Genomic DNA, 57,671 nt, shown 5'->3' with positions numbered 1-57,671 from the left:
TACATCTTACCACACCTTGTATTGCTGATTTAAGTGTTTGATTACATGCAAAAAGAGCAAATACACAGCATCAACTTGTTTTCATTAACGGTGTGTATTCACTCTCTGTTATGGTTTGTGCTACTATTTGAAATAAAGGCTAGCTCTAGTAAAATGCTAATCTAGTTGTATTACTCTTCTTTACTTTCCTCAAATACTACGACTTGTTGTCCTTTTTTATGCGTTGACGTAATTCCCTGTTCTATGGCTAAAACATGCGCTATTTTAGGGGCAGTCCACAGTACCGGCAGCATAATTATTGAGATGGGTACAGCCGTGACGACAATAAATGACTGTAAGGCGTCAATACTACCTTCTCCAATATTAATTAAAATAACAGAAATCACACCCATAATAATGACCCAAAACAAACGGATTAATTTAGGTGGATTCCCTTCACCTGTAACAGCCATTGAAATGGAATATGACATTGAATCTGCAGTTGTAATAACGAAAACAAACGTTAAAATTAATATGGCAAATACTAAAACATCACCTAAAGGCAATTGATTGGCTAATGCGATAACTGCAGCAGGTAAACCATTATCTGCTAATGGTCCACTCACCGAACCGTTATGTTGTTGTTCATAAAATAATCCACTTCCACCTAAAATGGTAAACCAAAAATGCGATACCAATGCTGCTACGACTGATACTAAGAAAAAGATTTCACGAATCGTGCGTCCACGAGATACACGCGCAACTAAAATTGCCATTAATGGTCCATAACCTATAAACCATCCGAAAAAGAACAACATCCATGCGCCAGCCCATTCATCATCTCCTCTAAATGTACCTATTTTGACAAAATCAGAGATATACGTTCCATAAGATGAAATAAATGTATCGATAATGAAATGTCCTGGGCCAAATAATAAGATAAATGCTCCTATAGCTAGTGCTAACCAAATATTCAATGTACTTAAAAATTGGATTCCTTTATTTATTCCAGTGACAGCGGAAATAGTTACTAATACCGTCAAGCCTCCTACAGCAACAATCTGTGTGACCAAATTGTCGGGTACACCTAAAATACTATGTAACCAAAAGCTAAATTGGAAGCCAAAAAATCCTATCGTTCCTATCGTTCCGGCTACAGCACCTAAAATACAAAAAACATCAGTTAAAGAACCAATTTTATTATTTTCAATCTTTGCTCCAAATACTGGATATAATAATGTACGTGGTCTCATTTTCAACCCTTTATTATAATGTGCGTACATAATTACAATACCGCTAATGGCACCGTAAACTGCCCAAGCAGTAAATCCCCACGACGTGAAGCTTTGTGCCATTGCAGCTGGAACTGCCTCTGCAGATTTATTTTTAATTCCGTCCCCCATAGTCGGTGGCACGTCTAAAAAGTAATACATTGGTTCTGCTGCTGCCCAAAAGATTGCACCAGCACCTAAACCTGACGTGACAACAATTGCTGCCCATTTAAAGTAACTCATTTCAGGCTTATCAACATTGCCCAAACGGACCTTGCCGTATTTTGAAATAGCTATCACTAATCCTATAAAAAATGTTGCTAATAATAATAGTTGCCAAAAAGCCCCAAAATATTTAATAGAAATCTCAAAACTTTGTTGCACAAACTTTGCAGTGCCACCTGTAAAGAACGCTGACATAATTACAAAAATAACTAAAACACCAGCACTTATTAAAAATACCGGCCAATCTAACTTTTCTTTTACTAACTTAGTTTTCATTAAAGTTTCCTCGTATCCTTTATATAGATTTATCTATTTTCAAATCTTTATGCAAGTTTCTAAAATATTATCAAGCTATATAATGATGCTAACGAATTTTAATTTTAAAAGTTTCCACGTTTAAAGTGTCGCTCCTTGTATGTACACACAGACAATTAAGCCATGTTTATTTGTTAGAATAAACCTTTACTATTTTTCAATTTATACTTAAGTCGTTATCTTACCACTCTTTTTGCAATATGCCTAATTATCACTATACACAATATATTTTTTTAAAATCGAAATTTAAAAATAAAACTTACACATTGACTTAATACTTAAAATCACTTATATTTAACTTGTATCTAAAACAAATACATGTTAACCACAGGAGGTTATTATGACTTTTCATGATTCGACTGCAACGCAAGTCACTAATATCACATTAAATGTCGCAAATTTAACTAAGATGACACAATTTTATACAGAAGTACTCGGTTTAACACTTGCTAGTAAAGACGATGCACTAGCTATCCTAAATATTGGGAATTCTGGTCACACAGTAACTTTAAGAGCAATTACTGATGCTAAAAAACCTGCAATGTCAGAAGCTGGACTTTTTCATATCGCTTTTTTAGTCCCTACTAGAGCAGATTTAGCAAATTTTTTATATCATGCAGCTAGCCTAGGTATACAAGTTGGTGGTGGTGACCACTTAGTAAGTGAAGCACTCTATCTTTCTGACATTGAAGGTAATGGAATAGAAGTCTACCAAGATCGTGATGCAACTACATGGCAATGGGAAGATGACTATGTCAAAATGGATACGTTACAAGTAGATGCTGAAGATTTAGTTAACCAGCGTACTACAGAAGGCTGGCAAGGTATGCCATCACAGTCAAAATTAGGTCATTTACATCTAAAAACAGCAAACCTAGAAAGTGCACGTAATTTTTATATAACTCAGTTAGGTTTACAACATATTTCTCATTATCCTCAAGCTTTATTCATGTCAACAAACCAATATCATCATCATATTGCTGTCAATGTTTGGCAATCAACCCAACCGCGACTCGATAATGATCATAGTTTAGGCCTTTATCATATTGATATTTATAAACCAAATGCACAAAATGAAACATCAATCAGTCCTGAAGGATTCAGTGTCACAGTGCATAGCAATCGTACTACTGTCCCTGAATAAAAATTAAAATGAATTCCAGACATAAATAGCAATGAATTCCAGACATAAATAGCAATGAATTCCAGACATAAATAGCTCTGACTAAAAAATAAACGTCAATTTCTATTGAGAAGATATAGAAATTGACGTTTTTTAATTATATGAAATGCCTTTAAGATAAAAAGATGTTGTTTAACTTTTGTTTTCGAAATTTCTTATTTTTTGAATAGCCAAATATAAATTCTATCGATTTGAAACGTGTTGACGCCCAGAGGAATAGTATGCGTGAGAGACTAGGACGAATCAATGTTGTCCCAGTCTCCTCTTATTTGAAAATAGGGATTTGTATCCCATCTTCATTTTTATTCAAACCACTCGATAACATCTGCTTGTGGTTGTCTAGTTTTTGCTTTAGGTTCTGTTTCTCTATAACCAAAAGCTACCATATATGAAGGCACAAAATCATCAGCACCGATAATGTTTTCTGATTTTAATAACTCAGTAACAGCATCTAAATCAAATCATTCAATAGGACAAGAATCAATGCCTAATAATGCTGCTGAAGTCATCATATTTCCTAATGCAATATAAGTTTGCTTACTTGCCCAATCTACAAGTGAGCGTTCATTATCATTGATATGAAAATTTGTTTGAAAATCATCATATTTTTTCTCGACTGCAGGAATTGTCTCCTCTGCATATTGCTTAATATTACGAATGATATGTTGAACATACGGTGATTGAGACGTTACATTTTTACGTGCTAACGCTAATACAAAATGGCTAGCAGTGTCCAGTTGCCCTTGAGCACCCCAACTAATATCTCTTAATTTATTTCGTAAATCAGCATTTTGAATCACTAAAAATTTCCAAGGCTCTAATCCTAAAGAACTTGGTGATAATCTACCTGCTTCTAAAATTGTAGTAAAATCTTGTTCACTAATTTTTTTAGTTGCATCAAAACGCTTTGTTGCATGTCGAAATTGAAATGCTTCAATAATTTTATCATTCATGTCTGCCATTACTTTAGTGCCATCCTTTCAAATTAAAGATTTATTAAGTAAGTTCTAGTATAAGCTAAATAATATTTCCGATAAAAGTAATCTGTTTATAAAAAAATAGAAGTAATATCGAAATGTACTGTTAACTATTTCGAATACCACTTCTATATATAGATTTTATCATTGTACTAGTGTAGTTCACGCATTATTCACCTTATATTGTCAGCATTAATACCAATGAATTGGTAATTGCTCATTACAATTCAGGTGCTAATACCGTTTCTTCAATAACTGATAACACACCTTGTTTATCATTAGACGGTGCAACAAAGTTTGCTACGTCAAATAACATCTGATCATGACTATTTTCCATAACATAGCTATGTTCAGCAAGTTCTAACATATCATAATCATTATTTGCATCACCGAAAGCCATTAGATTATCTGCAGTCAATTCCCATTTCGCTAAAAGACGTTTAAGTGCATTGCCTTTAGTCATTTCTGGGATAATAATATCAATACTGTCGTGCCCACTAGATACTATACTAATATCATCTGCAAATTTCACAGCTAAATCCTGATCTAATTGTGGATGTGTATCTCTATTAATATTCAATGCGACTTTAACATATTCATCATTTGGCAAATGAGCAAAAGAATCAATTTCTTCTAATTGACGATAATAAAAATGTGCTACTTTTTTAAAAGTTTCACTGGTATCTTTTAAAATATAGGCACTCTTTAATCCACAAACAATTAGTTCTTGCATACTACGTTCATAATGTAAGTAATGGATTAACTCCTGATAAAAATCAAAATTAAATGCACGATAATCATATAATTCTTCACCGTCGTATATAACTGCTCCATTTTCTGCGACAAAAAACATCTCTCTCTGTCCAAAAATAGAAATCAATTTAGCATATTGATTCCCACTAGCAGCAATAAATTTCACATTTCTTTGCTGTAATTGATTAAAAATATTGTTAAAACGTGCAACATCATAACTTTTGTTAGTATCTAAAAAAGTGCCATCCATATCAACCGCAATTGCTTTTATCATATTGTCCCCTCAAACTTTCAATTATGTATGTGCTTTCATTATAGCTATTTTAACGATTGTTGAAAAGTATAAGATGACAAGTTAAGCTGTTGTCACCTTATACTCACACAATAATTATACTTGTTGCGTTATTTGATTTATAAAGCTGAAATAGTCTGCGATATTATTATTGAGTTGCGCTTCATTAACATTAAAAGTGCCATACAGTGCATGTGCCCCTATAAATTTCGCACCTACAAAGCGACTCGTCGCATCTAAAGGAGCTAACAATTGTGCTAAAGTGTAGCCTACCGCACCCTCAGCGTGATAATCTTCTTCTGCACTTCCTACAGAAACTGCTGCAGCAAACTGTTTTCCTTGTAATTTATCCCCAGTAGAACCGTAAGCCCAACCATACTCTAATACTTCATCAAAATATTGTTTGAATAAAGGCGGATAACTATACCAATACAATGGAAATTGGAAAATAATAGTTTCGTATTGCTCTAACAATTGTTGCTCCGCTTCAATATCAATAACTTCATTTGGATAAATCGAATACAAATCATGTACAGTGACCTCATCACGTTGTTGCAAAGCTAATTTCCATGCTTTATTTACTTTTGACTGTGTCATATTTGGATGTGCGATAATAACTAAAGTTGACATTTTTCCCTCCTAAAAAGACTCATTTAATAAGTTAATATTAAATGAGTCAATATTATAGATACAATATATTTGTTTGAAACTACAATAATCACTACTGCTCTTTAGAATAGTCAGTATTTGTTGCATAATCTGCAATTGCCTTTTTTTGTTTCACTTTAGAAACGTAAGTAACGGCTTCATTTCTATCAAAAATAGTTAAACCAGTAATATCTTTGCCCTTGTTAGGTCGAATAAAACTAGCTAAATATGAAATAATAAACGCAATTAAAAATGAGATGATAGATACAAAGAATGGTGAATTGTCCCCACCAATATTGTTAAAAATATAAGCAAAAATAACACCAAAAATTAAACCAATAATTACGCCGAATGCGTTTGTACGTTTAGTGAAAATACCAACTGCAAATACACCAGCTAGTGGCACACCAAATAATCCAGTAATAAGTAAGAATAAATCCCAAATATCATTTGAATCAGCAGCAATTAAATAGATAGACATTGCATAACCAAATAAGCCTGAAATAATTATGATATAACGTGCAAACGTTACTTCACTTTTTTCATTACCCTTCCCAAAAAAGCGATGTTTTATATCTACAGAAAAACATGCTGATATCGAGTTCAAACTTGAAGATATCGTTGATTGGGCAGCAGCAAAAATTGCTGCAATTAATAATCCACCAACAAAAGGAGGCATTTCAGTTAAAATAAAATACGGTACGATAGACGACGTATTAAAACCATTAGGTAGTGCGCTACTATGATTATAAAACGAATATAACATTGTTCCCATACCGTAAAATATAGGTGCTGATATTAGTGCCAATATACCATTTGTCCACAATGATTTAGAAGTTTCTTTCAACGAGTCTGATGCTTGGTAACGTTGAACGACGTCTTGACTTGCAGTATATTGATGTAAATTATTAAAAATGTTACCTAAAAATATAATCGGTATAGCCGCTGCTGCTGTATTGAATTTCCAATTGTCAGCGCTAATTATTTTTTTATTGTTCATTGCATCTGTAACCAATGTCCCCATACCATTTGGTAAATGAACAACCCCTAAAATAATAATGACAACAGCGCCACCAAGTAAAATGACACCTTGAATAAAGTCACTCCACACAACACCTTCAAAACCACCTAAAAACGTATATAAGATACATAAAATACCTACGAGTGAAGCTACAACAAATGGATTTAAATCCGATACAGATGTAACCGCTAAAGTTGGTAAATAAATTACAATAGCTACTCTTCCCAAATGGAATAAAATAAACAACAAAGAACCAATCACTCGTATACTAGGTCCAAAACGCGCTTCTAAATATTCGTAAGCTGACGTGACATTCAATTTCTTGAAAAATGGTACATAGAAAAAGATCAATAAAGGTATTATTGCTACAATAGTAATATTTCCAACTATATAAGACCAATCTGTTAAAAAGGCTTTTTCTGGTGTTGACATAAAAGTAATTGCACTTAAAGTTGTCGCATAAATAGAAAAGCCCACAGCCCAAGATGGTAACCTACCACTGGCAGTAAAAAAGCTATCAGTATTTTGTCCTGCACGTTTAGTGAAGTACACCCCAATTAGCAACATGATAAAAAGATAGAGTAAAATAGCTACCCAGTTCCAAAACCCAAACCCCACTTGTTCCATGAACAATCAACCCCTTAAGTTAAAAATTATAAGTTATATTTATCTATAAGTGTCTCTAACTGTGCTCTATTATTTTCATTAAATGGTTTAAATGGTTTTTTTGGTAAACCACAATCTAGACCACGTGCTTTTAATATTTCTTTTAACGTTGGATAAATCCCCATGTCTAAGATGCCTTCAATAATATGATTAGTGTCATGTTGAATAGCATAAGCTTTAGCAACGTCACCTTGTTGCGCATTTTCAAAAATAGCACGTGCACGCTTACCATTAACGTTATACGTTGACCCAATAGCACCATCAACTCCCGAAATAGCTGCTTGTACCAACATTTCGTCAAACCCCGAGAAAATTAATTTATCCGGGAAATGTTCACGGATTCTTTCAAGTAAAAAGAAATTAGGTGCTGTATACTTTACACCAATAACTTTGTCATGTGAAAATAACTCTTCAAATTGTGTCATTGATATATTAACTCCAGTTAAATCTGGAATAGCGTAAACAATTAAATTATTTTGTGTTGCTTCAATGAGTTCAAAGTAATAATCTTTTATTTCTTCAAAAGAAAATGGATAATAGAACGGCGTAACAGCAGAAATTGCGTCGTAGCCTAATTCAGTTGCGTATTGACCTAATTCTATAGATTCGTTTAAATCTAGTGCACCAACTTGTGCGATTAATTTAGCGTCATTTCCAATGACATCTTTGACTACTTTAAAAATTTGTTTCTTTTGTGCAGTGTTAATTAAAAAGTTTTCTCCTGAACTTCCATTAACGTATAAACCATCTAACCCTTCTTTATCTATAGCATTACGTGCTATTTGTTTTAATCCCTCTTCTTTTACCTGACCATCCTCATCAAAGGGAACTAATAACGCTGCATACAAACCTTTCAAATTATCTTCCATGTTATAAACCTCCATTATTTTCGCTATTTAACTATTTTAGCTACGCTCAAAACTTAATTTTTTAAGTACATAACTAAACGTTACCTATTAGAAATTTTACTTTACAGCTAGAATTGTAAACGCTACCATAAAACTTAGCAATAGAATTCTGAAAATTATATACGTTTAATAAGCACATTAATGAAAATATTTTTCACAAATAGTCTAAATGGAGGTCATCGCATGTCGTACAAAATTGTTTTAGATGTAGGGGGTACACAAATAAAATCTGCTGTACTTGATGAAAATGCTAATTTAGTAACCTTTAATAGCATCCCAACGCCTAATAACATTACTGATTTTATTTTAGATGAGGTCATCCAAATAGTAGCACAATATAAAGAACTGTATCATTTAGATCCAGTCTACGTTGGCATCTCTAGCGCTGGCGTTATAAATCGCGATACAGGAACGGTAGTTTATAGTAGTCCCACGATTGCTAATTTTACAGGGACAAACTATAAGCAAGCATTAAGTCATATTACTCCGTTTGTCTATGTCTGCAATGATGTTGATGCCGCACTATTAGGAGAACTACACACATATCAATATGCACAACAACAAATATTTTGTTTAACTTTAGGCACAGGTATTGGAGGCGCATTTTACACTTCAGAAACAGGTTTATATCAAGGTGCCAACTCTCGTGCCAATGAAATTGGTTATATGCTATACCGTCCTGATAGTGAAACGACTTATGAACAACGGGCAGCTACTTCAGCATTACAAACCCAAATTACTCATCAATATAGTTCAACTGATGTAGATGTTAAATCGTTATTTCTTCAAGCTAAACAAGGAGATGAAACAGCAAGTGCTTTATTACACACTTGGGGTAAAGACGTCGCAGAAGGCGTAGCACAAATTCAATTACTTTATGATCCTGCGTTAATTTTAATTGGTGGCGGAATTTCTGCACAAGGTGATCAATTATTGCAATATATTGTACCTTATGTCTCTTATTTTTTACCTGCCAATTATGAACATGCACCTATTCAAACTACGCATGCGTTAAATAATGCTGCATTACTCGGTGCAGGTAGTTTAATAACACTTTAACCAACTAACCTAAATTAAATAATTGTCGTAACTTCCGTTTATACAATACTTAGGGCCAGAACATTAATAATGTTCTAGCCCTATATATTACGGTTTATCATGTAAAATAACATCTTTTGTTTTTTGATAGACTCGATGTAAATGCTCATCGTCTAATAATAAGTAACTGACAATATCTATTAAAAAATGTGTCGCAATTTGTGTATTAATAAACCTTGTATCATTATTTCTGGATTGGTCTGTCGTAATCAATACTAAATCTGCACATGCTGTAAGTGCACTACCTTCATAGTTAGTAATTGCTACTACAAAAGCACCTTGTTGCTGTGCAATCCCTGCAGCTGAAATTAACTCTGTAGTTTCACCACTGTTCGAAATAGCGACAAACGTATCCGAACCTGTTAATAATGACGCTACAATTTTCATTTGATGAGAATCTGTCGATACATTCCCTTTTAAGCCCATACGCATCGTTCTATAATAAAATTCAGTTGCTGTTAATCCTGAACTCCCTAATCCAGCAAAAATTATTTGTCTACTACGCATAATTTGATTTACAAAATTTTGAATATCAATATCTGAAATAAACTCGCCAGTTTGTTGAATTGTATTTTGATGATAGTTATGAATTTTTTGGATGAGCGGGCTATTCTCAATTTCTTGATTAGTCATTTCCTGTTGCAAATTAAATTTCATATCTTGAAAGTTTTCATAGTCTAATTTATTGGAAAAACGTGTAATGGTGGCAGGTGAAATGCCTACACTATTCGCCAATGAATTAATAGTAGAAAAGTTATCATCAAATTGATTATTTTTTATATAGTTAACGATTTCTTTATCTGCTTTAGTAAATAAATGTTTATAGCGTTGCACTCTATTATCAAATTTCATCTGTGCGTCTCCCCTTTTTAATATAGCCATATTTTATTATAAACGAAAAGTTTTTTCATTAATACTATAACTATTGATTATTTTTTTCCTAATGTTATATTGATATTACTTTAATTAAATCACTATATCTTAAAATTTAATGTTATGGAGTGTGTATTTTATGTTACCTAATGGATTAATCGTATCTTGCCAAGCTTTACCTGATGAGCCACTACATTCATCTTTTATTATGTCAAAAATGGCATTAGCAGCTTATGAAGGTGGTGCTGTTGGAATTAGAGCAAACAGCAAAGCAGATATTTTAGAAATTAAAAAAACAGTTGATCTACCTATCATTGGTATTGTTAAAAGAGATTACGATAATTCCAATGTTTTTATTACTGCCACTAAAACAGAGGTACAAGAATTACTTGAAAGTGGTTGTGAAGTCATTGCACTTGAAGCTACGAATCAACCTCGACCACAAGAAAGCTTAGCAGAATTAGTAGCATATATCCGTCAAGAAGCACCACACATTGAAATAATGGCTGACATCTCTACTGTTGAAGAAGCAAAACAAGCAGAAGAACTTGGTTTCGATTATATTGGCACAACGTTAAGAGGCTATACAACATATACATCTGGTCATGTTTTATATGAAAATGATTTTGCCTTTCTAAAAGAAGTAATTGCTAATGTGAATACTAAAGTGGTTGCTGAAGGAAATGTTGTGACACCAGATATGTTTGCGCGTGTAAGTGAATTAGGTACGCACTGTACAGTAGTCGGCGGTGCTATTACACGTCCAAAAGAAATAACACAACGCTTTGTATCTGCTGTTGCTACTCCCAAACATTAATTTAACTTAAAAAGCGTAGCTATCTATATTCAACGAACGTTTCATTGAAATAAGATGGCTACGCTATTTTTTCATTTATAACTTTATTGTGAGCTATACCGCTTCTGCAATAAATATTTTTCTATCTTCCCATTCGCCTGTTTGGTAATTATAGTTGTCACAAGTAATTAGAGTTAATTGCTTTTTATTGCTGTTTTGTTCCTCTAATACATGAACATCACTGGGCTTCACATCATATATTTTCGTTATTTGGTAATGACGCTTGTCCTGTCCTACTTTAAAATACACATCACTACCTATTTTTGAGGCAGTTAAATTAGTAAATTGATAATGTCGAAGATTCGTATGTGTATGACCTGCTATTGCAATATTTTGATCATCTAATGATTCATCAGCTTCTGCAAAGCTGATGCCTTTTTCTAACTGTTTAGGTGTTGCCGGCCCTTGATATACAGGCTCTTTAATATCAGCATCAGGTACAGTTAAATATCCTACCATAGTTGATGCATTTTGCTGTTTCGTAGACTCAGTAGACTGATGTTGCTTAGCATCATACTGTTCTACTTTATCTGATGCTTCCTTGTTATAAAAATAATTAGCTATATAAGGCTGTACCAATAAATAAACAGCTACTAACAAACATACTATTCCTAACAACGACAGTAATATATTAATCCTTCGTTTCAACTTAACTACGCCTCTTTCACTTGAATTACTTATGGTTAATATAGCATTGTTTTTTTATAAATCATACCTCTGTTTACAAAACGAAAAAATTGCTCACTAATTACAAAAATTATCACAAGCTTGCAACAATAAAGGGTTCAAAAGTGCACATCAATTTTGTAAAATTGCTGTCATCTTCTAAACCCTAAAAGTTAAAATCATATTCACCATGATTTCCATAATATATATGCTTCACATTAAACATCTTATAGTTAAATTACCTACCTATTTATTTCAATCCATTTCACTAATTCATGCAAATTATTTACTGCAATTGTAGGTTTCACACCATTATCATCAAATAAGTCATTGCGTCTATTAACCCAAGCTGTATCAAAACCAAAGTTCTCAGCTCCTGTAACGTCCCACGAATTTGACGACACAAACAATATTTCACTACGTTTTACTTTATAATAATTTAATACTAATGCATAACTGGCTGGACTTGGCTTATATTGTTTAACTTCGTCGACACTCATAACTGAATTAAAGTATTCAGCGATTTCAGAGTTATCCACTAATGCACGTAACATATTATCATTTCCATTAGACAATATAGCTAAATCTAATGGCTTGTCATTTAACTCAGCTAGAGATTTGGGCACTTCTTTAAAGTATTCTAAATTTTGATAACCATTAAACAATTCATTAATATCATCTCTATTATACGGTACATTATAAACTTCTAAAGTATGTCGTAATGCATTTTTGGTAATTTCATCATATCTTGTATAACGTTCCATAACTTGACGTAGTGTTGCATGATATAATTGTGTCTTACGCCATAAATTAGTTATTTCTGTAGCATGTTCTTTGTTTAACTCTCCAACTTTATCTTTAATTGACATAACATCAAATAATGTGCCAAAAACATCAAAAACAATAACTTTATACATAAAATACCCCTTTCTCTACAAAACAATCCGTACTTATTATTTATCACTAAAGTTAAACGTTGAAACAATTTTTTAATTAATTTTAATACTAAAAAATAAAAGGTAAAATGTATAATCATAAAATGATACATTCTACCTTTTATATTTAAATAATTACATTAACAATTAATATAAATCCTAATCCTAATATAGATAATATAGATTCTAATAAAGTCCATGTTAAAAATGTTTCTTTCATGCTTAAACCAAAATACTCTTTAAACATCCAAAATCCAGCGTCATTAACATGTGAACAAAAAATACTTCCTGCACCTATAGCAAGCACAACTAATGAGAGATTAACATCTACGGTTTGTAATAAAGGTAATACAATACCAACTGATGATATAGCTGCAACTGTAGTAGAACCTAATGCTACACGTAAAATAGCTGCTGCTAACCATGCTAATACAAGGGGTGACATTTGTGAGTCATGAAATAATTGTGAAATAGTGTCGCCAACACCACCATCGATTAAAATTTGCTTAAATGTACCGCCACCACCGATGATTAACAGTAGCATGGCAATTGGAGTAATAGCATTTGAGACAGTGTCCATTATTTGATTCATTGTTTGTTTACGTCTGATTCCCATAGTATATATAGCGATCAAAACTGCAATTAACATCGCCGTTGTAGAAGAACCTATAAAATAAATAAATCCTTCTAGACCTTGAGCGTGTCCGTCTTCATTACCTGTAATCAATTGAACAACTGTCGCAAATAACATCAATACTACAGGACTTAGAGCCGTTAACAAACTTAGTCCAAAACTTGGCATCTCTGATTCATCGATATTCTTAATATCACCCGTAACGGCTTGATTCCCCTCTTTTGCAAAAGCGCTTGGTGCCAATTTATACGCAATTTTAGGAAAAATACCACCAACGATAATTGCTAATGGAATACCAATAATGATACCGTACATTAATACATGGCCGATATTCGCATTTAGTGCTTCAGATATTGCGACTGGTCCAGGATGTGGTGGTAAAAAACCATGCGTTACAGCGATTGAAGTCGCCATAGGTAAACCTACAGATAAATTAGAAATCGACATTCTTTTAGCTAGTGTAAATACTAATGGTACTAATAGAACAAAAGCAACCTCTAAAAATAAAGATATTCCGATAATGAATGATGCAATAATCATTGCCCAAGTAACATATTTTTTACCAAATGTATTAATTAATGTGTCAGCAATGCGAGTAGCACCGCCACGATCGGATAATAATTTACCTAGGATGGACCCTAATCCAAAAATAATCGCGATATGTCCTAATGTATCGCCCATCCCTTTTTCAATAGTTTCTACAATTTTATCTATAGGCATCCCTAAAATCATACCAGTTGCCATAGAAGTAATAATTAATGCTATAAACGTATTTAATTTAAAGACCATGATTAATATTAGTAATATGGCTACGCCTATAACGACACCTATAATTGGCCAAAACTCTCCCAACATAAACATCCCAACTTTCATTTTTATTTATTTAATTGATATACTTCAGTTAATGTTTCTGTAGCTCCAACATTTCCTGGGAAAATAACATATGGCATATTTTCATATTTTGCTTCACTACCAGTTAGCCAAATTGGTACGCCTTTAGTAATTTGGCCAATAACTGTCGCTTTTTTAATATTCAATCCTTTAGTGGCAACATCACTTGAAGTAATACCGCCTTTTGCGATAATGAAATTAGGTTTAAGTGTTAAATTACTAACAATTTCGACTAAACAATTAGAAATATTTGTCGATATACTTAAATTATTAGTTAAATCAGCTGTCTTAATTACATCTCTAGACGTATAAACAACAACGTCTTCACCTTGTGCAATCAACCTTTCGACCTGTGCAATGATAGATTTTATATAGTCAGTTAAACTTGGTTTTGTTACTTCTGTCACATCAAATTCAATAGTCTGAATATCGGAATGAGCAATTAAATGATTCAACTGATCCGATGATTTTTTGACATGTGATCCTACAATAATAATGCCGCCATGTGAATTGTCACTGACATCATTTAAATTTATAATTTCTCCAGGTGTTTCACATATTGCTTTTACAAATGATGCTGCTGTACGGAACATAAATTGCTTTTTATGTGTACTTAAATAAGAAGTAAGACAAGCTACAAAGAAATCTAAATCTTCATCATTTAATGCATCAACAACTACTGCATCAAAATGTTGCAAGTCATCGAAAAGTGACATTATCGTCTCACTCTCACGATTACGCAATTGTTGTAAAGTAATGTGATATACATCGTCTGACTTGATATCACCATTACTTTTTTCTGCTATAAAATCATCCATACGTTCAGCACTAAAGCCAAATGTTGTATCTTGTGCAAATTCACTGTTGGCTACCGGAATATAGGCATCATCTTCTTGTAAATAATGTATTCCGTTATACGTATACCTTTGTCCTTCGAAAAATGCTGGTATATAAAATACGCCATCAAAACCATGACTTGCGCTATCATTAAGCACTTTAGGTTCAAGATAAAAATGACCGCGTAACGTTGAGTCACCTCTACTAATAACTATAAAAGGTTGATTTAATTCTTTAGAAATTTGTTCAATGTTCGTCATTATTTCTTTATGCACAATTGTAGTTTCTTCTTGATTAAGCGCACGGGAATTAGTCAAAATATAGAACATTTGATTTGCTTGTTGAAAGCCATCTTTAATGTATTCTAATGACCAATCTGTATAAACTGGTAAATCTTTCACAGTTTGTGTACCAGTAGGATCGTCATCTAACACAATTATTTTATACGTTAAACTTTCTAAACCTTTGTCTATTTCATCTTGTTTTTGTTCTAAAATTAAGTTTTTATTTAGCATATTTCCACCTACATATTGTTGATTTTTTCAAAATATTTAATAATTCCAGAGTGATCATTAAGACCATTGCCTGCAATTACTTCAGCTTTGTAAATTTCTTTTACTTGGTTAGTTAGCGGTAACGTTAAATCAACTGTATCCGCAGTAGACACTACATTTTTTAAATCTTTCAGATTAATGTTTAAAGTGCCACCAGCTTGATAATTTTGCTCAATCATTTTTGGAAATTTAGCATCCATCACAGAAGAACCGGCCAAGCCATCTTTAATAGCGCTGTACATCGCTTCTAAATTGATATCAAATTTTTTCGCTAACACCACTGCTTCTGATAGTGCTGAAATGTTCATATTAACGATTATTTGGTTCGCTAATTTTACAACACTACCAGCTCCAACATCTCCTACTCTAATAACAGATTGTGCTACGGGATCTAATATTTTTGTGATGACATCTAAGTCTACTTCTTTACAACCTACCATGACCGATAGTTCTCCAGTGATTGCTAATGGTTCCCCACCACTTACTGGTGCATCAACATATTTCACATTTTTTTCTTTTAACACTTTACTTATTTCCAATGACTCATTGGGCGTTAACGAACTCGTATCAATTACATGTTTTACTGCAATATCTTCATACTTTAATACAGCATTTTCTCCACTATATAATACAGCTTTAACAATAGCCCCATTTGGCAATGACGTAATTAAACAGTCAACTTGCTGTGCTATTTCTTTAGTTGTTGCTATCACAGCACCATATTGTTGCATTTCTTGTTGTGCTTCATTATTTACATCATTTACTAAAACTGTTTGTCCTGCTTTCAACAAATTTTTCACCATAGGTTTCCCCATAATTCCTAAACCAATAAATCCAATTTTCATATTTTTACCTCCACTGAAAACGTTTACATATTATTGTATACCAAAATAATTAAAATGTATACATTTTGTTCTAATTTTTTTTATAGTACACTATGTATAGTGAGGTGACAGTAGTGAAAAACGTAGAACAATCTATTTATCAAAAAATCAGAAATGACATAATTAACGGGGATTTAATTCAAAATGAAAAAATAACAGAGACTAAGTTAGCTAAAAAATACAATGTTAGTAGAACTCCTATAAGAGAAGCATTAACACAATTAGAATTAGAATATTTTATTAAAGATGGTTATGTCTTTATACCGACATCAGAAGAGTATCGTCAAATTTTCGAAATGAGAATACTGCTAGAATCTTACGCTTTGCGGAAGGCAGCTGTAGTGTATACCGAAGAAGATTTATTAGAATTACAAAGTTATACCGAAATTGATATGGATTCCTTAGAAGAAGAACAAATTATTCAAACAAACGATGCTTTTCATAAAAAAATTATGGCAGCTACTAATAATCAATTTATCTTAAACAACTATCAAAAATTACAAAGTTATATTTATTTGTTTAGTAAAACTGTTATAAACAAACGTAGACCTGGCTTAATTGAGGAACATGCAGAAATAGTTGCCGCCTTACGTAATAGAAATACTGATAAAGCTGTAGCATTATTAGAACAGCATTTGAACAATGATTTAGAATTCAGTTTATATTACTTAAATAATAAATCTTGATGTATACAAGCCACAGTTTGTTAAACTTTTGTAAATCTTCACTTTTCATGCTTTTTTTACTTTTAAAGTGGTTATAAATAAGTAAGAGAGGATGTGGAGATAATGAGCAAACAAATTTTCTTGGATATCGTAAACCTTTGTAGTATCGGCTTGTTTTATTTATTACTTATTGTCTTAACGCTATTTACATTAGATTATTTTAATATGCACACAAGTGGATCTTTATTTTTATTATCATTAAGCTCTATGACTGTTATTCAAATATTTAACCATGCGGAATTTAATGGCTTACTCACACTATTTTCACTTGTAACTGTAGTTGTTATTGCATGCAAATCAATACACCTCTATATCATGGAACGCTAATCGCAATAAGATATTGAGTAAAGAAATTATACGGTTTGCCAGTACATCTTCAAACATATTTAATCTTGTTTATATTCGATAAAAATTATATAATAATCTCGAGGATGGTAAGCGCAAACATTATAGTTTATTATAGTCTAAATTATTTACTTTGCTTTAGCGCACCTAAATCAATTGCTCATATAATCAATGTTATACCATTCTCAACAATGGTCTTACTCAGACTGATTGGACAGACTTAAAACTACCTTCAGGCAGTAGTTTTAAGTCTTTTTTATGTTAATTAACTTTTTAAAATTCCCCCACTTTTTTTAGTGCAACACTATAAAATTTTAATCACTTTTTTAATAATTTTCTCCTTTACCATTACAACGATTAAAAATATTAGTATTTACTATGTTTTTATTAATCTTTCTTGTAGACACTCCCTATAGATTGTTTAAAACGGTACACTTGATATAAATGAAATTATAATTTGAGGTATTTACTAATGAAAAGTACACTTACCATCCTTCATCACATCAAAGCGCCTATGCGTAGATGCTTAAATGAAGTTATAGTTTTACTGCCTTTAGCGGAATCTAATATCGTCAATATTAATGGCAATCTCCACACTTTTAAGCATGGTCTAATTATTAATCACGGTGACCTTTACCAACATGTACAGACAAATTATCTACTTTCGTTATCCATACCATTAGCATCGTTTATTGAACGTGATGCTTTATTCTCCCATAGTTATCTAGACTATAATTTAATTCGGTCAAAAACTAAGTTACACCAATGGTTAACTTATTACTTAAAAACCAAATTTATCGATAAAACCATCGACACATCAATGGTATCTGACGTTATAACTTTATTACTAGCTGAAGCACAAATTAAATTACAACAACCTTATTTACCTGTTTGCAATGTTACTTCTAAATTATTGAAAAATATTTTGGTATTTATTAATAATCACATTACTGAACCGTTATTAGCCAAAATATTAGCCCAACGTTTTTATATTTCACAGTCTTACATCTCAATACTTTTTTCCACACATTTACAAATGCAATTTAAACCTTATATTACAAGTTTAAAAATTAAGCAAGCGCTCATTGATTTATTGACTGGACAGCATAATATACATGATTTAGCACTAAATTATAGTTTTTCCAATGTTTCAACCTTTTCTAAACAGTTTAAAAAATATATTCAGTTACCACCTAAAAAATTTTTTTACTACTACAAGTATCACAATAATATGGATCAAGATAGCTTGACTATTTCACCTATTAGCCATCAAATATGTCTAAGTCTACATAACTACATGTATAATATTACGACACCTAAATCATATACTTTAGAGTTGCAGCACAATTATCCTACGATGTATTTCAAACCACCGCAGACGATTATAAAATTGGCAAATTTCCATGAATTTCTTAAGTTTACGCATACTCAGCTTGATTATTTTGACTTATCTTACCTCCCAAATCCAATTTTATATATAGAACATATTGAACACTCTATATTTAATACGATTGATAAAGCTTATTTTATTAAGTTGCTACATCAATTAAAAAGTTATAATTGCAGCCTTTTATTACCGGTAAACTCACTATTTATGTTTAATAAAATGAATGACAGTTTTCTTGTAGAACTTAAAAATGATAGTTTATGTCGAGAATACTTAAGCACTATACAACTTCTTTTTAATCCGCAACTTTTACCACTAAACAAAATTAGAGTTTTAAAAAATCTTATTTCACGGAAATATGCAGCAGTTAACTGTGGTTTATTAGTAGATGATTTCTTTCAAACCACTGACGTCACTCACAACCATATAGTGGCACACTTAAATGCCTTGCCTATGGATTTTTATATTATCAATATGGATTTAACGATGTTAGCGCAACAGTTAGCTAAAATATATAATATAGACTCAACTAACATAAAAAATATTATTGCCTATTTTCTCGATGATTTAGAAGAGCATGCACATAAATTAATTTTCATTCATTTAACCTATAATGCGTTGCAACAATATTACTCACCAACTACTAAAATCACGCATGCCCACTTAGTAGATTTTATTGTATCTTTATCTTCGCGCATACGTGGTTTAGGATTCCCGTTATACTGTGATAACCATAATAAATTAATGTTAATGACAGTGCATGAAAATTATTTACCAATAATGCATATTTACCAAATGTTAGCGCCTTTTATGAATTGTCATGTATGTCTTCATAACATGGGACTGCTTCGTAAACAACATCAAAATTATGAACTGTTAGTCCATAATGGAGATTTGATTAATAGTGATTCCGAAACATCTACTGCCCTAAATATTAATCATCATTTTCATACAACTTTTTCAGTTTTTAGCAAACTGTTAAATGATTCTTTTGGTTCAATTGATTATTTGTTACCATCAGCAAAACAAATGCAAAACTTACAACTCGACACATTTATAATTAAACAAATCAATCAATCAAACCATCCACAGTCACAGTATAAATTATTTTCCGTACATGAACCGTTAACATTTTCACTTCAATCAAATGCATTGTTATATCTCATATTAGCGCCTACTAAATAAAAGCCTGGAACATCAAGTTCATGGACAAGTAAAAAGAATCATTGTTCTTGTATCCGTCGGATTTTGATACACATCCTAATTTTATAAAAGTATTTTATTATAAAATCACATATGAATCCGACGTATTTTAGCGAGATTCTTGAGGGAACAGGAGAAACTGAAGACTTCACACTAAGACAGTGTACGAGTAAAGCATGTACAAAAACTACCCACAAGATCGGAAACTTCTTCTGTAACCTCTTATTTTATTGTCAGTAAAATCTTAATTATTAGTTATCCTAAACGCTTTCTATAGATTGGCAGGGCTTTGGGACGACTCTTGCGGGAATAGCACTTGCCGAAGACTACAGGCTGAGGCAGTGCCCGCGGAAAGCGTGCACAAAAACTGCCCACAACTCCTAAACACAAAATAGCACTCAGGTGACTTGAATTAAATCATCTGAGTGCTATTTTTCTGATATTTATGTCATAAATTTTTATATTAATTATCAAACTCTAACTTAAGAGATGGTGTAGCAATAACAAAATCTTTTTTCAATACACTAGCTTTTAACTTGTCAGTAGTTGCTAATTCATACGTCCAACTATTTTTTGTTGGTTTCTGTGATAAATAACCAGTAACAAAGCTATCTTGATATAACAATGAAGCCATACCAGTGCTCAATATATAATTGAATTCAATTGGTTCGATTGTCACAGTTAATTTGCCTTTTGTTGTTACTTTTAACATGTTTGTTAATTCATTTTCTGTTAAATAGAACGATAAATTATCAAAGTCTTTCGTAAAATATGGCGTAAATCGATAATATTTGCCATTTTGTTGCACGATAGTACTTGTTTCTTTTGCATAAGGATATTTATTACGTTTGTTCCCTATACGTTTATCAATAGTCATATTATCTATACGCATTTCTAAAAATGCATCCCAAACCTTTTCTTTTAATAAATAAGGTACGACATCATTTAATTGCGTTGTAAACTTGAAGTTAGTTTGATTGTTCACTGTTAATGGAACATACACAATTTCCTTTTTATTACGTGATACCAATTTAAGTTGTAACTGATTGGCAATTTGGTTTGGATTAATCATTGATTTTAAAAATGTTAATTCTAATGAAAATTGTTGATCGTCAAAGTTGAATTGCGTCATTTTTATGTCCGGTTTAGTAACATTTTCAAAATCAAAAAACGGTTCATGTTGTGCAAACTGTATTTGCAATAAATTTTGGTTTGCTTTGAAGTTATAATAGTGACCATTGCGATAACTTTCTTCCACTATTTGATAATGGTCAAAATCTTTTTGTCGTGCATAATACAATAATGGACGGGTTGCAGCATTTACCAACGCATCTACTTCTTTCGGCACTCTTAAAATAAAGTCACCTAAAGCTTCAATCCATTGTTGTTGCTGTTCAGCTTTAATATTGAGCGAAAAGTTTTTTGTACGTGAAAATGAAAAATGTCGATCTATAAATTTAGCTAAAATTTCATTCGTGTGCTCTAAATTACGCTGTAATATTTCATCAACAATTAGTGACATCACTTGGTAAAATTCATTAGGTGCAACATATGCTGAACTCATATGTTCACCTTCTCTTTTCGTTGCATAATAATATGATTTGTCCGCTAAAACTGCTATTTTCTGAGCGTTGATATACGCTTTCATTGTAAATAACTGGTCTTCAGCACTCTTTAATTCTTCTGGGAAATAAATGTTATTATTACGCAATAAAGACGTACGATAGAATTTAGTTGGGCTTAAAGTATAAATAATACGTGAATCAAGCAAAGTAACTTCGTCTCGTGTTTCTTGGAACATCGACTTCGGTACACCTCTACCATTAACGCCTTCCATACGAACTAAGACAACGTCCGCATTATTTTGATTTACAAATTTTGACACATCCAATAATGTATCTTTGTGGATATAATCATCTGAATCTACAAAGAAGACGTATTCCCCTTGAGCTAAATCAAACGCTGTATTTCTCGGTTTTCCTGGTCCACCAGAGTTTTGATCTAGTTGATCGACTATTAAATTCAATTTCTTTTTGTAAGACTCGACGAGTTTAAGTGTATTATCTGTCGAACAATCATCTACTACAATAACTTCAAAATCTTGTTTATTTAATGTTTGTTTAACCAAACTATTCATTAATTCTTTAATGTATGCTTCTGAATTATATGTCGGTACTATTATTGAAAATTTCATGTTACAAAGTCACCCCTAATTTAAAAAACTGAAGATACACAATAATATAATACATCGCTTACTGGTGTATACTATTGTTATCCTCAGTTTATATTATAAAAACACCGTCTACTAACTGCCAAATAAGTTACGAACTAAGCGTTCACTAGAACGGCCATCTTGATATTTAAAGTGTTTATCTAAGAATTTTGGTACTTTTTCTTGTTCAAAATCTTCGTTATCAAGCGCGACGATTAAATCGTCAAATGATTCCACAATTTTTCCTGGAACAAAAGTTTCATACGGTTCATAAAAGTCTCTAGAAGTTATATAGTCTTCAAGATCAAATGCATAAAATAGCATTGGTCGTTTGAACACTGCAAACTCATAAACTAATGAAGAATAGTCACTTATCAGTATGTCTGTAACAAATAGTATATCATTTACTTCTCGGAAGTCTGAAACATCTATAAAATACTCTTGATACTCTCTAGGAATTGTTAACTTATTTTTAACAAATGGATGCATTTTGAATAATACAACTGCATTATTCTCTTTACAATAACGTGCAAATCGTGCAAAGTCGATTTTAAAGAATGGATAATGCGCAGTATGATGTCCATTCCCTCTAAACGTTGGCGCAAATAAAATTACCTTTTTGCCTTTTATTATTGGTAATGTTTCTTCCATTTCAGCTACAATTTGTTGTTCGTATGTTTTATCAAATAAAATATCTGTTCTAGGAACACCTGTAGGTATAATATTTTGTTCTTTAATACCAAAAGCTTCGCCATAAAATGGAATATCTGTTTCAGAAGAAACAAATGCTTTAGTGTAGTTACGGTGATTCACAGAATTAAAGAATGGACCACCTTTTTTACCAGTACGACTATAGCCAACTGTTTTAAATGCACCGACTGCATGCCATACTTGAATAATTTCTTGGCTCTTTCTAAATTTCACTGTATATAATAACGGATGGAAATCATCAACAAATATGTAGTCAGCTTTACCTAACAAATATGGGAACTTAAATTTATCAATAAAATCACGACGTGCAGAAATATTAGATTTAAACAACGCATGTATATTATACGTTTTATCTAAATTTTGTCGTAACATTTCATTGTATACATATTCAAAATTACCAGACATTTCAGCACGTGAATCTGAAGTGAAAAGTACAGTGTTTCCTTTTCTCAAATGGAAAAATTTAGAAACTCCAAATATGGTTTTAAATATAAAATTACGTATATTAAATGATATTTTGTTGTACTTCAAACGATACTCTTTTATTTTTTGTTGTATTAAACTCTCTTTTGGTTGAGGCGCCTTAAATGAAATATCAATAACAAATTCATTTACTTCACTAGAAATCATAGGTGTTACCGTATAGGTTGTTTTTTTAGAATTACCACCTCTTTTAAACACATGTTTGAAATATTCTAGTAAAAAGTTATTTTTGCCATTTTTCGTTTCTAACTCTTCATATTTTTCGATGTCTGTTTCATCTAATTCATACTGAGTAGGATCTAGAAGCTTATGATTAATGTTAGCTATATAATCATATTCTCCACGGTACACAAGCAAATATTGCCCAGATGGTAAATAGTTGCCATCATTCAATATAGCAACATTAAAACGTGCTTTAAATGTTTTTCCGCTAATCTCTACATTATTTGCAGGCAACACTTTGGTTTCTGTTAAATTTCTTAGGATAAAATTACGTTTATTTAGCTCTTGTGTAGCATTTTCTACATGTCCTTCAATAAAAAGCTGAATACGCTCCCAATATATATCGTCAATGATTATCTTCGATTTACTCAATTTTAAAATCCTTTCTTATGCAATTGCATGGTCGTGTGCGTTACTTTGCAATATTTCAATATTACATCGTCCATTTTATAACAGTTTTCCCCCATGATGTTGATAAATCCTGTTCAAAAGCATTAACTGCATCATTTATCGTTTTAACTTCAAATTCATTTCCTTTAAGCAGCGATAATTTATCTACTACATCTGGATGTGCTTTATAAAAGTTCGCGACATCTTGAAAATCTTGTGCACCGCTTCTACTACTTCCAATCATTGTAATACCCTTTTCGAGTACAAGTCGGGTATTAATTTCAACTGGATATTCACTGACACCCAAAAGCGCAATACTGCCTTCAGGTGAAATTAAATCAATTATTTGATCAATGGCAGATTGACTTCCTTTACCACCTACACACTCGAAGCCATGATCAAAAGTTACATCTTCTGGCACATTATGAATATGATATACTTGCTCCACAAATGAAAAATGGCTCAGCTTAAAATCAGTTTTACCAAATACATAGATTTTCGCTTCTGGGTATAATTTATGTAATAAGATGGCAGTTATATAGCCTAAATTACCATCACCCCATATACCAAAGCTATTTTTATTTTTTATTGATTTTCGTTCAAAACGTTGAATCGCATGCCAACTTACTGAAACGAGTTCAGAGTAAGCAATCGTACTTAAATCAATATCATCTTCCACTGCAACAACACGATCGTGGTCTAAAAAGACATAATCCTGCATAAAACCATCATAACCACTCGATCTAAACTTACTACTTGGCAAATAGTTTTCCGCAATGACTTCATCTTCTTCGACAGGCATATTTGGCACCATTATAACTTTAGTCCCAATTTTATACTCGCCTTTACTATCATAAACAACTTCGCCTACACCTTCATGAATTAAAGACATAGGTAGTTTTTTTTCTAGCACAGTTTGATTTCTACTACCTGTATAATAGCGTTGATCTGCTGCACAAATTGATAAATATAACGGACGTACAATAACTTTGTCACGTGTTATATCCTCATTATTATAAGTAACTTCAATTTGTCGTGGTGCCACTAATTGATACACTTGATTAATCATATATCATCCCACCCTTAATGATAGAGTTTGCTACTTTAAGATCATAAGGTGTTGTTATTTTAATGTTGTATAATTCTCCTAATACTAGGTTTACTTTTTTGTTAGACACAACTAATATTTTGCAAGCGTCTGTGAGAATTTTTTTCTCATCTGCACTTAGCTCATTATAACTATCACGTAATAAATTTATATTGAAAGATTGTGGCGTTTGCCCTTGATACATCTTATCTCGAACAGGGATTTCATCAATTACCTGTCCACCTTCAGATGTGATGATAGTATCTGTTGCTGTTATAACTGTATCTACTGCGCCATATTTAATAACATTATCAATATTTTCTTTAATAATACGTCTTGTTAAAAATGGACGCACTGCATCATGAGTAACAATTACATCTTCGTCTGTAATTTTATGGTCTTGTTCTATAACATTAATTATACTCATAATGGTTTCATTTCGATCAGAACCACCTTGTACCACTTCTACACGCTCATCTGTAATATGAAATTTACGTAATGTATCTCGTGTATGTGAAATCCATTTTTGAGGCGTAGCAATGTATATTTTATCGAACTCACTCGTTAATAAAAATTTTTCTACTGTATGCACAATGATTGGCTTCCCATCTAAATCTAAAAATTGTTTTGGTAACGGAACATTCCCCATTCTGGATCCGACGCCACCTGCTAATATACCCGCATATATCATATGTATTTCCTCCTCTGTAATAATTCATTTAAGTAAACTATCAAACATGTATACCGAAAGCTACTTGTATTTTAACTCCATATATACCTTCCATGTCCTACCTAGACAGTTATTTTGTTCAAGTGACTCAAAGAAATTTAAGTTGTGTTAGGCTTGTGATTATCATCATCATACCAATTATCATTTTTCTTTGCTAGTTATATCCATTTAATTTAAACCTATTTAAATGGTAACTATTTACTATTATTAAAGCATAGATACTGGTTTCACTTGTAATTGAATAATTGACTCACCTTATATGTCAACATCTCGATTAACTAAATATACGTTATACTATTCCCGATATTTATTAAAATAAAAGTTGTTCAAATAAAAAACTTCTATCGCACTAACCATTCGGTTTGTACGACAGAAGTCATTAAAGTCTATATTATCTGTTACCTACGTCTTGTCCTATTTCAACAGTCTTATCATTTTTATTGTAAATGACACCTTGTACACTGCCAAAGTTTGGATCATTACGCTTTTCTTCTACACTATATCCAAGACTTTTGAAGACATTAATATCTTCATCACTCATAGCATTTTCATAAAATACAGTAGATCCATCATTATAAAATCTCGGTTTATCGATAGATTCTTGTAAAGTCCCATCACCTCTTAAGTAATCAACCAACACTTCATTAAGCGTTGTAGGTATTTTGTTACCACCAGGTGTTCCTATACCCATATAATAATCGGATCCCACCACGATAGAAGGTGCTGTGTATGACCGTGGAATCTTATGCTTACCATGGAAGTTAGGACTATTCGGGTTGTTAGAGAAGTTAGACAATGAATTATTCATATAGAAACCTTGTTTCATATATTTACCTGAGCCAAAGAAACTAGATAGTGTGTTTGTTGTACTAGTCATTTTACCTTGCTTATCTACTACAACAAAATGAGTTGTACTCGTGTTATCTATATTATTTGTATTGAAGTCACTACCCATACTAGTATTCATATTCAACTCATTTAATTTACCAAGTAAGTAATCTTGTGATAAATATTCATCATAATCTTGATCTTGTCCATTCACAATGTCTCTATTGCGATACATTAAAGCACGTGATTTTAAAATACCTGTAATATAATCGGTACGATTTTCGGGTGTTGTAGCATTACCAGTTGCTTCATCCACTTTTAAACCTTGTAACATTAATGTCCCACCTAATGGGTTAGAGGCAGAGTATATTTTATGATTTAAGTACGTCGTACTCACCGGTTCTTTCTTTTCAGTTTTATAACTTTCAAAATCTTTTTCTGTTAATTTATCATCTAATTGACTGGATATTTTATCACCAATTTCATCATAAAAATATTCTGGACCATTGTCGCGAATACCTTTTAACGTTTTAGCTAACTCCGGTTGTTTGATGACATCACCTTCGCGTTTTGTTTTTTCATCATCAAAGAAAGGAGAATCTCTATCAACATCAGAACCATAAAGTTTCAAACTTCGTTCTAATTCTGAATCTACTTCAAAACCTTCTTCGGCTAATGGAATAACATGATTTAAAATATCTTTTTCAGACATTTTCCCAGCATCTTTATGTAATGTATGCATGCCATCTACAAATCCTGGCGTACCAATTTTATCCCCTTTTTTATATTTAAAAGAAGAGATATCTTTATATTGCCACTGTTTAGGTGGTACATTTTCTTGTCCATCATAATACAACATGGCACCACCGCCACCTAAACCAGAAGAGTGAGGCTCAGTCACCGCCAATGCATATGAAACACCTATTGATGCATCAACTGCGTTACCTCCATCTTCAATAATTTTATTACCCACTTTGGTAGCAATAGGATTGTTTGACGCTACACCATACTTCTTATTCGCATTTGTTTGGTTATGATCTGCAATTTTATTTTCATATAATTCATCTTTATCATAATTATCTTTTTTGGTAATCATAAAAAAGAGTATCGATATAAGCATAGTTAAAATCAATATGACGATGAGTGTTTTCTTATTGTATATACTCATATTAGCTTGCCCCTTTAGATAAATATTGATGGTGTTTAGCTTCTAGTTCGTTTTGTTCATATTTATCTAAACCTTCATTGGCATTTGCAAACACAATCATCAAGAAAATAACTAAAATGATTGAAATTACCGTAATACTTAACCAATTATTTTTTAGGTTCATAATGGTAGCCTCCTTTCTCTTTTTTAAGATTAATAGTGTCACTTTCAAGTGTGTTTAATAATTTCTTTTCTTCTACCTTATTTGGATTTGCTTTAGAAACTTTTCCAGCTTTCGAACGTAATGGGGTTACTTTAAAGTCTGATGTTTTACCATTCCAATTTTGTTGTACTGCTAATCCTTGTTGGTTTTTTGAAAGGAAGTTTTCAGATGTTACGTTACCTAAACTGTAGAAGATATCAGTATCTTTATATTTTTCAATTTCTTGTACTACTGTATTATGGCCGATAATAACATCTGCACCAGCATCTGCTAACGCGTGCGCATATTTTTGTTGGCGTGTTGTTACATGTCTTTCATCTGGTATCCCCCAGTCAACATTAACTACAACATAATCATTTTGTTCTTTTAATTTCTTGATTAACGGTATAAATATGCTTGGTTCTAAACTAATTGATGTTGTATTTTTTAATGTATCACTGTAATCTGACTCAATATCAGTAAAGGAGACATTAGCTACCTTTTTACCTTTAATATCTTGTTGTACTGTTTTACTATTGATTGGATTAGAACCATTCCCTGTTAAGAAGTTATATCCTGTCTGTGCTTCAACTGCTCTTTGTAAATCTCGTGCTTGCACGTTATCTAATGTTTCATTTATCAAATTAACACTTTTCATATTCAATGATTTCAAATACATGATATTATCAATATTTTCTTGCATATTCACTTTTTGATCATCTGAAAATTGGGACAAATGTAAACTAGTTGTTGAATAATCACTTCCTTTCAAGATATCTTTAACTGCACCAAATGTGTCATTTAGATTATTTTTTCTGATATGGTCATTCATATTGATATTTCCTAGATAAGTCATCCTTAATTCATTATTAGGTTTAGCCATTACTTCTACTGGTGTAATTTTTTGTGCTTTCATAGCAAATATCAATAACACTACAGCAATAATCAAAATAATTGAAGTGTACATCAAATTATATTTTTTATGCCGCTTCGTCCATTTCAGAACACGTTCATCTATTGTAAATCGTTTTGATTTCTTCATATTCCATGCTCCTAACTAGTTGATAAAGCTGTAAAAGAATAGGATGACATATGTAATACATGTCAGTAACATACATGTAGATAATGTGATAATTGCACCTTGCTTTTGAATTGTATTCGCAATAATGCCAGGAATTACCACCCCTATGCCGGACATTTCAACCATCTCAAAGGGGGTTATGGGGTACATCAAGTCAAATATAAATTTCAGTACCATACCAGTTAAAATCATTGCCGCAAACTTCCTACGGCCGTATAAAATAACCACCCTACTAATTCCATGATTGACTATAAAATATGTAATACAACTGATAATTAATACTGATAATAACATTATCGGTTGATCGAAAATTAACGCTAGATAACCAGGAACAACTAAGCCCGCTGGACTAATACCAAATTTTTCTGCAAATAGTAGACTTAAGACGATGCCTACAAACAATGAAAAGTATAACTCTGAACCTATCATATTATTTTATCCCTTCTATGAATTCTGCTATTTTTTTACCTGGGCCATGAATATTACCCACACAGAACACTAACGCATTTTCACATTCTTGATATAACGCTTGTTCTATTTCTTTAAAGTCACTACCTTCAAAATTCAAATAATTTTTTTCTGGATATTGTCGCATCACATCAGTAACCATTTGCGTACTTTTACCTGTACAAATCAACGTATCAAATGGCACATCTTCGATAAAATTTTCAGCAAATGCTTTTGTTCTATCCACCCTATCCGCACGACAATTCAAAATAATAATCCGTTTACTATATGGATAGTTATAAGATTCAATTTTATTTAAAATAGCTTTAGTTGATTGTGGTTCGTTGGCTGCAAAAGCGTTAACATAGACATTAGTTGTTTGATTTGCATTGAAATATTTCACTTCAACTGCTCCAGAATCTGGCGGTGCATCTAACATACCTTGTAGTGCTACATTTCTATCTATACCTAATGCCTCTGCAACTCCCATAGCAATCGCAACATTATCAGGGAAAACTAAATAATCAAACTCTCTTAAAAATGATTCAGGTACTTCATCTTTATCTACAACAATAAGTTTCGTTTTACGTCGTTTCGCAACTTTGGCGAAATATTCCGTATAGTCATCTTTCATGACAACAAGATGTCCTTTATACGGTATGGTTGCTGTAAATGCCTCAGCAACTTCCTTTAATGTAGGCCCTAACACATCCATATGGTCTTCCATCACATTCACAATAACTCCAATATTGGCTTTTACCAAATCCCTTTGGAATGTGATTTGATAGTCTGGGTTAACCGCCATACATTCATTTACGAGTGCGTTCGCTTTTTGTTTTACTACTTTGCGAATAATATCACGTTGCTCACCTATATTAGCCCCTTGTGGCTTTCTATATACCGGATATTCTCTTGGTGTAAACCAATACAGCATACGTGCATCTGTGCCAGTAGTTTTACCAATGACTCGATATTGATCTTCACGTAATGTTCCATAAATTAATCTTGTAATAGTGGATTTCCCCCTAATACCATTAATATTAATTCGAACCGGGATTTTGGATAATCGCAAGGAATGTTTCTTTTTTTCTACAATTCCTAACCATAATATTAAGCCAACGCAAATGATGATAAGTAACAAACTTAGTCCCTCTCTTCGTTAAACACAGTAATTGTATTGCTTTTATTTTAAGGTGAAAAATTAATTGCCGACGGTATAAACGACTTCGTGAAATATTTAAATCGTAAATAATTAATTTCTACCATCTATTAACGCTATGCTACCATGCAGTTATTTAGCTAGTTTTAATCGTATAAATTACAAGTAAATAAATTGTAAAGTTAAATTTACAATTCCATTTAATATCTTATCAACACTAATTTAATACGACTTTAATAATCATTCAAAAAAATGAAAATATTTTTTTAATTTTTTGAAGGTAAAATATAAAGCAATAAAAATTCACTTCAAGAAATATAATTTTTACTAGATTTTTACAATCAATTAAAGTTCACGTGTTACCTTTAAGTTGAAACATATCATATACTTATTTTGGAGGTAAACATGAATAAATCTGTAAAGTTAGCTGTTGCAATTTATCTTGGTGCAATTCTAATTGTTTGTGGTGGTTATTTGATTATGATTTTAGTCGGCAGTGTCCAAGGAAATGATATGCGAGGTTCTGTTTTGGATGCGGATAACACAAAAAATATTGAAAACATCGATTACAATGAAAGTGCAACTAAGAAGACTAGTGTTAAATTAAATGCTTTGCCTTCGACTATTGAATTACCAAATGAAGTAAAAACTAATATTCAACAAAATACAACGGCGTCATTCAGTCAGCCTGCTTAAAATATGATATAAACATTCCAGTTCATAATATACAAAGTATTGAACGATTCCTTTTATTTTATATTTATGATTATTTTTCTATATACTAGTAATCAAAGGTTAAATTTTATAAAACAAAGGGGATTTTTATATGAGTAAATTTAGTGAAAATGAAAAAGTTCAAATTTTGAGAGATTTAGTAGAAATTAAATCCGTAAATGACAATGAGCTGGAAGTATGTAACTACTTACATCAACTGTTTTCTCGTTATGGTATAAAATCTGAAATTATTAAAATAAATGACACGCGTGCGAATCTTGTAGCTGAAATTGGTTCAGGTAGTCCTGTCTTAGGTGTTTCTGGTCATATGGATGTCGTGTCAGCTGGTAATGAAGAGAAATGGACGTATGATCCTTTTAAACTTACTGAAGTTGATGGGAAATTATACGGTCGTGGCTCTGCTGACATGAAATCTGGTTTAGCTGCTTTAGTAATTAGTATGATAGATATTCATGAACAAGGTTTATTAACCCAAGGTACACTCCGTTTACTCGCTACTGCTGGAGAAGAAATAATAGGTGAAGGTGCGAAAGCATTTCACTCAAAAGGTTATATGGATGATGTTGAGGCACTATTAATTGCTGAGCCTTCCGAAGATCGTATTATTTACGCACATAAAGGCTCTATGGATATTCGTGTCAGCTCTAACGGCAAAGCGTCACATAGTTCTATGCCTGATTGGGGCTTCAATGCCATTTCTCCATTAGTAGCATTCATCTATAAAGCAGAAGAACAGTTTTCACAATTTAACCAAACTAATGATTTATTAGGTAAACCCTTAATGAATGCCACATTATTCAGTGGTGGTACTCAAGTAAATTCTATACCTGAATACGCTGAAACTGAATTTAATATTAGGACGATACCTGAACATGATAACAAGCAATTTATATCCTATTTCAATGATATTCTAAAACAAATCGAAACAACTCAAACAGACATTACAATTGATACTTATATGTCTAGACCTCCTGTTTATACTACAGGTGACAATAAGTTAGTGAACTTAGCATATGAGCTGGGCCAAACGTATTTAAATACTGATTTAGAAACATTAGCTTCTCCTGGCGTTACTGATGCTTCTGATTTATTAGTAGGTAAAGATGAAAACTTCCCATTTATTATGTATGGACCAGGTTTAATAACTCAAGCACATCAAGTAGATGAGCATGTGGACAAAGAAAAATATTTAACTTTCATTAATTTATATACAGAATTTATTCCACGCTATTTATCAGCACATTAAGACACAAAATAGGTGACTGTTTTTGAGACGCTATAGTTTGCGTCTTAACGACAGTCACCTTTTAATATATTATAACTATAAAATTATTGCGTTGTTGCGCAGTCTCACCTTAAATTTAATTGTCGCAGTTGAAACTGCTTTGGTGTTTCTTGATAGTGCGCTTTAAATGCTTTAATAAAATAACTCGTTGTGGCAAAACCACAATTCATGGCAACTTCTGTCACAGAGTATGTTGCTAATAACAACTGTTCTTTACTTTTTTCTAAACGATAGTTTAATAAATAGCTAAATGGTGTGTAACCTACATATTTTTTGAAGAGCTTGATGGTCTCTGCTTTGCTCATATGTATGTGCTCACTTAAATCAGTTAATGTTATCTTATGATGATAATTTTGTTGCATCAATGTTATCAAGTGTTTTATACGATAATCAAATTGATAACGCTGTTGATTCACATGTTGACCCATGTAATCGTATAACCATTTTAAGCAATTATAATAGTAGTTTAATATCGTTAGTTGATAATGTGTAGACTGTTGATCATACGTTTGACCTGCATTTTTAATAAAACTAAGTATATCTTCATATTTAGTTTCACTTTGACGAAGTACAATATATGGTATGTGCTGGGTATGTTGCAAAATATAATCTACATATTCAAATTCTACATATTGACTTATGTGAGGTAACTCCACATTCCAACAGTAATATTCAGTATATGGTTGTTGTTCAGCTATTTCATGGATAATATTAGAATTAATAAATATCCCGTCTCCTGCATTCAAATAATGCTTACTTCCACTAATGTGTACTATCAATTCACCTTTTATGACATACATAAATTGTAATGCGTGATGCCAATGTAAAGGTATATAACCAAACATAATATCTGTCATCACATTATGCAGTATGACATGTTTCCATTGCTTATCTGGATAGTGTATTAATTCTTCTTGTTGTTCATTTATAATGATTGGCTCCGGCATGACCTCACCTCAATATTTTGCTATTTTCGACTCATTTTTAAGTATTTTATCAAAAAATATCTGCTTATAATATAATTAACTTACATGATTGGAGATAAATGATGTCATATTTTTTTACTAAACGATTTCTTGGCATTTGTTTTGCTATTATTGGTGCAACATTTTGGGGGCTCGGAGGTACTGTATCTGATGAACTTTTTCGTCATCATGGTATTAATATGAACTGGTACGTCACGGCTAGACTAACCATTAGTGGAATTCTATTATTGTCGTTATATAAGCTTATGTATAGACGTCACTCACTATTTGCTATTTTCAAAAACAAATCAACCTTACTTGCATTGATGTTATTTTCAATATTGGGCATGTTGTTGGTTCAATATTCATATATGGCTTCAATCAATTATGGTAATGCTGCCGTTGCAACGTTATTACAATATATCGCGCCAGTCTACGTGATTATTTGGTATGTAATACGCAAAAAAGAAGTTTTGCAACTGTTTGATATTATTGCCATAGTATTAACTTTAACCGGTACATTTTTATTGTTAACGAATGGATCTATTAGCCAAATCGTTGTGGCCCCACCAAGTCTTATATGGGGTATAATTTCAGGATTATCGCTTGCCTTTTATACAATATATGCACCTAGACTGCTTAATAGTTTTTCTCCCATTTTAGTTGTGGGTTGGGCTATGATGCTGTCAGGTATACTCATGAATTTTCAAACACCTATTTGGCATTTCAACTATGAGAGTTTAAATTTTGCTACGATAAACTACTTACTATTCGGTATTATTGCTGGAACAACTATTGCTTTTTTCTTTTTCATCAATAGTTTGCAATATTTATCTGCCAAAGAAACTACGCTATACGGTACTATCGAACCAGTGGTAGCAGTAGTTGCCAGTGTTTTATGGTTAAAAATTCAATTTTTGCCATTCCAGCTTGTTGGTATGTTGTTAATTTTAATTTTGATAGTTATACTATCATTAAAAAAACAGCCTGACAGCTAAGAAAAATAAGGATTCAGTTGAACATTAGTAAGTTCACTGAATCCTTGTTTTTCTATATGTCTTAATTCTCTTAATCATATATCCATACTAGCTCATTAAGTAGTTTAATCTTAATGTTTACTAATAATATTTTTTAATTTTACTAATAGTTGTTGTCGTTCTGGTATAGGGAATATTTGATGAATATGGAATAACTTATAACCAGGTAAAAAGTCATGCGTAATATTTTGTTCATTTAACATATTGGACAATTTGACTGCATCCGGGTACAGTGTTTCTTTAGTTCCTATTGATATTGTAATATGACCTAAATCTGCTAAATCGCCATTAATCGGAGATACTTTCCAATTGCTGAGTGGTAAAGAGTCAGCCCATAATTTTAAGAAAAATTTACTGCCATCAATACCTAACATAGGATCTATATGTTCATATAATCTTGCTTGTGGATTACTAAATGTTGCATCCAACACTGGTGATAATAATACTAAATTGCTTGGTTGCGGTAATTGCAATTGTTTCAAATATTGCGCAAACGATAGCGTAAGTTGGCCACCAGCCGAATCACCCATTATCGTTAGTTGATGTGAATGTTCTACTTGATGCAACATCTTACTATATAGTGCCTCCAATAAGTCAAAAGTATCTTGGTAAGTCCCATGAGGTACCTTAGGATATATCGGCATAATGACTTTAGCATCCATTGTCGATGCTAATAAATCTATATATTCAAAATGTTGCTTTAATGGATTTTGGAACCATGCACCACCATGTAAATATAGTATAACGGGTTGCTGACGTGATTGTTGTTGATTAATCACATATACCGTCGAACCATGAACTTGTTCAATTAAAACTTCATTATTAAAATCATAGCTTGTCCCTTTATAAGGTGCTTTTGTCGTATTTTCAACTTGCTTTAAAGCTTGTTGAGCCGCTTCTACTGTCATAAAAGTACGTTTCATATTCGTTATACGAAACATAATTTCATATAAAAAACTAGAATAACTCCTTTTCTCTAGTATTTTAGCGTAACCGTAAGATGCTAAAAATGTTGCACTAGTAATAGCTATTAATTTTTTTATCATACATAAACCTCCATACAAACTATTACCTTTATTTTAACTAATTTTGCGATCAAATATTAGTCAAACCCCTTTAACGTTACTAAATACTCTCTATCACTTCACTCATTTGCCCTTCTAACAGTTTTGCCATATATAATTCATCATGATACAAACCATCCATATAAACTGATTCACGTTTTATACCTTCAATTTTAAATCCAATTTTTTCATAAAAATTGATAGCTGGGCTATTATAAGTAATAACCGTTAATTCTAAACGTCTTAATCCTCGGGACATAGCCCATTGTATACTTTCATTAAACATTTTTGTGGCAAATCCTTGTTGATGAAAATCTTCCATTAGTCCTGTATGTATATAACCAATATGTTTGATTTTTTTAATTTCACTAATATGAACAGATAAATAACCAACAATAGTATTATCATTTTGCTTTACACCGATATAGTAATTTTCTGCTAAATCTTGATATAGATTCGGAGATTCGAAAGTTCTTTCATCTGGCAAGTACAACATGTATTGTGATTCTTGATCTATTTTCTTCATACAATGATATAAGTTAATAGCTTCGTCTGGTGTTATACGTTCTATTTTCATCGTTAACCCCCATATTCTATTTGATAATACTTATATCATACATGATACAATTCAATTGTGAAACATTATATTTATTTTAGTGATGACCTGTAGTCGCAAAGGGAGTGGGACAGAAATCTGATTTTGAAAAAAGATTTCGTTGTCCCACCCCGGCAAGGATGACTAGTATTGTAAAAAGCTTGGTTTGAAGCGCATTTTCAATGCAGTCAGCTACTGCCCATATGAAAAGAGGTTTTGAATAAAATATGGAGTGGGACAGAAATCTGATTTTGAAAAAAAGATTTCGTTGTCCCACCCCGGCAAGGATGACTAGTATTGTAAAAAGCTTGATTTGAAGCGCATTTTCAATGCATTCACCTACTGCCAATATGAAAAGAGACTAGGACGAATCTATTTTGTCCTAGTCCCTACACTATATACACATAGTTTGAATTTTGTAAAAAAATAAAATGATTATAACACTTTCTCTAATGCTCTAAACTGTTATACATTAAAGATAATTGCTTTTCAAATTGTTGCATATCAATAAACCTGCCTTGACGATGCATTTCTTTGCCATTTAAAAAAATCAAATCTACAGGTACTGTAAATATTGTAAGTTCTCCTGCTATAGCTTCAACTTCACTTTGATTAATGATACCAAAAGCGACATTGGGATATTCACTAACTACACCTTCTATTTGAGGTAGCACTGCATGACAAACACTACAATTGTCTCTCATTACATGAACTACAGCAATTTCATGGTTATTTATAAATTGATAAAATGCTGTAACTGAATTTAAATTTATCGTCATTTCTTACACCTTCTTTTGTCAGCTATATTTTGTGAAACATTCATGACTTACGGTACAACTCACATATGCTTTCAGCGCAGCGGATTTTTTCAAAATAAGTTATGACATCTCACTTTAGTCATAAGTCTTTTGCGACTTTGGAATAAACACAGCACGTTCACTATTACCCGGGTAATAATATCCATGAGGCACTGTTTGTAATTCTATCAAACTCCCCCATGGAGTTTTAATGTACACAGTTTGATTATCTGCTGTGTCTTCGTATTTAGTATTGCTATGAGGTTCAGAAATAGGCTGTCCTCCCGCTTTTTTTACACGTTGCAATGCAGCTTCAAAATTATCAACATAAAATGAAATATGCGTAAAACCGATATCTTGTAATTGCTGTGCTGGTTGCTGTTGCGCATTTTCAAACTCGAACATTTCAATATTAGGTCCATTACCAAAAACCATCATACGTTTTTTGACAATTTGAGCCCCCGGTGTTAACCCAAGCACATATTCCACAAAACTTCCATCTCTTGGTGGTTCTAATTTTGTTTGGCTATCATATGCGATTTGTCCTTCTAACGCATCAGTAAAAAAACGTGTCGCATCATCAATATTAGGTACTGTCAAACCAATATGATTTATTCCTCTAGTTATAGACACCTTTAACACCTCTATCATCAAAGCTTGATTAATCTTACATTTTACCTTTATTTAAATCACATTACAGTTCAATTTCATTAAGCAAACGTCTAACTTATTATAGTTTTCTTCTATTTAATAAATATTTTTTACTGTCAGTATACAATTTGTACCTACCATAACATCGTAACTATAAATACACATTAATTCCGCTCATAGTTTTTCTACACACCATTTACAAATTATAATTCGTTGTCTATATTCTCATCTAATAAACTAAGCACAGCATTTTTAGAAAGATAACCAATGATAAATTAAAAGAGGTTGAGACAGTATTGATTAGTTCCAACCTCTTTTAATATTGGCAGTAGCTGACTGCATTGAAAATACGCTTCAAACCGAGCTTATTTCAACGCTAGTCACCCTTGCCGGGGTGGGACGACGAAATCATTTTTTCAAAATCAGATTTCTGTCCCACTCCCTTTTATCTATATTAATATTTTTTACATATTTAAAAGATAGTTACGCATTATCATTAACCGTTATAATAGTTTGTCCAACTGTAACAGGTTGTGCAGATTCTATAGTTAACGTTTGGTTTGTTAAGTTTGTAATTACAATAGGCGTAATAATACTTGGTGCATGCGCTTGAATATAATCTAAATCTATTTTGATCAATGGTTGTCCCACTTCTACATTGTCATCAGTCGTTACTAAATTTTCAAAGCCTTGTCCTTCTAACTTCACTGTATCTATACCTATATGAATTAAAACTTCTAAGCCTTCTGGCGTTTCTAAACCAATGGCATGAAGTGTCGGGAATATTGTTTTTACAGTTCCAGTAATAGGTGAAACTATCACATCATCTTTAGGGACAAAAGCTATACCATCTCCCATTAATTTATCTGCGAAAACTTGGTCAGGCACTGCTGTTAGAGGCATAATTTCACCGTTACCAGGTGCGCTAATGAGTGTCTCTGTACTATTAGTCGTTGGGACGTCAGTATCATTATCATCTTCTACCACTGTCGTTTCACTAGGTTTGGTAATTTCACCACTCATGATACGGAGTATATCATGTTTAATTTGATCAGACTTCGGCCCGAAGATAGCTTGCATATTATTACCTACTTCTAACACGCCTGAAGCACCGAGAGATTTTAAGGCAGCCACATCGACACTACTTTTTTCGTTGACTTCAACTCGTAAACGTGTAATACATGCATCCAAATGTTTGATATTCTTTTTACCACCCATTGCGTTCAACACATCAAATGGTAATGAAGCTACTGATGAATCTTTTGTTTCTGTTTCTTCATCTTCACGTCCAGGTGTTTTTAATTTAAATCGTTTAATAACAAAACTAAATAAGAAATAATAAATTATTGCATATACAATACCTACTGGAATAACTAATAGGGCATTGGTACGATCCCAGTTTAATAAACCATATAAAATATAATCAATAAATCCACCAGAAAATGTCATACCAATTTTGACATCTAATAAATGCATAACTAAAAATGATGACCCTGCAAGCAACACATGGACTACATATAATAATGGAGCCACAAATAAAAATGAAAATTCTAATGGTTCAGTGATACCAGTTAAAAATGATGTTAAACCAGCAGATAACATTAAGCCACCTACAATTTTTTTGCGTTCAGGTTTTGCGTTACAATAAATCGCATACGCTGCAGCTGGCAAACCAAACATCATAAATGGATACTTACCGGTAGTAAATGCACCCGCTGTAAATTCTACGCCATCTTTCATTTGTGCCATCCAAATACGTTGATCTCCTCGTACTAATTCACCGCTATGGCTGACGTACTGACCAAACTCAAACCAAAACGGAGCATAAAAGATATGATGTAAACCGAATGGAATTAAAGAACGTTCAATAATCCCAAAAATAAAAGTTGTTAATGTTAAATTTTTATTTAATAAGAAATTGGATAATTGATTTAATCCCTCTTGAATCGGTGGCCATACAAAGCTTAATAGTACACCCGTTACAATCGCTACAACTGAAGTAATAATTGGCACAAAACGTTTACCGGCAAAAAATCCTAAAAAGGCAGGTAACGTTATATTATAAAAGTTATTATAGCACCATGCTGCTAGAGCCCCCATGATAATACCACCAAACACTCCTGTTTGTAGGGTTGGAATGCCTAATATCAATACATTCTCTGGCTCTTTCGCTGCTTGACTCAGTGTTTTAGCACCATCAGCATAACTAAAAATATCATCGATAGTAATATTCATAACTTTACCCATAGTTGCATTCATAATTAAATAACCAACTAGCGCAGCTAATGCTGCTACACCGTCTCCACCTGCTAAACCTAAAGCTGTCCCTACAGCAAAAAGAAGTGGTAAATTATCAAAGATAATTTGTCCCGAGGATTCCATAATAGATGAAATAATAACAAATACTTCATGTTCTAACCAAGGTGCTATTGCAACAAGTTGTGCATTGTGCATTGCATTTCCCAATGCGAGTAAAATACCCGCTGCCGGCAATATCGCAACAGGTAACATCAAAGCCTTACCGATACGTTGCAATTGTCCGAAAAATCGTATAAACATAACCTACTAACATCCCTTCGAGTAAACATTATCGAAAACAAAAAAGGCATGAGCAAACAAAACTAAACTGTAATAGTATAGTTTCATTTTGCTCATGCCTGCCTTACCAGTAACACGCGTTTCGATAAATTTGTTAATAGTATACAATGAATTCAGTTTTAGCGCAATATCATTGCACTCATTTTATTAAAATATTTCATTACTAAATTTAATAATTTAACATTAACGCAATCGACATGGCAGCAATACAAATAAACACCCATAACACAATGACTTTCCATGCGAACTTCAACCATTGCACATAACTAATCTTAGCTACAGCTAATGCTCCCATTAATATTGCGGATGTCGGAAATAGAATATTACTAATAGCATCACCATATTGGAATGCTAACACTGTCATTTGACGATTGATATCTAATAAATCTGCAATTGGCACCATCAGTGGCATCGTAGTTAATGCTTGACCCGAGCCTGATGGAATAAAGAAGTTCAAGAAAAATTGAAAGACAAACATAACGATAATGACTATTGATGCTGGTACATCAGATAATACCGAAGACATGCCGTGAACTATAGTATCGATAACTTTCCCGTTCTCTAAAATTACGATAATACCTTTGGCAAAACCAACAATCATGGCACCAAATAAAATATCTTTCATTCCTTCTATCAAAGCATCAAATGTCCCATTGATACCTAAACCACCTATCAAACCAGCAAGCAAACCTGCTAATAAAAAATTGGCGCTCATTTCATTAAAAGACCACGAAAATTTGAAAATACCAAAAACATTTAGTGCAATCGTGCCAACAATTAACGCTAATCCTGCAGCTTGTCTTTTAGTAAATCTACTATATTCATATGTTTGGTTGGTGTTTTCGGCTTGTTCCAACTCCAACACTAAACTTTTAGACATGTCTTTTTTAACCTTAAAAGCATAGAGCATTACAGTAGTAATTGCCGCTGTTAAAACAAATAAATAGATTATCGTTCTTAAACCCCACCCAGAAAACATTGGGATCTCGGCAACCGTCTGTGCCACACCAACAGTAAATGGATTAAGCATTCCTCCCATAAAGCCACTTGCAGCACCTAATATCACAATAGATGTTCCTGTTAAGGCATCATAACCTAAAGTTCTAGCAATAATGATGCCGATGGGGACAAATATTATAGTTTCTTCTGCTAAACCAATTGAAAAACCTAAAATTGAAAAAATAGTCATTGTTAGTGGAATCATTAACACTTTAAAATTCCCTAACTGACTCATAACATATTTAACACCAGTCTCAAATGCGCCTGTTTTATGTACTATCCCAAACGCACCACCAACTAAAAATATGTAAAAAACAATCTCGCCGCCACTAATTAATCCTTCAGGAATTGCTCTAAAAATATCAAACAATGAACCACCTTGCTGTGCTACCTCTTTATAAGACCCCGAAATAACGAGTGTCTGACCATTTTTTTCTTCTCTATCATACTCCCCAGCAGGAATAATATAAGTGAGTAGACACGCAATTGTAATAATGCCCATTAATAACGCGTATGTATGAGGTGTTCTAAATTTCAACTGTTGTATCCAACGTTTCATACCTTTACCCCTTCCTCATCATTATTTCTTATCTATACCCTATGTGACTTAAAATATTAGACTCATTTTCTACTCATGATTAGCTGCTCTCTTTTATATTTTGTAAAATACAACAACACTTAAAGAGCAATTATTTTAGTATAAAAATAGGAAGAGAATTAAATGGAGCCATTTAATTCCCTTCCTTAAAATACTAGCTATTTCTTCTCTTTATTAAATGATCATGACGTAAACTTACTTTATTGGTAACACTACTACAACAACTTGTGCTATTTTTATTTATTAGAAAAATCTTTTAACTGCAGTAGAAAGTGGTGGAATTTCGTCTAAGTCTAATTTTTTATCCTCTGTAAGTGAACGATACGCCCAGACACCATAGTTGATTGCTTCGTCTGTTACTATTTTACCTGGTAAAGGCGCAGCGTTTGGATCAACATACACATTTACTATAGTTGGTTTTGTTTGTGACATAGCTTCTTCTACGATTTCGTCTATGCGATTAGGATCTTTCAACGTATAACCTACACCGCCAGCACTTTCAGCGAACATCGCTAAATCTACGTCAGTAAAATCAATTGCATACTCTAATTCTCCAGCAGCTTGTTGTTCATATTTAATAAATGATAACTCTTGGTTATTTAATACAAAGATAGTCATTGGCAAATCATATTGTACTGCTGTTGCAAAATCTTGCATAACCATTTGGAATGCACCGTCACCTGCAATACCAACTACTTGGCGGTTTGGATATGCACGTTTAGCAGCAATCGCACCTGGTAAAGCACAACCCATAGTACCTAACCAACTAGAAACAATAAATTTATTATTTACTGTTAAATCTAGGTAACGTGTTGACCATACTGTTGATGTACCTACATCAATTGAAAAGATTGCATCATCAGTTTTGACATGGTTAATCGCATCCATTAATCTTTCAGGTCGGATTGGACTGTTGTCATTTGCTTTATCTTCAGCCATCCAAGCATCCCAAGTTGCTTTACGTTCTAACGTTTTATTTAAGAAATCTCTATCTGACACATGGTTCATTGTATCAGTTAATTGTTGTAACGCGTACTTACTATCTCCTATAATACCAACATTTACATCAAAACGATGGCCAATAGCTTCTGGATTCGTATCTATTTGAATTGCTTTAATATTCTTCTTAGGCAAGTAATCTACATATGGATAATTAGTACCTACCATAATGAGCAAATCAGCATCTTGTATCGTTTGATAAGACGTTTTTGTTCCAATCTTACCTAAGTTACCAATGTTGTATGGGTGCGCATCAGCTAAAATACCTTTTGCAGGCAATGTGATAATTGTTGGTACTTTTGCCGTTTCGATAAATTCTTTCACTTCATCTTTAGCATGCTTAGCACCTGTTCCTAATAACATCACTGGACGTTTACTTTTATTGACTAATTTAGCAGCTTTTTTAATACTACGTGGCTTTGGATTAACCCGTGCTGGTGGTGCTGTATCTACTTTAGTATTTGTTGTATCTTTTACTTTTTGTGTTAATAGATTATTAGGTAAAACTAATACTGCCACACCTTTTTGTTCATACGCCGTTCGAATTGCTTCATTTACAATACCGAACACGTCTTTATCATTTTCCGTAATTTGACGGCTATAGGCAGCAACACCTTCAACCATTTTTAAAATATCAGTTTCTTGAAATGCTTTAGTTCCAAGTGCAGTACTATCTGTTTGTCCAGCCAAAATCAATTGAGGCACACTATCCATTTGGGCATCATACATACCATTTAATAAATGTACAACCCCTGGACCGCCAATACTTAAAGCAACACCTATTTTACCAGTAAGTTTGGTATAACTTGCTGCTGCCAAACTTGCTACTTCTTCATGTCTAACATGTACAAATTCAATACTATTTCGTTCTGTTCTTAAACTATCGACAACCGCATCTATTGAATCACCTGGAATGCCATACAAGTGATCGATATCCCAAGCTTGTAATGCTTTTACTAATGCTGTATTCCCTTTAATTTTTGCCATTTAAAAAAATCTCCTTTCATAAAGTCAATGTTACAAATTATAATTCCTTCAAAATTTCACTTCAACTTAATCGGGTTATAAGTCATTGAATGTTTTAGTATAAAAACAAAATAAATAATGGTATGAGCACCGAACTCAACACTGCTGTTAATATCATACCTATTGAACTAAACGCTCCCGATTCTATATCTAACTCTAATGCTTTTGCAGTACCAAAGGCATGTGAAGAATTACCATACGTTAAACCTCTAGCGATTGATGTTTGAAACTTAGCAAATTTCAATAGATAAGCGCCTAACATACTGCCAATTAAACCTGTAGTGATAATAAACAAAATAGTAATTGTATCCGTTCCGCCTAATTGATGTGATAACTCTATACCGACTGCTGCTGTAACTGAACGTGGTAGTATAGTAGCAATAACTTCTTTCGAATATCCTAGTAATTTTAATGAGAAAAAGATTAAAAAGAAATTTATCGTTACTGCAGCTACAACACTAGTAAAAATTATATTTGCATGTTTTAAAATTTTAGTTCTATTTTGATATAGTGGGTATGCCAAACAAACAACCGTACAATTAAGTAAGTAGTTAATCCACTGACCACCAACCATATAATCATCATAGCTTTTGCTAAACAGTAGCAGTAATCCAATAATAATTATGGAAGAAATCAATGCTGGATTTAGTAATGGATTTTTATATTTTAACTGTAATTTTTTGGCGAAAATATATGCGCAAATGGTGATTATAATCATTAACAAACCTTGCCAAATAATCATCAACTTTGCTCTTTTCTAATGTGTAATAAATTCGCCATTTTTTCTGCTATAAACCCTGAAATTAGTGCTACAGCACATGTTCCTGCAACTACTAATAAGAAGAATAATATAAAATGAAGATTTATTTCAGAAGTTATATCCATAATGCCAACTACTGATGGTACAAAGAAAAAGACCATTGTTCCAATTAAAAAATTAGCGCCATCACGAATCCATCTTTCTGGAATAATCTTAAATTGTAGTAATACAAAGAACAATATCAATCCAACAATACTACCTGCTATAGGTATGTGTAATGCTTTCTGCAGCACATTACCTAAAGATGTTATACCCATTAACAGAGCAACTTGAACTATAATTCTAATTGTTTTTAATGCAAACTGCATTAGCACCCATCCTTTAATTATTATTTACACTTCGTGTGTATCAATTACATATTAAGTGTAAGCCATATTTGCACATAATAAAAATATTGATTATAGATACTACCTATTACTTTTTTCTATGGAATCGTTTTCTTTCATAGTTGATCATAATAAAAACCTTGTGCCTTAAATATCACTAGTCACACTGTGATATTAAGTACTACAAGGTTTTTGACATTACTCTATAAACGTTGGCTCATAAAATCTATCCATTGACGTGTTGCATGACTTAAATACTTCTCTTTCTTCCAAATTACACCTAATTCCCATTTCATAGCACTATCATTGATATTAATATGTTTAAAATTACTATCTAACATGCGTACGATATTATCCGGTAAAATACTAACGCCTAAATGCGCATTAAGTAAATTTTCAATGAAGTTCCACTGTGATATCTTAGAAATTGTTTTAGGTATAAATCCTGCATTTTTAGCTGCTTCTCTAATCTTATCGTTTAAATAAAAGTCCTCGTTAAATAAAATAAAATCTTCATTTGCTAACTCTTTCATTTCTACTGTTTTACGATGGGCTAAGTGATGTTCTTTATTAAGTACTAACTTTAAATCTTCTTGGTACAAAGGGATTGAGTTAAATATCGTACCATCTACTGGCAAGGTGGTAATACCAATATCAATTTCATCATTTGCAAGCTGTGATTCAATCATTTTTCCACCATTTTCTACTAAATTATAGGTGATATTGGGGTATAATTTATGAAACTCGCCTAATATCTGGATAAATTTATTCATATTCATCACTGCCGATAAACCGATACTAATATGCCCCGTTTCTAATCCTAATAAACTATTAATTTCTACCGGTAAATTATTATATAGCGCTAATATTTCTTTACACTTTTGATAAAATACTTGCCCAGCATCTGTTAATTTCAATTCTCTTTTACTTCTATCAAACAGTGGCATACCTAATTCTTTTTCTATGTCTTTAACTGCTTTGCTGATTGTCGGTTGCGCTATGTACAATGATTTTGAGGCATTCGTCATACCACCTTCGTTTACTACTTCCACGAAGTAACTCATTTGTTTAATATCCACTGATTACACCTACTTTATATCTTTAGTTATGGTTATTGGTTATATTGATTTTAGCATGAGCTATACCTTTTTAAATGTAAAACACTCATTGTATTAGCAATTCAAGCTTCTACTTATACAATACACCTAAACTCGCCACATCTATTAGCAGCTTTATTTTAATATTGTAAGGCGTCTATTTGTTCTAAACGCATAGTTGAGCCTTGATTATATAATACAATGATGGCTATTACTAAAATGACCAAGCTGAGTAAAATGAGTCGTCGTCCCTTAATTGTTAAATCTTTAAATATGGCTAATATCAATATGATAACAAGTAAACAAAATAGTGCATAAGCTATAAACATAAGTAAAGTTCCCATATTATTTTCTTCCTTTGGTGTTATTTAACACAATTATATTTGTTGTTATCATTTTGAGTCGAGGTACCCGAGACCTATCTTTTGTAACTAAAAAGTAGGTCCTGCAATGAAATATTTATCATCCAATTGCACGAACCTACTATTGTAATTTTTGTCTAACATTGTTAATACTACGAGATTATGCTAAATCACCTTTAGTAATTGTATCGTCTTCACTATCTTTAAGTTTAATAATTTTAAATCCAATAAATCCGAAAATGATTGAAATTATTGGTACTGTATAATTTAGCACCGCAAATGGCGCATATTCCATAACTGATACACCTAATGTCGATGCAATAAACACACCACATGTATTCCATGGCACAAATACACTTGTTAATGTTCCACCATCTTCTAATGCTCGTGATAGATTTTTAGCGTGCAACTGTCGTTCTTTAAATGTGGATGCATACATTCTTGAAGGTACAATAATTGAAATATATTGTTCTGAACATGTACAGTTCGTTCCTATGCAGGCAATAATAACTGAAGCAATCAATGATCCTGTATTTTTAGCAAACTTTAATACTACTGCAATTAATGATGATAGCATTCCCGAATATTCGAGTACCCCTCCAAAAGTCATTGCTACAATAGTTAACGAAATCGTATAAAACATAGATTCTAAGCCACCACGATTAAATAACTCATCGATAAGACTATTTCCTGAATCGATTTTATATCCTGTTTGTAACGCTGTTAATGCTTCAGTCAAACTACCACCCTGTACAAATATTTGGGCAAAAAATCCTAATACTATACCTACCGAAATTGCGGGTACAGCTGGAACTTTTAATACTACTAGTAAAATTACCACCAATGGCACAAGCAGTAGCCACGGTGTAATTATAAATTGATCATTCATAGTAGTTAACATGTTATTTATTTTTTCTGCATTCATAGCTGTTTTATCTAAACGGAAGCCTATAATGCCAAATACTGCTAAAGCAATAATTAATGCTGGAATCGTTGTATACATCATGTGTTTAATATGGTCAAATAACGGCACTTTAGTTAAACCTGATGCCAAGTTTGTCGTATCTGACAATGGACTCATTTTATCGCCAAAATAAGCACCACTTATGACTGCACCTGCAATCATACCTGGTGAGATTCCCATACTTAAACCTATCCCAATTGATGCAACCCCCACTGTAGCCATCGTAGACCAACTGCTACCTATTGCTAATGAGACTATGCCACATAAGATTACCACTATCGCTAAGAAATAACGTGGATCAATCATTTGTAAACCATAATAAATCATCGTTGCAACTACACCACTACCAATCCAAGATCCTATTACTAGTCCTACTAAAATAATGATGATAATAGCCGGTAAGGCATGCCTTATACCTTTGTATAACATCTCCTCAACCTCAGCATATTTATAACCATGTAGTAAGGTAACAATTACTCCAGTAGCTGTTCCTATCATCAATGGAATATGTGGTTCTTTTTCTAGTACAGCGACTGTAAATAACATACAACCAATCATTACGAATAAGGTCAATAATGCAGATCCAAGACCTAATTCTTTTTTCTGAATATTTCGATTTTTAAGTTTCATAAACGCCACCCCTTGTGTTTACTTAGCACTATGATACTTAAGTTAGAGACTATTCGCAACTCGCTATTCAACACAAATGATTCGTGGACAATGAATTATCGTACTAGTAACTAGCAAAAACGCATAATTTCAGCTGTTGTGAAAACTTATTTCACTAACATACTAAAATTATGCGTTATTAAAGCTCATATGCTAATTATTTTATTGTGTTCTATAAGTTTGCAAAATTTCTTCTGCTACTGCTGCATTAGCTTGAGGTGCCTGTTTTAAAGCATCGGCAACATAGGCAATTTCGTCACCTTGTGCACCTACAACGATGGCTAGTGATTTATACTGCAAACTCATATGCCCTTGTTGAATTCCTTCTGATACAAGCGCTCTGCACGCAGAAAAGTTTTGCGCTAAACCAACAGCAGCTACTACATGACCTAATTCGCGCGCTGATTGTACATTTAATATATCTAATGATGCCTTTGCTATAGGCAAGACATTGGTACCACCACCAACCGTTGCTAATGTCATTGGTACTTCTATTGTGCCGATCAATCTATTACGAGAACTATCATAGTCCCAAGTTGCAAGCCCTTTATAGTGACCATCTTTGCTCGCGTATGCATGTGCACTTGCCTCTGCGCCACGTGTATCATTTCCAGTGGCTAGGACTACCGCATGGATTCCATTCATTACACCTTTATTGTGTGTTGCAGCACGATGAATATCTACTTGAGCTAACGTAGATGCCCGCGCCATACGACGAGCGACTGTTGGACCATCAAAATCACCTTTAGCTAAGTCTGCAACATCAATTTCACCTGTTACTTTAACTACAGATGCCGTGGCATGATTGGATAAAATACTCATAAGGACATCACTGTTATCAATTTCACTCGTCAAATAAGCAGTAATACCTTCTAATATTGTATTTAACATATTAGCACCCATCGCATCTTGAGTATCAACAAAGACCTTTAACGATAACAACTGCTCCGCAGGAAATGTATCAATTTCAATGCGGCGATAACCACCGCCACGTTTAATAATCGATGGATACACTTCGTCAGCAATGCGTTTAATTTGTGTTTCATGAGATTGGATAGTCATGGCAAGAGCTTCTGTATCTTCTACACCATCAAATACGATTTGACCAATCATTAAGCGTTCACTCGACACCACATTAAAGCCGCCTGTTTTATTGACTAATTTAGCGCCATAACTTGCTGCAGCCACAACTGAAGGTTCTTCTACCATCATAGGTACTGCATAATCAACTTGATCCACTTTAATATGTGGCAAGACTCCAACAGGTAGCGCACCTTGTCCAATAACATTTTCAATCAAACTATTGGCTATATCTTCTTGGATCAGTGGATGATTGAGTAATAACTCCTTGTTTTCAAGTGATAAATAGCCTTGATTCGCTAACATATCTAATTTATCTGCTCTCGATAAATGTCTAAATGATTTATCTAATACACTCATAGCTTATTGTCCTTTCTCAACTAATAATGCGATACCTAGGCCGCCACCGATACACGCTGTTGCTACACCTGTTTGTTTTTGTTCTTGTGCTAATATATTTACTAATGTTGTGACTAATCGTGTACCACTGGCACCAATAGGGTGACCTAGCGCTATTGCACCGCCATATACATTTAATTGGTCATCTTTAATATTTAAATTTTGTTGTACTGGTATACTTTGCGCCGCAAAAGCTTCAGTCATTTCAACAATATCAATGTCTGTAATTGACTTATTACTTTTTTCTAATAATTGTTCAACAGCATAATAAGGTGCATATCCCATATAACGCGGGTCACAGCCTACTTCAGCATATTCGCCTAAGATACCTAAAATTTCGTAACCCTGATCTTTAGCATATGTCTCTTCCATTAAAATAATTGCAGAAGCTCCATCGTTGATACTTGAAGCATTACCACCAGTTACCGTACCATCTTCTTTAAATATCGTCTTTAACGTGCTCAATTTTTCGACACTACTATTGCCTCTAATACCTTCGTCTGTAGTCATCCATTCGCCCTCTACATCTTTCAACGGAACGATTTCATTATCAAATTTACCGTTTGTAGTAGCTTCATGTGCTTTAAGTTGAGAAGCATGGGCAAATTCATCTTGCTGCTCTCGCGTTATATTATATTTTTGGGCAATATTTTCAGCAGTAACACCCATAGGTACTTGATCAAATGCATCTGTTAATCCATCATACATAAAACTATCAACTGGTTTTTCGTCTTCATTTAATAATAACTTAGGTGCATTAGTCATGCTTTCAACACCACCAACTGCAACTACTTTCGCTTCACCTAGTTGAATCAATTGTTTACCTAAGATTATTGACTTCAAACCAGAACCACAGACTTCATTTATTGTCATACCAGGCGTAGTATTGGGAATTCCTGCATTAATACCGATTTGACGAGCAGGATTTTGACCATTACCACTTTGTAAGACATTACCAAATATAACTTGTTCTATTGCTTCTGGCTTTAAATTAATCGCTTGTAATGCTGCACTTAAAGCTTTCGTACCAAGCTCTACAGCTGAATAATTACTTAATTTCCCTCTGAATCTTCCAATTGGTGTTCGTTTTGCACTTACAATTGCTATCTTTTTCATATAAATTCTCCGTTTCTATATTCTTTTAAATGTTTGTATTTCATTACTTTATTTTGGTATGATACAATTGCTTATTTATAAAAAGAAAGGTGTCGATACGCAATGACGATCGGTATAGACCAAATCGATTTTTATGTTCCAAAATTTTATGTAGATATGGCTAAACTTGCTGAAGCACGCAATGTTGAACCAAACAAATTTTTGATTGGTATAGGCCAAACTGAAATGTCAGTTAGTCCTGTCAGCCAAGATATTGTTTCTATGGGCGCAAATGCTGCGAAAAACATAGTAACTGAAGAGGATAAGAAACAAATCAGTATGGTTATCGTAGCTACAGAATCTGCAATTGACTCTGCAAAAGCCTCAGCTGTACAAATCCATAATTTATTAGGTATCCAACCATTTGCACGATGTTTTGAAATGAAAGAAGCTTGTTACGCTGCAACTCCAGCTATTCAATTAGCTAAGGACTATCTTGCTAACCGTCCAAACGAAAAAGTGCTCGTAATCGCAAGTGATACTGCACGTTATGGTTTAAATTCTGGTGGTGAGCCAACACAAGGTGCTGGCGCTGTAGCAATGATGATTACACATAACCCACGTATTCTTGCATTCAATGATGATGCAGTTGCATATACTGAAGATGTTTATGACTTTTGGAGACCAACAGGTCATAGTTATCCATTAGTTGACGGTGCATTATCAAAAGATGCTTATATTCGTTCATTCCAACAAAGCTGGACAGAGTATGCTAAACGTACCAATAAAACATTAGCTGACTTCGCTTCATTATGTTTCCATGTTCCATTTACTAAAATGGGTAAAAAAGCACTGGATTCAATTTTAACAGATGAAATCAGTGATGAAACAAAAGAACGTCTAACTGAAGGCTATGAAGCAGCTACATATTACAATCGTTATGTAGGTAATATTTATACTGGTTCTCTTTATTTAAGCTTAATTTCATTATTAGAAACTCGTACTTTTGAGGCTGGTCAATCTATTGGCTTATTCAGTTATGGTTCTGGCTCAGTCGGTGAATTTTTCAGTGGCACACTTGTTGCTGGTTACCAAGATGCATTAAACATTGATGGCCATAAAGCACTTTTAAATAATCGTACAGAACTATCAGTAGCAGATTATGAAAGTTATTTCGCCCGTTTTGATAACTTAGAATTCAACCATGACATTGAGTTAGCCGATGAACAAAATGCGATTTTCTACCTGAATGAAATCAATGACAACATCCGTCATTATAATACCTTAAATTAACGTTAAAATCACTGAATAACATTATATCCATTATTTTATTTCAGTCTTACTATTTATTCAATAAAAAACACGTCCTTAAGCAAAGGGCGTGTTTTTTCATATTGTTTATAATTTAAGGTTTCGTACTATGCTTCGGACGATATAATGGTGCCATTTCTACAGTTTCTATTTCCAATAACTTAATCTTTTTATCTATGCCGCCACCATAACCAGTTAGACTACCATCAGCACCAACTACACGGTGACATGGGATTAAAATACTAATAGGATTACTACCTACCGCACCACCAACTGCTTGTGCTGACATTTTATCTTTCCCTTTTACTCTTGCTATTTTGTCTGCAATTTCACCATACGTCATTGTTTCACCTGAAGGAATTGTAGTTAAAATCTCCCACACTTGCTCGCGAAATGCGGTGCCAGTTGGTTTCAAAGGGAAATCAATGGTAGGATTATCACCTTGAAAATAGTGATCTAACCATGTACGTACTTGCTGAAAAATGGGTTGTTCCTGTGCAACGACTTTGTCATTTAACTTACGTTCATAGTCAGACTGATTATCAAACCATAACCCTGTAATATGAGTACCATCGGTTGTTATCGTTAATACGCCAACTGGTGAGGAATAATTCATTTTATATTGCATAGTGTGACCTCCTTATTCACTTTTATAGTAATGCTTTTTGGTTTTTAAGTAAAATACAAAGCTAACTATAAATATTATGAAATTCAAAGGACAGTAAGATTCCTCGTTATATACATTCATGATACCCATCTAGCCGAAACACTTCACTTAATGACTCAATGTTCAACTTACTTTACAGGTTCTTCATTAGTTGTATAGCTAGAATTCGTGTTTTGTTCTCTACCTGTGTTAGGTAGCACCAAAGTACTAACAACTATTGCACTGCCAATCAAACACGTGCCTACAATGAAACTTACACTTGCCGCTAAATGTACACTATATCCTGCTACACTTAATCCAGTATAGATTGACGTAATAATCGCAATACCAAATGCACCGCCTAGTGTTGAACCCATTTTAAAAATACCAGATGCAACACCAATTTTTTCGGATGCTGTTGTTGAAACTGCGGTACTAAGCGCAGGTGTAGCAAAAAATCCTGTCCCTGCACCAAAGAAAATTGTAGCAATCAATGTCAAAATAATATAAAATGTCGAATCTATAAACGTAATAGACATCAATAATACACCAAAACCAGTACAGATAGGACCGAACACCATAGCCCTTTTAGCACCGAATTTTTTAATACTCTTTTCACCAAGTCGTACTACTAACAGTAAAGCAATCAAATAAGGTAACGTAATTAATCCTGCGCTAAAACCACTTAAGCCATGACCTGCCTGTGCATAAATATTAATTAACGCAATCACACCAACCCCTGTATTCAATAAACAGTTAGAAACTACCGCACCTACATATGAACGATTTTTAAACAATGTTAAATCCATAAAAGGAATCGCTTTACGCTTTTCAACAGCAATAAAAATAACAATACTTATGACAAACGTTGCTGCTAAAATAATAGTAATAATGTTTGACCATCCAATTTTATTACCTTGCGTAATTACAAAGCTTATACTGCCAATCATAAGTACAAAAATCACTAACCCTACATAATCAAAAGGTGTGTTTTGTTGCTTTTCTTTGTGCTGTTCTGGTAAAGATTTAATTAAAAACAGTGCTATAATTGCACCTATAATAGACATGACAAAAATCATTTGCCAAGAAGTAAATGTTGCAATGGCACCTGCGAAAAATGAAGCTAGACCAGTACCACCGAAAGAACCAATAGACCAATAACTTAAAGCCTTTTGTCGTTCTTCTCCTTCAAAATAATCATTTATCATCGCAATAGTTGTCGGCATGATAATAGCAGCTGATAGACCTTGTAGCGCTCTACCTAGCAGTAATAATACAGCATTGCCTGTAATAATAATGGCAATCGAGCCTATAATACTTAAGATCAATGCCACACGTGTCATTTTCACCTTGCCCACTCTGTCAGAATATTACCCCCAACAACCATAAATACGCCTGTAACAAACGATGTTAAACTTATTGAGATATTAATGATATTCGGACTGACCGGATATGTTTTTTGAACATTTGGCCCTATATTTAAAAACGCTTGTGCAAATAACCAATACGTTAAGATAGATAACATAATGGCTATGATAAGTTGACGACCTGAAATCTTTTGGTTTGTTCTGGTTGCATTACTTTCGTTTACAGTCATGATACATCCCCCAATGTTTAGACCTGAACTATTATTAATTTCCAGAAATCTTTTTTGAAAATTCAGTCTTTTTAGTATATACTACTTCGATATACTTGTCCAAAAAAAATTTATTTGTTATAAAAATTATATAATTTAAAATCTTTTTCTTTTGCATATTCTAATGCTAATGTTTCTAAAATATTGATTAGTGCTGGATTTTCTTTGACTTCAATGTATTGTACTTTTAAATTATAATCTTCAGCTTTTATAGCTTTTGCATCATCTACAACTAAATCATTATCTAGTGCATATGCTCTTTTAAACCTTAAAGTTCCAGCATCAGACTTTAAATTATATTGACCTAACTTATCACATAAATCTTTTTTAGCACGTTGATGATTATTTAAATATCCTCCTGCTTGTCCTACAAAAACTGGCTTTTTATGGGCATTAAAAATAACATAAATTCCATATTTTTCTTGTAATTGCAATCTACTATCTTTATCAAAAGACATCGCCTTTTTCTTATTATATTTAAACAATTTACTTAGTTTTTTATCGTAAAGTTCTAACAACTCTGCAATCTTTTTATTACCTTTCATAAAAAATCCCCCTTATAACAACTTTAATGTTAATTATATAGTGCAATAACATTTATAAAAATTCAACTTTTTATATTGGACACAGTGTACTATATTTAATATAAAAACAGCAACTAACTATGTGAGATTAACACATTGTTAGTTGCTGTTTTTATCATTATTTATTTTGTTGTGCAAATACCTTACTGATGCTACGTAATTTCTCTGGTGCATCATCTCTGTGCATTTTCACTTCTACAAAATGCATTTGGTTTGAATTTGCAGTAATAACATCAAAAGTACGTTGTAACTCTTGTGGTGTATTCACCTCGTGAAGTGCAACATCTGTACCTCCAAATACTTGAGGTAAAGCTTTGTAGTCCCACATATGAATATCATTGTATAGTGCATTTTCTCCATGAATCATCCGCTCTACTGTATAACCATCGTTATTAATAACAAAAATAATTGGTTTTAAATGATAACGGATCATTGTCGATAAAGCTTGCACAGTTAGTTGTAGCGAGCCGTCCCCAATTAACAAAATATTTCTTCGCTTCGTATCTGCTATTTGTGATCCTAATGTTGCTGGTAAGGTGTAACCAATAGATCCCCATAAAGGTTGTCCTATAAACTTATTATTAGCATGGAGCCATAGATCATAAGCACCAAAAAATGATGTACCTTGTTCAGCAATGACAACATCATTTGGCTGTAAAAATGTTTGCATCATAGCAAAGTAAGTGGCTTGAGTTAATGGTTCTTTGTTAGTTGTATCTACCTGTATATTAGTATCTCTCCGCTTCGACACTGTTGGATTATGACGATACTTAACCTTTTGTAAACTAGTGATAATAGCAGGTAATGTTAAATCTGTACGTTGTTCTGTATTTATTTTAGTATTATGATGATTTAACATTATTACATCGTCAATATCAAATTGATAAGAGAAACCAGCAGATGCCGAATCAGTAATCTTTGCACCAATATTTAAAATAGCATCACTTTGATCTACGTAATCTCTAATATTATCTTTAGCTACACTGCCATCATAAATACCTAAATAATAATCACTTTCCTCATTAAAAGCCCCTTTCCCTAAAGATAGCTGCACAACTGGTATACCAGTTGTTTTGACGAAGTCTTCCATTTCTGACTGCAAACCAAAACTATTAATTTCATGTCCAGTAATAATTACTGGTTGTTTAGCGTTTTGTAATTGACGTTCAATTGCCGCTACCAATTCATTATCTGCAGCATTTTCCATCGGCAGTAATTGAAATGACTCTTTAATATCGATTTCTGTTGCTGCAACATCAATTGGTAAATGTATGTGCACAGGTCTTTTATTATTGACCGCTGCTTGTATTAAACGTGGTATTTCTGAAGGTGCATTCTCCGACGTAATGTACCCTTGTGCAGTAGTAATAGGTTCAAACATTTTACGATAATCGTCGAAATTCCCCTCTCCAAGAGAATGATGAACAAATTTTCGCGCTTGTTCTACTGATGTTGTAGGTGCTCCTGTTATTGCAATTACTGGTACTCGTTCTGCAAAAGCACCTGCTATACCGTTAATTGCACTCAATTCACCGACGCCAAACGTGGTAATCAAAGCTCCTAAACCATTAATACGGGCATAGCCATCTGCTGCATAACTAGCATTTAATTCATTGGTATTGCCAATCCAAGACACATGTTCATGGTCAATAACGTCATCTAGAAATGTTAAGTTAAAATCTCCAGGAACTCCAAATATCTCCTCGACACCTGCGTTGTATAGTGCATCAATCAAATATTGTCCTACTCGCATTTTCATAATTCATTCCACCTTTACATAGTCCTTACAACATCTATCATATGCACCTCTACCAAAAAGGTCAACTACATTGACTTAATAATGACGACTATCGGTATTTTTACTATAATGAGAAAACACTTGCTAATAAAGGACGTATGCTTATGACAAAAAATAGCGATTATGAACACATGCTTTTTTATTTCGCTTATAAAACTTTTATAAATGCTGCTGATGAAATTATTGAACAATCAGGTATGAACCGTCAGCACCACCGTTTTCTTTTTTTTATCAATAAATTACCAGGAATTACAACAAAACAATTATTGAAAGTATTAGAAATTTCTAAACAAGGTTCGCATAGTACTTTAAAAACTTTAAAAGCAAAAGACTTAATTTATGAACAACCTGCACCAGATGATAGACGTGTTAAGCAACTATTTGTTACTGATACTGGTGCCGAACTAGTTACAAAATTGAATAGCGCCCAAAATAAATTAATGCAAGAAGTTTTTGATCAATATGGTAACGATTGGTACGATATTATGGGCAAACTAGCCGAATATCGTGAAGGTTTTCAAGATATTAAACCTTTAATTGATCGAGATGGTCACACTTAAAAGGGAGTGGGACAGAAATCTGATTTTGAAAAAATGATTTCGTCGTCCCACCCCGGCAAGGATGACTAGCGTTGAAAAAAGCTTGGTTTGAAGCGCATTTTCAATGCAGTCAGCTACTGCCAATGTGAAAAAGGTTTCGAATAAAACTTC

49 protein-coding genes and 2 pseudogenes are annotated in these 57,671 nt (G+C 32.9%); 11 read left to right on the top strand and 40 right to left on the bottom strand.

Annotated elements, in window-relative coordinates; all coding sequences use genetic code 11:
* Window positions 1–170 precede the first annotated feature (170 nt).
* Window positions 171–1,751, bottom strand: a complete 1,581-nt coding sequence (locus tag CD036_RS10130) for a BCCT family transporter (protein WP_021459579.1) — start codon at window positions 1,749–1,751, stop codon at window positions 171–173.
* Window positions 1,752–2,130: 379 nt separating this feature from the next.
* On the opposite strand from CD036_RS10130, the gene CD036_RS10125 reads away from it, so the two are divergent.
* Window positions 2,131–2,934 carry a VOC family protein gene (locus CD036_RS10125; RefSeq protein WP_002509540.1) on the top strand — a complete coding sequence of 268 codons (804 nt, stop codon included), beginning with the start codon at window positions 2,131–2,133 and terminating at the stop codon, window positions 2,932–2,934.
* A 341-nt stretch (window positions 2,935–3,275) separates the two neighbouring features.
* On the opposite strand, the pseudogene CD036_RS10120 reads toward CD036_RS10125, so the two are convergent.
* From CD036_RS10120 to CD036_RS10100, 5 genes and pseudogenes are all read right to left on the bottom strand, one after another.
* Window positions 3,276–3,935: pseudogene (locus tag CD036_RS10120) on the bottom strand (NAD(P)H-dependent oxidoreductase).
* 235 nt (window positions 3,936–4,170) lie between these two features.
* The gene (locus CD036_RS10115; RefSeq protein WP_002509542.1) at window positions 4,171–4,977 is read right to left on the bottom strand and encodes a Cof-type HAD-IIB family hydrolase; all 807 of its coding nucleotides are present in this window, start codon (window positions 4,975–4,977) and stop codon (window positions 4,171–4,173) included.
* 114 nt (window positions 4,978–5,091) lie between these two features.
* Window positions 5,092–5,625 carry an NAD(P)H-dependent oxidoreductase gene (locus CD036_RS10110; protein WP_103388563.1) on the bottom strand — a complete coding sequence of 178 codons (534 nt, stop codon included), beginning with the start codon at window positions 5,623–5,625 and terminating at the stop codon, window positions 5,092–5,094.
* A gap of 91 nt (window positions 5,626–5,716) precedes the next feature.
* A complete protein-coding gene (locus tag CD036_RS10105; RefSeq protein WP_002509544.1) occupies window positions 5,717–7,291 on the bottom strand; it encodes a sodium:solute symporter family protein in 1,575 nt (524 codons plus the stop codon).
* Between the two features lie 26 nt (window positions 7,292–7,317).
* Window positions 7,318–8,199: an N-acetylneuraminate lyase gene (locus tag CD036_RS10100; RefSeq protein WP_103388562.1), complete on the bottom strand. Its 882-nt coding sequence runs from the start codon at window positions 8,197–8,199 to the stop codon at window positions 7,318–7,320.
* Window positions 8,200–8,421: 222 nt separating this feature from the next.
* Between CD036_RS10100 and CD036_RS10095 the strand changes: the two genes are divergently transcribed.
* Window positions 8,422–9,297: an ROK family protein gene (locus CD036_RS10095; protein ID WP_021459583.1), complete on the top strand. Its 876-nt coding sequence runs from the start codon at window positions 8,422–8,424 to the stop codon at window positions 9,295–9,297.
* Window positions 9,298–9,384: 87 nt separating this feature from the next.
* On the opposite strand, the gene CD036_RS10090 is transcribed toward CD036_RS10095, so the two are convergent.
* Window positions 9,385–10,188, bottom strand: coding sequence for a MurR/RpiR family transcriptional regulator (locus tag CD036_RS10090; RefSeq protein WP_002509547.1), 804 nt, complete (start codon window positions 10,186–10,188; stop codon window positions 9,385–9,387).
* A 160-nt stretch (window positions 10,189–10,348) separates the two neighbouring features.
* On the opposite strand from CD036_RS10090, the gene CD036_RS10085 reads away from it, so the two are divergent.
* The gene (locus CD036_RS10085; RefSeq protein WP_002509548.1) at window positions 10,349–11,026 is read left to right on the top strand and encodes an N-acetylmannosamine-6-phosphate 2-epimerase; all 678 of its coding nucleotides are present in this window, start codon (window positions 10,349–10,351) and stop codon (window positions 11,024–11,026) included.
* A 93-nt stretch (window positions 11,027–11,119) separates the two neighbouring features.
* Here CD036_RS10085 and srtA read toward each other — a convergent pair whose 3' ends face one another.
* The 5 genes from srtA to CD036_RS10060 all read right to left on the bottom strand — a co-directional run bounded on the left by srtA (window position 11,120) and on the right by CD036_RS10060 (window position 16,427).
* Complete coding sequence (gene srtA / locus CD036_RS10080; RefSeq protein ID WP_031266757.1) at window positions 11,120–11,713, bottom strand: class A sortase SrtA; 594 nt, start codon at window positions 11,711–11,713, stop codon at window positions 11,120–11,122.
* Window positions 11,714–11,973: 260 nt separating this feature from the next.
* The gene (locus tag CD036_RS10075) at window positions 11,974–12,648 is read right to left on the bottom strand and encodes a haloacid dehalogenase type II (protein WP_103388561.1); all 675 of its coding nucleotides are present in this window, start codon (window positions 12,646–12,648) and stop codon (window positions 11,974–11,976) included.
* Window positions 12,649–12,793: 145 nt separating this feature from the next.
* On the bottom strand, window positions 12,794–14,155 hold the full coding sequence (locus tag CD036_RS10070) for a gluconate:H+ symporter (protein ID WP_103388560.1): 1,362 nt from the start codon (window positions 14,153–14,155) through the stop codon (window positions 12,794–12,796).
* Between the two features lie 20 nt (window positions 14,156–14,175).
* Window positions 14,176–15,543, bottom strand: coding sequence for a four-carbon acid sugar kinase family protein (locus CD036_RS10065; protein WP_002509552.1), 1,368 nt, complete (start codon window positions 15,541–15,543; stop codon window positions 14,176–14,178).
* A gap of 8 nt (window positions 15,544–15,551) precedes the next feature.
* Complete coding sequence (locus CD036_RS10060; protein WP_103388559.1) at window positions 15,552–16,427, bottom strand: NAD(P)-binding domain-containing protein; 876 nt, start codon at window positions 16,425–16,427, stop codon at window positions 15,552–15,554.
* Window positions 16,428–16,540: 113 nt separating this feature from the next.
* Here CD036_RS10060 and CD036_RS10055 point away from each other — a divergent pair, with 113 nt between their 5' ends.
* From CD036_RS10055 to CD036_RS10045, 3 genes are all read left to right on the top strand, one after another.
* Window positions 16,541–17,152, top strand: coding sequence for a GntR family transcriptional regulator (locus CD036_RS10055; RefSeq protein ID WP_021459587.1), 612 nt, complete (start codon window positions 16,541–16,543; stop codon window positions 17,150–17,152).
* Between the two features lie 102 nt (window positions 17,153–17,254).
* Complete coding sequence (locus CD036_RS10050) at window positions 17,255–17,518, top strand: hypothetical protein (protein ID WP_002509555.1); 264 nt, start codon at window positions 17,255–17,257, stop codon at window positions 17,516–17,518.
* Between the two features lie 490 nt (window positions 17,519–18,008).
* Window positions 18,009–20,108, top strand: coding sequence for a helix-turn-helix domain-containing protein (locus tag CD036_RS10045; RefSeq protein WP_103388558.1), 2,100 nt, complete (start codon window positions 18,009–18,011; stop codon window positions 20,106–20,108).
* 481 nt (window positions 20,109–20,589) lie between these two features.
* Here the strand turns inward: CD036_RS10045 and CD036_RS10040 are convergent, their stop codons facing one another.
* The 9 genes from CD036_RS10040 to pgsB form a co-directional block, all read right to left on the bottom strand.
* Window positions 20,590–22,320: a glycosyltransferase family 2 protein gene (locus CD036_RS10040; protein ID WP_103388557.1), complete on the bottom strand. Its 1,731-nt coding sequence runs from the start codon at window positions 22,318–22,320 to the stop codon at window positions 20,590–20,592.
* A 111-nt stretch (window positions 22,321–22,431) separates the two neighbouring features.
* Entirely contained in the window at window positions 22,432–24,126 is a 1,695-nt protein-coding gene (gene tarL, locus CD036_RS10035) for a teichoic acid ribitol-phosphate polymerase TarL (RefSeq protein ID WP_021459589.1), read from the bottom strand.
* Window positions 24,127–24,187: 61 nt separating this feature from the next.
* The gene (locus CD036_RS10030) at window positions 24,188–25,213 is read right to left on the bottom strand and encodes a ribitol-5-phosphate dehydrogenase (protein WP_021459590.1); all 1,026 of its coding nucleotides are present in this window, start codon (window positions 25,211–25,213) and stop codon (window positions 24,188–24,190) included.
* On the bottom strand, window positions 25,206–25,922 hold the full coding sequence (locus tag CD036_RS10025) for a D-ribitol-5-phosphate cytidylyltransferase (protein ID WP_002509560.1): 717 nt from the start codon (window positions 25,920–25,922) through the stop codon (window positions 25,206–25,208). Before CD036_RS10025 ends, CD036_RS10030 begins: the two co-directional genes overlap by 8 nt.
* 430 nt (window positions 25,923–26,352) lie before the next feature.
* The gene (locus CD036_RS10020) at window positions 26,353–27,957 is read right to left on the bottom strand and encodes a gamma-glutamyltransferase (protein ID WP_103388556.1); all 1,605 of its coding nucleotides are present in this window, start codon (window positions 27,955–27,957) and stop codon (window positions 26,353–26,355) included.
* Between the two features lies 1 nt (window position 27,958).
* Window positions 27,959–28,120, bottom strand: a complete 162-nt coding sequence (locus CD036_RS13180) for a hypothetical protein (protein WP_002509562.1) — start codon at window positions 28,118–28,120, stop codon at window positions 27,959–27,961.
* Entirely contained in the window at window positions 28,104–29,180 is a 1,077-nt protein-coding gene (locus CD036_RS10015) for a CapA family protein (protein ID WP_103388555.1), read from the bottom strand. The genes CD036_RS13180 and CD036_RS10015 overlap by 17 nt, the downstream gene beginning before the upstream one ends.
* Before the next feature lie 15 nt (window positions 29,181–29,195).
* Complete coding sequence (pgsC, locus tag CD036_RS10010; protein ID WP_021459592.1) at window positions 29,196–29,648, bottom strand: poly-gamma-glutamate biosynthesis protein PgsC; 453 nt, start codon at window positions 29,646–29,648, stop codon at window positions 29,196–29,198.
* A 1-nt stretch (window position 29,649) separates the two neighbouring features.
* On the bottom strand, window positions 29,650–30,807 hold the full coding sequence (gene pgsB / locus CD036_RS10005) for a poly-gamma-glutamate synthase PgsB (RefSeq protein ID WP_002509565.1): 1,158 nt from the start codon (window positions 30,805–30,807) through the stop codon (window positions 29,650–29,652).
* A gap of 423 nt (window positions 30,808–31,230) precedes the next feature.
* Here pgsB and CD036_RS10000 point away from each other — a divergent pair, with 423 nt between their 5' ends.
* A complete protein-coding gene (locus CD036_RS10000) occupies window positions 31,231–31,521 on the top strand; it encodes a hypothetical protein (RefSeq protein ID WP_021459593.1) in 291 nt (96 codons plus the stop codon).
* 130 nt (window positions 31,522–31,651) lie between these two features.
* Window positions 31,652–32,806 (top strand): ArgE/DapE family deacylase, encoded by a 1,155-nt coding sequence (locus CD036_RS09995; RefSeq protein ID WP_002509567.1) that lies wholly within the window; start codon window positions 31,652–31,654, stop codon window positions 32,804–32,806.
* Window positions 32,807–32,910: 104 nt separating this feature from the next.
* On the opposite strand, the gene CD036_RS09990 is transcribed toward CD036_RS09995, so the two are convergent.
* Entirely contained in the window at window positions 32,911–33,792 is an 882-nt protein-coding gene (locus tag CD036_RS09990) for an AraC family transcriptional regulator (protein ID WP_002509568.1), read from the bottom strand.
* A gap of 101 nt (window positions 33,793–33,893) precedes the next feature.
* Between CD036_RS09990 and CD036_RS09985 the strand changes: the two genes are divergently transcribed.
* Entirely contained in the window at window positions 33,894–34,808 is a 915-nt protein-coding gene (locus CD036_RS09985; protein WP_021459594.1) for a DMT family transporter, read from the top strand.
* A 110-nt stretch (window positions 34,809–34,918) separates the two neighbouring features.
* On the opposite strand, the gene CD036_RS09980 is transcribed toward CD036_RS09985, so the two are convergent.
* The 14 genes from CD036_RS09980 to CD036_RS09915 all read right to left on the bottom strand — a co-directional run bounded on the left by CD036_RS09980 (window position 34,919) and on the right by CD036_RS09915 (window position 51,007).
* Complete coding sequence (locus tag CD036_RS09980) at window positions 34,919–35,893, bottom strand: alpha/beta hydrolase fold domain-containing protein (protein WP_103388554.1); 975 nt, start codon at window positions 35,891–35,893, stop codon at window positions 34,919–34,921.
* Between the two features lie 79 nt (window positions 35,894–35,972).
* Window positions 35,973–36,488, bottom strand: a complete 516-nt coding sequence (locus CD036_RS09975) for a GNAT family N-acetyltransferase (protein ID WP_103388553.1) — start codon at window positions 36,486–36,488, stop codon at window positions 35,973–35,975.
* 467 nt (window positions 36,489–36,955) lie between these two features.
* Entirely contained in the window at window positions 36,956–37,285 is a 330-nt protein-coding gene (locus CD036_RS09970) for a thioredoxin family protein (RefSeq protein ID WP_103388552.1), read from the bottom strand.
* A 114-nt stretch (window positions 37,286–37,399) separates the two neighbouring features.
* On the bottom strand, window positions 37,400–37,936 hold the full coding sequence (locus tag CD036_RS09965; protein ID WP_103388551.1) for a VOC family protein: 537 nt from the start codon (window positions 37,934–37,936) through the stop codon (window positions 37,400–37,402).
* Window positions 37,937–38,437: 501 nt separating this feature from the next.
* Window positions 38,438–40,513 (bottom strand): glucose-specific PTS transporter subunit IIBC, encoded by a 2,076-nt coding sequence (gene ptsG, locus CD036_RS09960; protein ID WP_103388550.1) that lies wholly within the window; start codon window positions 40,511–40,513, stop codon window positions 38,438–38,440.
* A 208-nt stretch (window positions 40,514–40,721) separates the two neighbouring features.
* Window positions 40,722–42,110 (bottom strand): YfcC family protein, encoded by a 1,389-nt coding sequence (locus CD036_RS09955; RefSeq protein WP_103388549.1) that lies wholly within the window; start codon window positions 42,108–42,110, stop codon window positions 40,722–40,724.
* A gap of 282 nt (window positions 42,111–42,392) precedes the next feature.
* Window positions 42,393–44,135: a pyruvate oxidase gene (locus tag CD036_RS09950; RefSeq protein WP_103388548.1), complete on the bottom strand. Its 1,743-nt coding sequence runs from the start codon at window positions 44,133–44,135 to the stop codon at window positions 42,393–42,395.
* A gap of 94 nt (window positions 44,136–44,229) precedes the next feature.
* Window positions 44,230–44,916, bottom strand: a complete 687-nt coding sequence (locus CD036_RS09945) for an LrgB family protein (RefSeq protein WP_002509699.1) — start codon at window positions 44,914–44,916, stop codon at window positions 44,230–44,232.
* Window positions 44,916–45,302, bottom strand: coding sequence for a CidA/LrgA family protein (locus CD036_RS09940; RefSeq protein WP_103388547.1), 387 nt, complete (start codon window positions 45,300–45,302; stop codon window positions 44,916–44,918). The genes CD036_RS09945 and CD036_RS09940 overlap by 1 nt, the downstream gene beginning before the upstream one ends.
* 221 nt (window positions 45,303–45,523) lie before the next feature.
* Window positions 45,524–46,399, bottom strand: a complete 876-nt coding sequence (cidR, locus tag CD036_RS09935; protein WP_002509701.1) for a cidABC operon transcriptional activator CidR — start codon at window positions 46,397–46,399, stop codon at window positions 45,524–45,526.
* Between the two features lie 158 nt (window positions 46,400–46,557).
* Window positions 46,558–46,761 carry a hypothetical protein gene (locus CD036_RS09930; RefSeq protein WP_002509702.1) on the bottom strand — a complete coding sequence of 68 codons (204 nt, stop codon included), beginning with the start codon at window positions 46,759–46,761 and terminating at the stop codon, window positions 46,558–46,560.
* A gap of 178 nt (window positions 46,762–46,939) precedes the next feature.
* Window positions 46,940–48,373 (bottom strand): Na+/H+ antiporter NhaC, encoded by a 1,434-nt coding sequence (gene nhaC / locus CD036_RS09925; protein ID WP_103388546.1) that lies wholly within the window; start codon window positions 48,371–48,373, stop codon window positions 46,940–46,942.
* Between the two features lie 201 nt (window positions 48,374–48,574).
* Window positions 48,575–49,852 carry a hydroxymethylglutaryl-CoA reductase, degradative gene (locus CD036_RS09920; RefSeq protein WP_021459595.1) on the bottom strand — a complete coding sequence of 426 codons (1,278 nt, stop codon included), beginning with the start codon at window positions 49,850–49,852 and terminating at the stop codon, window positions 48,575–48,577.
* Window positions 49,853–49,855: 3 nt separating this feature from the next.
* Complete coding sequence (locus CD036_RS09915; protein WP_103388545.1) at window positions 49,856–51,007, bottom strand: thiolase family protein; 1,152 nt, start codon at window positions 51,005–51,007, stop codon at window positions 49,856–49,858.
* A gap of 102 nt (window positions 51,008–51,109) precedes the next feature.
* Here CD036_RS09915 and CD036_RS09910 point away from each other — a divergent pair, with 102 nt between their 5' ends.
* On the top strand, window positions 51,110–52,279 hold the full coding sequence (locus CD036_RS09910; protein WP_002509706.1) for a hydroxymethylglutaryl-CoA synthase: 1,170 nt from the start codon (window positions 51,110–51,112) through the stop codon (window positions 52,277–52,279).
* Window positions 52,280–52,391: 112 nt separating this feature from the next.
* On the opposite strand, the gene CD036_RS09905 is transcribed toward CD036_RS09910, so the two are convergent.
* From CD036_RS09905 to CD036_RS09890, 4 genes and pseudogenes are all read right to left on the bottom strand, one after another.
* Complete coding sequence (locus CD036_RS09905) at window positions 52,392–52,925, bottom strand: methylated-DNA--[protein]-cysteine S-methyltransferase (protein ID WP_103388544.1); 534 nt, start codon at window positions 52,923–52,925, stop codon at window positions 52,392–52,394.
* A gap of 167 nt (window positions 52,926–53,092) precedes the next feature.
* Window positions 53,093–54,540: pseudogene (locus CD036_RS09900) on the bottom strand (MFS transporter).
* Window positions 54,541–54,650: 110 nt separating this feature from the next.
* Window positions 54,651–55,124 carry a hypothetical protein gene (locus CD036_RS09895; RefSeq protein ID WP_002509709.1) on the bottom strand — a complete coding sequence of 158 codons (474 nt, stop codon included), beginning with the start codon at window positions 55,122–55,124 and terminating at the stop codon, window positions 54,651–54,653.
* 157 nt (window positions 55,125–55,281) lie between these two features.
* A complete protein-coding gene (locus CD036_RS09890) occupies window positions 55,282–56,922 on the bottom strand; it encodes an alpha-keto acid decarboxylase family protein (protein WP_103388543.1) in 1,641 nt (546 codons plus the stop codon).
* 143 nt (window positions 56,923–57,065) lie between these two features.
* Here CD036_RS09890 and CD036_RS09885 point away from each other — a divergent pair, with 143 nt between their 5' ends.
* Window positions 57,066–57,521 (top strand): MarR family winged helix-turn-helix transcriptional regulator, encoded by a 456-nt coding sequence (locus CD036_RS09885; protein WP_021459596.1) that lies wholly within the window; start codon window positions 57,066–57,068, stop codon window positions 57,519–57,521.
* The last annotated feature ends 150 nt before the right edge of the window (window positions 57,522–57,671 follow it).

It is taken from the genome of Staphylococcus arlettae (assembly GCF_002902345.1).
Taxonomy (GTDB): domain Bacteria; phylum Bacillota; class Bacilli; order Staphylococcales; family Staphylococcaceae; genus Staphylococcus; species Staphylococcus arlettae.
The sequence above is the reverse complement of the archived record's forward strand: the minus strand, read 5'-3'. Positions and strand labels throughout refer to the sequence as shown.

What these genes read in the sequence shown, in the direction of transcription:
- CD036_RS10075 (WP_103388561.1), bottom strand. Translation starts at nt 12,648, where the DNA reads ATGTATAAAGTTATTGTTTTTGATGTTTTTGGCACATTATTTGATGTT.
- CD036_RS09995 (WP_002509567.1), top strand. Translation starts at nt 31,652, where the DNA reads ATGAGTAAATTTAGTGAAAATGAAAAAGTTCAAATTTTGAGAGATTTA.
- CD036_RS09980 (WP_103388554.1), bottom strand. Translation starts at nt 35,893, where the DNA reads ATGATAAAAAAATTAATAGCTATTACTAGTGCAACATTTTTAGCATCT.
- CD036_RS10085 (WP_002509548.1), top strand. Translation starts at nt 10,349, where the DNA reads ATGTTACCTAATGGATTAATCGTATCTTGCCAAGCTTTACCTGATGAG.
- CD036_RS09940 (WP_103388547.1), bottom strand. Translation starts at nt 45,302, where the DNA reads ATGCAGTTTGCATTAAAAACAATTAGAATTATAGTTCAAGTTGCTCTG.
- CD036_RS09950 (WP_103388548.1), bottom strand. Translation starts at nt 44,135, where the DNA reads ATGGCAAAAATTAAAGGGAATACAGCATTAGTAAAAGCATTACAAGCT.
- CD036_RS09885 (WP_021459596.1), top strand. Translation starts at nt 57,066, where the DNA reads ATGACAAAAAATAGCGATTATGAACACATGCTTTTTTATTTCGCTTAT.
- ptsG (WP_103388550.1), bottom strand. Translation starts at nt 40,513, where the DNA reads ATGTTTATACGATTTTTCGGACAATTGCAACGTATCGGTAAGGCTTTG.
- CD036_RS09990 (WP_002509568.1), bottom strand. Translation starts at nt 33,792, where the DNA reads ATGCCGGAGCCAATCATTATAAATGAACAACAAGAAGAATTAATACAC.
- CD036_RS09955 (WP_103388549.1), bottom strand. Translation starts at nt 42,110, where the DNA reads ATGAAACGTTGGATACAACAGTTGAAATTTAGAACACCTCATACATAC.
- CD036_RS10090 (WP_002509547.1), bottom strand. Translation starts at nt 10,188, where the DNA reads ATGAAATTTGATAATAGAGTGCAACGCTATAAACATTTATTTACTAAA.
- CD036_RS10025 (WP_002509560.1), bottom strand. Translation starts at nt 25,922, where the DNA reads ATGATATATGCGGGTATATTAGCAGGTGGCGTCGGATCCAGAATGGGG.
- CD036_RS09910 (WP_002509706.1), top strand. Translation starts at nt 51,110, where the DNA reads ATGACGATCGGTATAGACCAAATCGATTTTTATGTTCCAAAATTTTAT.
- CD036_RS09945 (WP_002509699.1), bottom strand. Translation starts at nt 44,916, where the DNA reads ATGATTATTTGGCAAGGTTTGTTAATGATTATAATCACCATTTGCGCA.
- CD036_RS10050 (WP_002509555.1), top strand. Translation starts at nt 17,255, where the DNA reads ATGAGCAAACAAATTTTCTTGGATATCGTAAACCTTTGTAGTATCGGC.
- CD036_RS09915 (WP_103388545.1), bottom strand. Translation starts at nt 51,007, where the DNA reads ATGAAAAAGATAGCAATTGTAAGTGCAAAACGAACACCAATTGGAAGA.
- CD036_RS10070 (WP_103388560.1), bottom strand. Translation starts at nt 14,155, where the DNA reads ATGTTGGGAGAGTTTTGGCCAATTATAGGTGTCGTTATAGGCGTAGCC.
- CD036_RS09890 (WP_103388543.1), bottom strand. Translation starts at nt 56,922, where the DNA reads ATGAAAATGCGAGTAGGACAATATTTGATTGATGCACTATACAACGCA.
- CD036_RS10110 (WP_103388563.1), bottom strand. Translation starts at nt 5,625, where the DNA reads ATGTCAACTTTAGTTATTATCGCACATCCAAATATGACACAGTCAAAA.
- CD036_RS10105 (WP_002509544.1), bottom strand. Translation starts at nt 7,291, where the DNA reads ATGGAACAAGTGGGGTTTGGGTTTTGGAACTGGGTAGCTATTTTACTC.
- CD036_RS10060 (WP_103388559.1), bottom strand. Translation starts at nt 16,427, where the DNA reads ATGAAAATTGGATTTATTGGTTTAGGAATTATGGGGAAACCTATGGTG.
- CD036_RS10130 (WP_021459579.1), bottom strand. Translation starts at nt 1,751, where the DNA reads ATGAAAACTAAGTTAGTAAAAGAAAAGTTAGATTGGCCGGTATTTTTA.
- CD036_RS10000 (WP_021459593.1), top strand. Translation starts at nt 31,231, where the DNA reads ATGAATAAATCTGTAAAGTTAGCTGTTGCAATTTATCTTGGTGCAATT.
- CD036_RS13180 (WP_002509562.1), bottom strand. Translation starts at nt 28,120, where the DNA reads ATGAACCTAAAAAATAATTGGTTAAGTATTACGGTAATTTCAATCATT.
- CD036_RS09985 (WP_021459594.1), top strand. Translation starts at nt 33,894, where the DNA reads ATGTCATATTTTTTTACTAAACGATTTCTTGGCATTTGTTTTGCTATT.
- CD036_RS09930 (WP_002509702.1), bottom strand. Translation starts at nt 46,761, where the DNA reads ATGGGAACTTTACTTATGTTTATAGCTTATGCACTATTTTGTTTACTT.
- CD036_RS09920 (WP_021459595.1), bottom strand. Translation starts at nt 49,852, where the DNA reads ATGAGTGTATTAGATAAATCATTTAGACATTTATCGAGAGCAGATAAA.
- CD036_RS09905 (WP_103388544.1), bottom strand. Translation starts at nt 52,925, where the DNA reads ATGCAATATAAAATGAATTATTCCTCACCAGTTGGCGTATTAACGATA.
- CD036_RS10095 (WP_021459583.1), top strand. Translation starts at nt 8,422, where the DNA reads ATGTCGTACAAAATTGTTTTAGATGTAGGGGGTACACAAATAAAATCT.
- CD036_RS10045 (WP_103388558.1), top strand. Translation starts at nt 18,009, where the DNA reads ATGAAAAGTACACTTACCATCCTTCATCACATCAAAGCGCCTATGCGT.
- CD036_RS10040 (WP_103388557.1), bottom strand. Translation starts at nt 22,320, where the DNA reads ATGAAATTTTCAATAATAGTACCGACATATAATTCAGAAGCATACATT.
- nhaC (WP_103388546.1), bottom strand. Translation starts at nt 48,373, where the DNA reads ATGAAACTTAAAAATCGAAATATTCAGAAAAAAGAATTAGGTCTTGGA.
- CD036_RS10030 (WP_021459590.1), bottom strand. Translation starts at nt 25,213, where the DNA reads ATGATTAATCAAGTGTATCAATTAGTGGCACCACGACAAATTGAAGTT.
- CD036_RS09975 (WP_103388553.1), bottom strand. Translation starts at nt 36,488, where the DNA reads ATGAAAATAGAACGTATAACACCAGACGAAGCTATTAACTTATATCAT.
- CD036_RS10020 (WP_103388556.1), bottom strand. Translation starts at nt 27,957, where the DNA reads ATGAGTATATACAATAAGAAAACACTCATCGTCATATTGATTTTAACT.
- CD036_RS10015 (WP_103388555.1), bottom strand. Translation starts at nt 29,180, where the DNA reads ATGAAGAAATCAAAACGATTTACAATAGATGAACGTGTTCTGAAATGG.
- CD036_RS09895 (WP_002509709.1), bottom strand. Translation starts at nt 55,124, where the DNA reads ATGAAAGGTAATAAAAAGATTGCAGAGTTGTTAGAACTTTACGATAAA.
- CD036_RS09970 (WP_103388552.1), bottom strand. Translation starts at nt 37,285, where the DNA reads ATGACGATAAATTTAAATTCAGTTACAGCATTTTATCAATTTATAAAT.
- CD036_RS10125 (WP_002509540.1), top strand. Translation starts at nt 2,131, where the DNA reads ATGACTTTTCATGATTCGACTGCAACGCAAGTCACTAATATCACATTA.
- CD036_RS10115 (WP_002509542.1), bottom strand. Translation starts at nt 4,977, where the DNA reads ATGATAAAAGCAATTGCGGTTGATATGGATGGCACTTTTTTAGATACT.
- CD036_RS10065 (WP_002509552.1), bottom strand. Translation starts at nt 15,543, where the DNA reads ATGCTAAATAAAAACTTAATTTTAGAACAAAAACAAGATGAAATAGAC.
- pgsC (WP_021459592.1), bottom strand. Translation starts at nt 29,648, where the DNA reads ATGATAGGTTCAGAGTTATACTTTTCATTGTTTGTAGGCATCGTCTTA.
- CD036_RS10100 (WP_103388562.1), bottom strand. Translation starts at nt 8,199, where the DNA reads ATGGAAGATAATTTGAAAGGTTTGTATGCAGCGTTATTAGTTCCCTTT.